Source organism: Nocardia sp. NPDC052001, from assembly GCF_040680615.1.
In the GTDB taxonomy this organism is placed as follows: Bacteria; Actinomycetota; Actinomycetes; order Mycobacteriales; family Mycobacteriaceae; genus Nocardia.
Genome location: NZ_JBFAXC010000006.1, coordinates 115,344 through 171,811, shown reverse-complemented (window position 1 = coordinate 171,811; position 56,468 = coordinate 115,344). Strand labels below are relative to the sequence as shown.

The 56,468-nt window shown below is 65.6% G+C and carries 59 protein-coding genes and 1 tRNA gene (2 of these 60 cut by a window edge); 42 read left to right on the top strand and 18 right to left on the bottom strand.

Features of this window, described 5'->3' with window-relative positions; genetic code table 11:
* Positions 1–1,157 carry the 5' portion of a serine hydrolase domain-containing protein gene (locus tag AB0L82_RS27410; RefSeq protein ID WP_364642270.1) on the bottom strand. The gene continues 82 nt to the left of window position 1, outside the view, so the window shows 1,157 of its 1,239 coding nt (coding positions 1–1,157); the start codon lies at positions 1,155–1,157; its stop codon lies off the left edge, out of view.
* A gap of 243 nt (positions 1,158–1,400) precedes the next feature.
* Here AB0L82_RS27410 and AB0L82_RS27405 point away from each other — a divergent pair, with 243 nt between their 5' ends.
* A complete protein-coding gene (locus AB0L82_RS27405) occupies positions 1,401–1,943 on the top strand; it encodes a hypothetical protein (RefSeq protein WP_364642267.1) in 543 nt (180 codons plus the stop codon).
* Positions 1,944–1,992: 49 nt separating this feature from the next.
* Here the strand turns inward: AB0L82_RS27405 and AB0L82_RS27400 are convergent, their stop codons facing one another.
* Positions 1,993–2,382 (bottom strand): helix-turn-helix transcriptional regulator, encoded by a 390-nt coding sequence (locus AB0L82_RS27400; RefSeq protein ID WP_364642264.1) that lies wholly within the window; start codon positions 2,380–2,382, stop codon positions 1,993–1,995.
* A 436-nt stretch (positions 2,383–2,818) separates the two neighbouring features.
* Between AB0L82_RS27400 and AB0L82_RS27395 the strand changes: the two genes are divergently transcribed.
* Positions 2,819–3,085, top strand: a complete 267-nt coding sequence (locus AB0L82_RS27395; protein ID WP_364642261.1) for a hypothetical protein — start codon at positions 2,819–2,821, stop codon at positions 3,083–3,085.
* Positions 3,075–4,046 carry a hypothetical protein gene (locus tag AB0L82_RS27390; protein ID WP_364642258.1) on the top strand — a complete coding sequence of 324 codons (972 nt, stop codon included), beginning with the start codon at positions 3,075–3,077 and terminating at the stop codon, positions 4,044–4,046. Before AB0L82_RS27395 ends, AB0L82_RS27390 begins: the two co-directional genes overlap by 11 nt.
* Before the next feature lie 345 nt (positions 4,047–4,391).
* Here the strand turns inward: AB0L82_RS27390 and AB0L82_RS27385 are convergent, their stop codons facing one another.
* Positions 4,392–4,616: a hypothetical protein gene (locus AB0L82_RS27385; protein WP_364642255.1), complete on the bottom strand. Its 225-nt coding sequence runs from the start codon at positions 4,614–4,616 to the stop codon at positions 4,392–4,394.
* 678 nt (positions 4,617–5,294) lie between these two features.
* Here AB0L82_RS27385 and AB0L82_RS27380 point away from each other — a divergent pair.
* Complete coding sequence (locus AB0L82_RS27380; protein WP_364642968.1) at positions 5,295–6,767, top strand: DUF4185 domain-containing protein; 1,473 nt, start codon at positions 5,295–5,297, stop codon at positions 6,765–6,767.
* 39 nt (positions 6,768–6,806) lie between these two features.
* Here AB0L82_RS27380 and AB0L82_RS27375 read toward each other — a convergent pair whose 3' ends face one another.
* The gene (locus AB0L82_RS27375; RefSeq protein ID WP_364642252.1) at positions 6,807–7,256 is read right to left on the bottom strand and encodes a hypothetical protein; all 450 of its coding nucleotides are present in this window, start codon (positions 7,254–7,256) and stop codon (positions 6,807–6,809) included.
* Positions 7,257–7,420: 164 nt separating this feature from the next.
* On the opposite strand from AB0L82_RS27375, the gene AB0L82_RS27370 reads away from it, so the two are divergent.
* The 14 genes from AB0L82_RS27370 (at position 7,421) to AB0L82_RS27305 (ending at position 21,462) form a co-directional block, all read left to right on the top strand.
* Positions 7,421–8,146: a DUF1922 domain-containing protein gene (locus tag AB0L82_RS27370; protein ID WP_364642250.1), complete on the top strand. Its 726-nt coding sequence runs from the start codon at positions 7,421–7,423 to the stop codon at positions 8,144–8,146.
* 326 nt (positions 8,147–8,472) lie between these two features.
* Positions 8,473–8,922, top strand: a complete 450-nt coding sequence (locus tag AB0L82_RS27365; protein WP_364642247.1) for a hypothetical protein — start codon at positions 8,473–8,475, stop codon at positions 8,920–8,922.
* A gap of 15 nt (positions 8,923–8,937) precedes the next feature.
* Positions 8,938–9,666, top strand: a complete 729-nt coding sequence (locus AB0L82_RS27360; protein WP_364642244.1) for a hypothetical protein — start codon at positions 8,938–8,940, stop codon at positions 9,664–9,666.
* 117 nt (positions 9,667–9,783) lie between these two features.
* A complete protein-coding gene (locus tag AB0L82_RS27355) occupies positions 9,784–10,746 on the top strand; it encodes a hypothetical protein (RefSeq protein WP_364642241.1) in 963 nt (320 codons plus the stop codon).
* 94 nt (positions 10,747–10,840) lie between these two features.
* A complete protein-coding gene (locus AB0L82_RS27350; RefSeq protein WP_364642238.1) occupies positions 10,841–11,008 on the top strand; it encodes a hypothetical protein in 168 nt (55 codons plus the stop codon).
* A 36-nt stretch (positions 11,009–11,044) separates the two neighbouring features.
* Positions 11,045–11,380 (top strand): hypothetical protein, encoded by a 336-nt coding sequence (locus AB0L82_RS27345; protein ID WP_364642236.1) that lies wholly within the window; start codon positions 11,045–11,047, stop codon positions 11,378–11,380.
* A gap of 113 nt (positions 11,381–11,493) precedes the next feature.
* A complete protein-coding gene (locus tag AB0L82_RS27340) occupies positions 11,494–11,910 on the top strand; it encodes a hypothetical protein (RefSeq protein WP_364642235.1) in 417 nt (138 codons plus the stop codon).
* Positions 11,911–12,160: 250 nt separating this feature from the next.
* Positions 12,161–13,519 (top strand): hypothetical protein, encoded by a 1,359-nt coding sequence (locus AB0L82_RS27335; RefSeq protein ID WP_364642232.1) that lies wholly within the window; start codon positions 12,161–12,163, stop codon positions 13,517–13,519.
* 186 nt (positions 13,520–13,705) lie between these two features.
* A complete protein-coding gene (locus AB0L82_RS27330; protein ID WP_364642229.1) occupies positions 13,706–14,587 on the top strand; it encodes a phage tail protein in 882 nt (293 codons plus the stop codon).
* Entirely contained in the window at positions 14,584–16,293 is a 1,710-nt protein-coding gene (locus tag AB0L82_RS27325) for a phage tail protein (RefSeq protein WP_364642226.1), read from the top strand. The genes AB0L82_RS27330 and AB0L82_RS27325 overlap by 4 nt, the downstream gene beginning before the upstream one ends.
* 108 nt (positions 16,294–16,401) lie before the next feature.
* On the top strand, positions 16,402–19,530 hold the full coding sequence (locus AB0L82_RS27320; RefSeq protein ID WP_364642223.1) for a hypothetical protein: 3,129 nt from the start codon (positions 16,402–16,404) through the stop codon (positions 19,528–19,530).
* A gap of 93 nt (positions 19,531–19,623) precedes the next feature.
* Complete coding sequence (locus AB0L82_RS27315; protein ID WP_364642220.1) at positions 19,624–20,397, top strand: hypothetical protein; 774 nt, start codon at positions 19,624–19,626, stop codon at positions 20,395–20,397.
* A gap of 200 nt (positions 20,398–20,597) precedes the next feature.
* Positions 20,598–20,981: a DUF2744 domain-containing protein gene (locus AB0L82_RS27310; RefSeq protein WP_364642217.1), complete on the top strand. Its 384-nt coding sequence runs from the start codon at positions 20,598–20,600 to the stop codon at positions 20,979–20,981.
* Between the two features lie 34 nt (positions 20,982–21,015).
* Positions 21,016–21,462 (top strand): DUF2744 domain-containing protein, encoded by a 447-nt coding sequence (locus tag AB0L82_RS27305; RefSeq protein WP_364642214.1) that lies wholly within the window; start codon positions 21,016–21,018, stop codon positions 21,460–21,462.
* A 1,131-nt stretch (positions 21,463–22,593) separates the two neighbouring features.
* On the opposite strand, the gene AB0L82_RS27300 is transcribed toward AB0L82_RS27305, so the two are convergent.
* Complete coding sequence (locus AB0L82_RS27300) at positions 22,594–22,674, bottom strand: hypothetical protein (RefSeq protein WP_364642966.1); 81 nt, start codon at positions 22,672–22,674, stop codon at positions 22,594–22,596.
* A gap of 145 nt (positions 22,675–22,819) precedes the next feature.
* On the opposite strand from AB0L82_RS27300, the gene AB0L82_RS27295 reads away from it, so the two are divergent.
* From AB0L82_RS27295 to AB0L82_RS27255, 9 genes are all read left to right on the top strand, one after another.
* Positions 22,820–24,187: a hypothetical protein gene (locus AB0L82_RS27295; RefSeq protein WP_364642211.1), complete on the top strand. Its 1,368-nt coding sequence runs from the start codon at positions 22,820–22,822 to the stop codon at positions 24,185–24,187.
* A 15-nt stretch (positions 24,188–24,202) separates the two neighbouring features.
* Complete coding sequence (locus AB0L82_RS27290) at positions 24,203–25,558, top strand: hypothetical protein (RefSeq protein WP_364642208.1); 1,356 nt, start codon at positions 24,203–24,205, stop codon at positions 25,556–25,558.
* A gap of 239 nt (positions 25,559–25,797) precedes the next feature.
* Complete coding sequence (locus AB0L82_RS27285; RefSeq protein ID WP_364642205.1) at positions 25,798–26,289, top strand: DUF6301 family protein; 492 nt, start codon at positions 25,798–25,800, stop codon at positions 26,287–26,289.
* A gap of 200 nt (positions 26,290–26,489) precedes the next feature.
* On the top strand, positions 26,490–27,329 hold the full coding sequence (locus AB0L82_RS27280) for a GH25 family lysozyme (protein WP_364642202.1): 840 nt from the start codon (positions 26,490–26,492) through the stop codon (positions 27,327–27,329).
* 83 nt (positions 27,330–27,412) lie between these two features.
* Entirely contained in the window at positions 27,413–27,802 is a 390-nt protein-coding gene (locus AB0L82_RS27275) for a hypothetical protein (RefSeq protein ID WP_364642200.1), read from the top strand.
* Positions 27,803–27,847: 45 nt separating this feature from the next.
* Positions 27,848–28,183: a hypothetical protein gene (locus AB0L82_RS27270; RefSeq protein ID WP_364642197.1), complete on the top strand. Its 336-nt coding sequence runs from the start codon at positions 27,848–27,850 to the stop codon at positions 28,181–28,183.
* A gap of 45 nt (positions 28,184–28,228) precedes the next feature.
* Positions 28,229–28,585, top strand: a complete 357-nt coding sequence (locus AB0L82_RS27265; RefSeq protein WP_364642194.1) for a hypothetical protein — start codon at positions 28,229–28,231, stop codon at positions 28,583–28,585.
* A 124-nt stretch (positions 28,586–28,709) separates the two neighbouring features.
* On the top strand, positions 28,710–29,720 hold the full coding sequence (locus AB0L82_RS27260; protein WP_364642192.1) for a hypothetical protein: 1,011 nt from the start codon (positions 28,710–28,712) through the stop codon (positions 29,718–29,720).
* Between the two features lie 18 nt (positions 29,721–29,738).
* Positions 29,739–30,128 (top strand): hypothetical protein, encoded by a 390-nt coding sequence (locus AB0L82_RS27255; protein ID WP_364642189.1) that lies wholly within the window; start codon positions 29,739–29,741, stop codon positions 30,126–30,128.
* A gap of 64 nt (positions 30,129–30,192) precedes the next feature.
* On the opposite strand, the gene AB0L82_RS27250 is transcribed toward AB0L82_RS27255, so the two are convergent.
* Positions 30,193–30,825, bottom strand: coding sequence for a TetR/AcrR family transcriptional regulator (locus AB0L82_RS27250; protein WP_364642186.1), 633 nt, complete (start codon positions 30,823–30,825; stop codon positions 30,193–30,195).
* Positions 30,826–30,908: 83 nt separating this feature from the next.
* On the opposite strand from AB0L82_RS27250, the gene AB0L82_RS27245 reads away from it, so the two are divergent.
* Positions 30,909–31,343, top strand: coding sequence for a Dabb family protein (locus AB0L82_RS27245; protein WP_364642183.1), 435 nt, complete (start codon positions 30,909–30,911; stop codon positions 31,341–31,343).
* A gap of 1 nt (position 31,344) precedes the next feature.
* Here the strand turns inward: AB0L82_RS27245 and AB0L82_RS27240 are convergent, their stop codons facing one another.
* Positions 31,345–32,028 carry a GNAT family protein gene (locus AB0L82_RS27240; protein WP_364642181.1) on the bottom strand — a complete coding sequence of 228 codons (684 nt, stop codon included), beginning with the start codon at positions 32,026–32,028 and terminating at the stop codon, positions 31,345–31,347.
* A gap of 143 nt (positions 32,029–32,171) precedes the next feature.
* Between AB0L82_RS27240 and AB0L82_RS27235 the strand changes: the two genes are divergently transcribed.
* The 3 genes from AB0L82_RS27235 to AB0L82_RS27225 all read left to right on the top strand — a co-directional run bounded on the left by AB0L82_RS27235 (position 32,172) and on the right by AB0L82_RS27225 (position 35,269).
* Entirely contained in the window at positions 32,172–32,798 is a 627-nt protein-coding gene (locus AB0L82_RS27235; protein ID WP_364642178.1) for a TetR family transcriptional regulator, read from the top strand.
* Positions 32,799–32,825: 27 nt separating this feature from the next.
* Positions 32,826–33,749: a TauD/TfdA family dioxygenase gene (locus AB0L82_RS27230; RefSeq protein WP_364642175.1), complete on the top strand. Its 924-nt coding sequence runs from the start codon at positions 32,826–32,828 to the stop codon at positions 33,747–33,749.
* A gap of 278 nt (positions 33,750–34,027) precedes the next feature.
* Positions 34,028–35,269: an amidohydrolase family protein gene (locus AB0L82_RS27225; RefSeq protein WP_364642172.1), complete on the top strand. Its 1,242-nt coding sequence runs from the start codon at positions 34,028–34,030 to the stop codon at positions 35,267–35,269.
* A 109-nt stretch (positions 35,270–35,378) separates the two neighbouring features.
* On the opposite strand, the gene AB0L82_RS27220 is transcribed toward AB0L82_RS27225, so the two are convergent.
* Positions 35,379–35,636 carry a hypothetical protein gene (locus tag AB0L82_RS27220; RefSeq protein ID WP_364642169.1) on the bottom strand — a complete coding sequence of 86 codons (258 nt, stop codon included), beginning with the start codon at positions 35,634–35,636 and terminating at the stop codon, positions 35,379–35,381.
* A gap of 167 nt (positions 35,637–35,803) precedes the next feature.
* Positions 35,804–35,876 (bottom strand) — tRNA-Ala (locus AB0L82_RS27215).
* 104 nt (positions 35,877–35,980) lie between these two features.
* On the opposite strand from AB0L82_RS27215, the gene AB0L82_RS27210 reads away from it, so the two are divergent.
* Positions 35,981–36,919, top strand: coding sequence for a phosphotransferase (locus AB0L82_RS27210; RefSeq protein ID WP_364642166.1), 939 nt, complete (start codon positions 35,981–35,983; stop codon positions 36,917–36,919).
* On the opposite strand, the gene AB0L82_RS27205 is transcribed toward AB0L82_RS27210, so the two are convergent.
* Both AB0L82_RS27205 and AB0L82_RS27200 read right to left on the bottom strand, forming a co-directional pair.
* Positions 36,901–37,536: a TetR/AcrR family transcriptional regulator gene (locus AB0L82_RS27205; protein ID WP_364642164.1), complete on the bottom strand. Its 636-nt coding sequence runs from the start codon at positions 37,534–37,536 to the stop codon at positions 36,901–36,903. The two genes, AB0L82_RS27210 and AB0L82_RS27205, sit on opposite strands and share 19 nt — an antisense overlap.
* A gap of 43 nt (positions 37,537–37,579) precedes the next feature.
* Positions 37,580–38,302 carry a uracil-DNA glycosylase gene (locus tag AB0L82_RS27200; protein WP_364642161.1) on the bottom strand — a complete coding sequence of 241 codons (723 nt, stop codon included), beginning with the start codon at positions 38,300–38,302 and terminating at the stop codon, positions 37,580–37,582.
* Between the two features lie 115 nt (positions 38,303–38,417).
* Between AB0L82_RS27200 and AB0L82_RS27195 the strand changes: the two genes are divergently transcribed.
* The 7 genes from AB0L82_RS27195 to AB0L82_RS27165 all read left to right on the top strand — a co-directional run bounded on the left by AB0L82_RS27195 (position 38,418) and on the right by AB0L82_RS27165 (position 46,228).
* A complete protein-coding gene (locus tag AB0L82_RS27195) occupies positions 38,418–39,080 on the top strand; it encodes a TRIC cation channel family protein (protein ID WP_364642158.1) in 663 nt (220 codons plus the stop codon).
* A 121-nt stretch (positions 39,081–39,201) separates the two neighbouring features.
* Positions 39,202–39,645 (top strand): GyrI-like domain-containing protein, encoded by a 444-nt coding sequence (locus AB0L82_RS27190; RefSeq protein WP_364642155.1) that lies wholly within the window; start codon positions 39,202–39,204, stop codon positions 39,643–39,645.
* Positions 39,642–40,073: an AraC family transcriptional regulator gene (locus tag AB0L82_RS27185; RefSeq protein ID WP_364642152.1), complete on the top strand. Its 432-nt coding sequence runs from the start codon at positions 39,642–39,644 to the stop codon at positions 40,071–40,073. The genes AB0L82_RS27190 and AB0L82_RS27185 overlap by 4 nt, the downstream gene beginning before the upstream one ends.
* A gap of 253 nt (positions 40,074–40,326) precedes the next feature.
* Positions 40,327–41,088 (top strand): hypothetical protein, encoded by a 762-nt coding sequence (locus AB0L82_RS27180; RefSeq protein ID WP_364642150.1) that lies wholly within the window; start codon positions 40,327–40,329, stop codon positions 41,086–41,088.
* Positions 41,085–43,310, top strand: coding sequence for an Rv1355c family protein (locus tag AB0L82_RS27175; protein ID WP_364642147.1), 2,226 nt, complete (start codon positions 41,085–41,087; stop codon positions 43,308–43,310). Before AB0L82_RS27180 ends, AB0L82_RS27175 begins: the two co-directional genes overlap by 4 nt.
* Before the next feature lie 16 nt (positions 43,311–43,326).
* Complete coding sequence (locus AB0L82_RS27170) at positions 43,327–45,192, top strand: sensor domain-containing phosphodiesterase (RefSeq protein ID WP_364642144.1); 1,866 nt, start codon at positions 43,327–43,329, stop codon at positions 45,190–45,192.
* Positions 45,193–45,280: 88 nt separating this feature from the next.
* Positions 45,281–46,228: an SDR family oxidoreductase gene (locus AB0L82_RS27165; RefSeq protein WP_364642141.1), complete on the top strand. Its 948-nt coding sequence runs from the start codon at positions 45,281–45,283 to the stop codon at positions 46,226–46,228.
* Between the two features lie 60 nt (positions 46,229–46,288).
* Here the strand turns inward: AB0L82_RS27165 and soxR are convergent, their stop codons facing one another.
* Positions 46,289–46,804 (bottom strand): redox-sensitive transcriptional activator SoxR, encoded by a 516-nt coding sequence (soxR, locus tag AB0L82_RS27160; protein WP_364642138.1) that lies wholly within the window; start codon positions 46,802–46,804, stop codon positions 46,289–46,291.
* A gap of 75 nt (positions 46,805–46,879) precedes the next feature.
* Here soxR and arcA point away from each other — a divergent pair, with 75 nt between their 5' ends.
* A complete protein-coding gene (gene arcA / locus AB0L82_RS27155; protein ID WP_364642135.1) occupies positions 46,880–48,109 on the top strand; it encodes an arginine deiminase in 1,230 nt (409 codons plus the stop codon).
* Positions 48,110–48,115: 6 nt separating this feature from the next.
* Positions 48,116–48,484: a GntR family transcriptional regulator gene (locus AB0L82_RS27150; protein WP_364642132.1), complete on the top strand. Its 369-nt coding sequence runs from the start codon at positions 48,116–48,118 to the stop codon at positions 48,482–48,484.
* Positions 48,485–48,534: 50 nt separating this feature from the next.
* On the opposite strand, the gene AB0L82_RS27145 is transcribed toward AB0L82_RS27150, so the two are convergent.
* Positions 48,535–50,139: a phospholipid carrier-dependent glycosyltransferase gene (locus tag AB0L82_RS27145; protein ID WP_364642128.1), complete on the bottom strand. Its 1,605-nt coding sequence runs from the start codon at positions 50,137–50,139 to the stop codon at positions 48,535–48,537.
* A 158-nt stretch (positions 50,140–50,297) separates the two neighbouring features.
* Between AB0L82_RS27145 and rsmI the strand changes: the two genes are divergently transcribed.
* Positions 50,298–51,152, top strand: a complete 855-nt coding sequence (gene rsmI / locus AB0L82_RS27140) for a 16S rRNA (cytidine(1402)-2'-O)-methyltransferase (RefSeq protein WP_364642125.1) — start codon at positions 50,298–50,300, stop codon at positions 51,150–51,152.
* A gap of 24 nt (positions 51,153–51,176) precedes the next feature.
* Here the strand turns inward: rsmI and AB0L82_RS27135 are convergent, their stop codons facing one another.
* The 5 genes in view from AB0L82_RS27135 to AB0L82_RS27115 are tightly spaced (at most 28 nt apart) and all read right to left on the bottom strand, a layout consistent with a single transcriptional unit that may run on beyond the window.
* Positions 51,177–53,312 carry an MMPL family transporter gene (locus AB0L82_RS27135; RefSeq protein WP_364642122.1) on the bottom strand — a complete coding sequence of 712 codons (2,136 nt, stop codon included), beginning with the start codon at positions 53,310–53,312 and terminating at the stop codon, positions 51,177–51,179.
* Positions 53,312–54,496, bottom strand: a complete 1,185-nt coding sequence (locus AB0L82_RS27130) for a peptide synthetase (protein ID WP_364642119.1) — start codon at positions 54,494–54,496, stop codon at positions 53,312–53,314. The genes AB0L82_RS27135 and AB0L82_RS27130 overlap by 1 nt, the downstream gene beginning before the upstream one ends.
* Before the next feature lie 28 nt (positions 54,497–54,524).
* Positions 54,525–55,583 (bottom strand): NAD-dependent epimerase/dehydratase family protein, encoded by a 1,059-nt coding sequence (locus AB0L82_RS27125; RefSeq protein WP_364642116.1) that lies wholly within the window; start codon positions 55,581–55,583, stop codon positions 54,525–54,527.
* Positions 55,583–55,858, bottom strand: coding sequence for a hypothetical protein (locus AB0L82_RS27120; protein WP_364642113.1), 276 nt, complete (start codon positions 55,856–55,858; stop codon positions 55,583–55,585). The genes AB0L82_RS27125 and AB0L82_RS27120 overlap by 1 nt, the downstream gene beginning before the upstream one ends.
* A gap of 1 nt (position 55,859) precedes the next feature.
* Positions 55,860–56,468 carry the final stretch of an AMP-binding protein gene (locus AB0L82_RS27115; protein ID WP_364642110.1) on the bottom strand. It continues 1,413 nt past the right edge of the window, so only the last 609 of its 2,022 coding nucleotides appear in the window; its start codon lies off the right edge, out of view — the gene reads right to left on this strand; it ends in the stop codon at positions 55,860–55,862.

Sequence of the window (56,468 nt, the reverse complement as noted above, 5' to 3'; positions counted from 1 at the left end):
GCGGCCATCTGATCCATGGCGATCCAGCGCTCGTCGACTCTGTTCTGCACCAGCGCGATCGAGATGCCGGATTTCGGATCGGCCCAGCCGAAGGAGCCCCCGGCGCCGATATGGCCGAAACCGTTCAGCGTGCCGACGCTGGGCAGGCCGTGGTAGCCGAGCCGCCAGGTGAGCGGGAGCAGCAGGCCGCGGTCGATCTTGAAGGTCTGCACCCGGTTCAGGGCCGCGACGGTCTGCGGGGACAGGAATTGTTTGCCGTCGGCCGTGCGGCCCCGGCAGGCCAGCGCGCCGTACATGGTCGCCAGAGCCGATGCGGTGCACACGGCGTTTCCGGCGGGGAGCTCCGCGCCGAGGATGGTCGGTGCGTCGCCGTCCAGCATCTCCGCGATGCCCGGTGTGTAGAGAATGCGCAGCGGGTCGGTGAGCGGTCCGGGCTGTGCGGTGAGCCGGTCGGCGATCGGCTGGATGCGCCGCAGTGCGCCGATGAAATTCCGCGATCCGGTGAGATCCGCTGCGCGCGTGCGGGATCCGGGCGGCGGCGCGCCGAGGTGGATACCGTCCACGCCGAGCGGTCCGGCGATCTCGGTGCGGTAGAGCGTCGCCATCCCCTGTCCGGTCACCGCGCGCGCCAATCCCGCGAGCAGCCAGCCGATGGTCAGCGCGTGATAAATCGGCTTGTCCACCAACCGATCCGGCGCGGCCGCCGCCAGCCGCTTCTCCATCAGCAGGTGATCGAGCACCTCCGCGCCCTGCCCCGCGAGCCCGCGTAGCGACGACAGCCCCGCACGATGGCTGAGCAAGTGCCGCACGGTAATTCGCTGCTTCCCATTGGCCCCGAATTCGCTCCAGTATTCCGCCACCGGCACGTCGTAATCGATCAGTCCGCGATCGGCGAGGCGGTGAATCACCGTCGCGGTAATACCTTTCGACGCGGAGAAGATCATCGCCCCGGTATCCGCGTCCCACGCTGTCCCAGACGAATCCGATTCCCCCGCCCAGACATTCACCAGCGGCTCCCCATGCCGATGCACGGCCAGCGCCCCGCCACTACCGGCCCCCGCATGGGTGCGGGCGAAAGCCCTTACCACCCAATCGAATTGTGCATCTGCCCAACCGGAGACGCCTGACGGCAGTGCATATTCCCGAACCGTGCTCATCGATTCACGGTAACGCCGGATGCGGCGGCGAACAATAGTTGTCTGAGACAGATTTATCCGAGCGGCTCGAGTTGGTGGCATATAGCCAAAAGCAAATGCTTCTTGTGTGTTGCGCCGGGGGAGCCGCGGATCGGTGTCGGGATCCGGTACGGAGGTCGCTTCCGATACCGAGCGGCTCCGGTGGCGGTGCGGCCTATACCGTAGGGGGCATGTGTGGAGTGAGCGAAGAGGGTGGATCGCGGGATGTCTCAGCCGTTAGGTTATGACGCCGGCGAACATGCCGTCGATCTCGGCATACATGTGCGCACATTGCCCTCGATCGAGCCGATTGTCATGTGGGTCCCCGATATTCGATCGGTGATCGTGCAGGCCGAGCTGTCCCCGGTTCGACATAACGAGGCGGTCGCGCACGGTGTCGCCCATGCCATCCTGGAGAACAGCTGGACCGTCCGGCGCACCAGAATGGGGCGGCTGCCGCGGATCACTGTGGAACTCGCAGTCCACGATCTCGTTGCGCGCCGCCTGATTCCGATCGACAAATTGCAGGAAGCGCTGTCCCGGTTCGACTCGATCGAATCGTGTGCGGGCTGGCTCGGGGTCGGTGTTCCGATGCTGACGCATCGCCTGTTGAATCTGAAGCTGTTGGAGCGCAGGCTCATTCAACCCGGACGGCTGGATCGGCTGTCCTGGGCGGGTGCGGAGACGATACTGAGCGATATCACCTGTGTGTGGGTGGAAGCGCCACCCGCATCATTCCTGCCGCGACGGGTGCGACGTCGTGCGTGAGTGAAGGGGTGGCACAACCGAACTGCGCGTTGATCGGTGTCGAGATCGATCAGCGGGTATAGCGGGCCTTGAGTCCGGCGACGTAGCCCGCCACCAGATGCAGGTCGTTCTCGGACAATCCGGAAAGGTCGACGATGCCGCCCCTGGGCGGGGTGGTCGGCGCCGGTTTGTCAGGGGCGTCCAATCCAGCTTTGACCAGTACCACCTCTGGATCGAGTCCGACCGCCGCAGCCATTGATTGCAACGTATCGGCCGTGGTGCTGGCCTGGACCTTATGGTCCTTCTTGTACTGGACCCCATTCTCGATCTGAGTCCACAGGCTTGTGCTGATGTTGGCGAGTTGGGCTGCCTTCTCGCGCGACAGGATCCGTTGTTCGCGGGCCTCTCGCAGCGCTTCACTCACCTCCGGCGGGACCGGTGCGCTCCGTCGTCTGCTCATGGGCATTGATCCAATGCTGGGTAGTTGGTTGTAATTTAACCCCTTCTGCACGCACTATAACACGATTGCGCCCACGACCCGAGGGCCGCGCGACCCCCTCGCGGGCCCCCTCGGCGCTGTCCTTACCCGGCCCCTTCGCGGGCGTCGGTGCAGGGACTTGCCTGGACCCTACGCCGCACCCTTCCGTATACCTAAGCCGGACAACGAAACCGGAGCCTCTGACGAGGCTCCGGATGAGAACACGGCTGTATGCAAGATTGCGCCACCTAATTCTCGTTTGCGCACGCATGCGCACTACTTTCTGTTCTCTCTAGTTGCAACTACTTGCAACGAAATGTAGCGTCTGGAACGTTCTCGGGAGCGCGCAGCTCTCCGAGTTTGCCTGCGGGACAGCCATTTCCCTGTTCCGCCGGTCCCATCCAGAGAAAGTCATCCCATGGTTGTGTTTGTCGACGAGGTGCCCCCTCCGGTAACCCGCGCTCGGGAACGTGCGAATCGGGAGTTTGCCGAAGAGCTGCGCGCGAATCCTGGTCGCTGGGCTCGGTATCCGTGGCCCACCCGCTATCCGCATTCCACCAAGCACCGGATTCGGCACGGCCGCGCCGCAGCATTCGGCTCCGGTTTCGAAGCCGAAGTACGCGGCGGAGTCGTCCTGGTGCGGTTCAACCCCGGTCCCGCCCGGGATCGCGGTCATGCCGCGTGAATACGCCAAGCTCCGCATCGACATATGGGCTGATGAGGACTGGAGCGAACTGAGCGAACCCGCTCAACATCTCTATCTGCGCCTGCTGGCGCATCCCCGCCTGTCCAAATGCGGTGTGACCGACTGGCATCCCGCCCGACTGGCCGCCAAGACACGTGGCTCCACCGCACAGCACATTTCCACGGCCGCAATGGAATTGGTCGATCGGCAATTTGTCGTGATCGATGTCGGCACCGAAGAGATTCTGGTGCGCACGCACATCAAGCACGACGGGATCATGCGGTCGGTCAATGGCGCGATCGGCGTGGTCAACGATTACGCCGATATCAGCTCGCCGACCCTGCAGGCCGTGGTGGTGCACGAACTGCGGCGACTGCGCGATCGGTACCCGGACCTGGCCTGCTGGTCGGCCGCCGAACCGCGTGCCCCGCGCGTGCTGGCGCTGCTGCGCCGGCCCGCGGCGGATCCGGCCGCGCTGCCCAATCCATTCGTGGAATCGACTACGAAACCAATGGATTTCACAGAGACACCGGAACCGGAAATGGCCGCTCGCCGCCCCATCGCGCTACCGCACGGCTGGCAGCCCGACGCGGCGCTGGTGGAAACCATGCGCGCCGAATGCCCTGATGTCGATCTGCACGCCGAACATCGCAAATTCGCCGATTACTATCGGGCCACCGGCCGCACCATGGTGGATTGGCCTGCCACCTGGCGCAATTGGATCCGCCGCTCCGCCGAGTCGCGTACGCGACCGGCCGGAGGGTGGCTGACCGCACGGGAACGGCAGCATCGGCAGGCCGCGGCGGATTTCCAGTCCGCGCGCCTGCGTGAGCAATCCGGGGACGCCGCAACGCTTTCCGGCGTGGCGCTGCCGCACATCGATCCGATCGATGCCGAGCGAACGCACCTGGCGGTGCTGGGCAATCCCTTCGAATCCGTACCGCCGAAACAGCGGAATTAATGCTCGCGGAGTCGGAGGTCATAGCGCTCGTCGCATTGATAGCGGGCTATGACAACCGCTTCTGCAATGACGCGAGCACCAGGGCCGCATGGGGTTTCGCCGCCCGGGACGCGCACTGGGATTTCACCGCCGCCTGCCTCGCGATCCGCCGGTATTACAACCGCCCGCTGCGGCCGGATGAAACGCTGCCGCGCATCGCACCGGGCCATCTCACCTATTTGATCCGGGCTGCCCGTCCGGGCGGGCACGGGCCTCGGCCGGTCGCGGAGATACTCGCGACGCGCGGTCCGGGCTCCACCGTCGAACATCGCGAACGAATCCGCGCATATCTAGCGGAACGGCGCGCTAGAGCAGTGGGCGAAAACGTGACGGGCGGCGCTGGGATCGATAGCGCGTGAGCATATCGTCGACCAGCCGGAGATCGTGACTCGACAGCTGCGACAGGTCGATACATTTGTATCCCGGCATCGCCGCGGCCACGGTGCCGGGGTGGTCGTAGTAGGGAGCGTCGTGCTCGGAGGCCCATTCGGCCCGAGCTGCTTCCAGCGCTTCGTCGAACTCCTCTGGCACGCGGTTTCCTGTCTCTCGCCTTGGGCCAACCGGTCCGGGGTCGGCAATCAACGCGCTGCGGCGCGGAGATTGTTGCATGAATGCGGTATCACTCGCCACCGCTGCGACACCATTGCGTCAGACGTGAATCTCCGGTCATACGAACATCATTCACGATGCAATAACCGGTTCGGGCGGCGCGTGCCCGATGTCGGCGGCCGGGCGGTCTGAGCTGGCGCGATGCAAAAGGGCATGACTGTTATGTCCCTTTTGTCGGCATTTGCCGGTCGCCGTCGCCGGGGGTCGTTGAACTAATTACCCAACTGGTGGCCGAATATTCACACTCCTGTTGGTCATCTGCTCGAGGTGATCGCTCGGTGCGGGATAGGCTGCTGACATCGGCAAATAGATTGCACGCCAGTGCGGTTACGACAATTCGTGCCTATTTCCCTCCACAACGGCCCCTCCCGTTTCGTCTCCCGCCACCCCTGCGGTTGTAGGCGGCGCGGTAGCAGGGGCGGGACCCCGCCCCCGGACTTCCAGCGATTCGGGGGCGGGGTCTTCTCCTATTCGGGAAGAGATCGCTACAGTGATGCCGTTCGATCTCGGATGAGGAGCAGCGGCACAATGGGATTCCGGTATCGACGATCGGTGGCATCCTCCGAAATCCCCGCCACGTTGGCTATTGCCGGAGCGCTGATGCTCGGTGCGGCCCTGGTGCCCGCCGCCCCCGCACTGGCCGGTCCGGTGCATCCGTGGGCAGCCCCGCCGGTGAACAGCTGTGGTGAAACGGGATTCGATCCGCTCGCCAGGCAGGCCGACCCGATGCCCGGGCAACCGCAGCAGAATCCGGCCATCAAGATCCCGGTACCGTATCCGCAATTGGTGCCGGTCCAGGTGCCGGGCCCCAAACCGGATAACACCCGGATCGATTCGGTGGCACTCCCCGCGGATCCGTGTGCCAACCCGTGCCCGGACGTCCGGTCCGAAACACCCACGCCGACACCGCCGATCGGTTCCGGCAGTGGTCCGGCCCTGCCGCAGATCGAGATCAACCCCGAGGCCGAGCCGATTCCGATTCCGGTGCCCGGCGGCGACGGTCCCGATCCACAGCCCGCGCCCGTTCCGGATCCGCAGCCCGCCACACCGGGTCCCGCGGTGCCCGCTATCGCTGCGGCACAGGCGGATTCGGTCGAGCTGGTCAATCAGGTGACGGGGCAAGGCTCGCTCAACCGCACCGATATGCGCTGGTCCGTCGACGGCACCGATCTCGGCCTGATGTGGGAGAACAAGCCCGGACAGGTCGCGGTGGTATTCGGCGACACCTTCGGCAAAGGCTGGAAACCGGTGGGCGCGGGCACCGATCAGCAGGAATGGCGCAGCAATGTGATCGCGTACAGCAGTGAGCGCGATCTGAGCAAGGGTCTGGTGCTCGACGACTTCGTGCAGGATCGGCGCTGTCACGCCGCCGAGATCCTGGACAGCCGCAAGGTCAAGAACTTCGAGCACACCACCATTCCCACATCGGGATTCGCGATCGGCGATCGGCAGTACCTGACGTACATGTCGATCAACCACTGGAGCCGGATCCCCGGTATGTGGTGGACCAACCTGGGCGGCATCGCCTGGTCCGACGACAACGGCCGTACCTGGACCAAATCGCAATGGGCGCGCTGGGACAACCTTTTCGGGCTCGGCCGCTTCCAGGTCGCGACCATGGTGCCGCAGGGCGATTACGTCTATATGTTCGGCACGCCCAACGGACGGCTCGGCGTCATCGGCCTGGCGCGGGTGCCCGCGGCGCAGGTGCTGAACAAGTCGGCGTACCAGTACTGGGTGGACGGCGTCTGGACGCCCGCCGAGGGTGCCAACGAATTACTCGCCACGCCTCTGGTTTCCGGTACCGCCAGCGAATTGTCCATCCGCTACGACCGGGAATCCGGGCTGTGGCAGATGGTGTACCTCGATGTGGTGCGCGGGCAATTCGTGCTGCGCACCGCCGCGGAACCGCAGGGCACGTGGTCCGAGCCGGTGTCGCTGCTCAGCACCGAGGACTACCCGACCGCGTACGGCGGATTCATCCACCCGTGGTCGACGGGGAAGGATCTGTACTTCACCATGTCTACGTGGAACAGCTACAACGTTTACCTGATGCACGCGAAATTTAAGTGACGCAACACTATTGAGCATGTTCCGGCCGCACGACAGCGGTCAGGCGGCGCGCTGTTCGGCGCGCTTGCAACTGCTGCAGCGGCCATTGGATTCGTGCACCACATAGCCCTCGCGCTTGCGCCGCCGGGTGGTCATCGGCCGGTGGCAGCTGAGGCAGCGGTCCGGGCGCACCCGCACCTTGACCTCCTGTCCCAGGGCCAGTTGCAGGCGGCGGGTGGTCGCCTTGTCCCCGCGGCAGACCACCCCGGCCATCACCACACCGTCTGCGACGGAAGGGTTTTCCTCATCGATGAGGGTGCCGGCGCTGAGCGCGGCCTGCGCGCAGGCGCGGAATCGTTCGCGGGGGCATTGGGCGAGGCATACGCGCTGAGCCGCGGCCGTGCTCGGCCGGCGATCCCAGTCGAACGCATAGGCGGGTTCGACGAATCCGGGTAGGCCCAGGCATGGGGGTTCGAGCGTTGACGGTGCTGCGGCGGATGAGGTTGACACGCTCCGAAGATTACAAGCGCGGCTCTAAATTGCATACAACGAATTGGGCTGCAAATGTGTCCAATCTGGGGGAATAGCGCGTATGCATTGCTTGCAACCAATTGCATCGAATGTTAGTTTGCGGCAATGTCTCTCAGCATTCGCCTACGCCGCCGGGCCGCCTCGTGAACGGCGATCCACTCGATCCGGGACGGCGGGACGAGGTGATGCGCGCACTCGCCGCCCTACCCGGACTACTGGCCGAATTGGATACCACGCTGTCGCGCGGTGACGCGGTCGGCGCACCGAAGGTCACCGGCGCGGCGACCGGCGGTGCGCGCCGGCCCGCGTTGCCATACCACGGGGGCGCCTCCGACGCCCATGCCGAAATCGCCCGCGTGCTGCGCTATTACGCCGTGCGCGTCGCGATCCTGGTCCGGCGGCCCGCGCCGCGCGCACCGGGGGAGCAGGCCGTCTTCCTGCGCGGGCAACTCCCGCGCGTTCCCGATGACGCACCGGTGCTCGCGGGTATCCATCCGGCGCTGCCCGATGCCGTGACCGCGGCGCGCGCCACCATCGACCGGCCCGCGGAGCGGCTGTGTATCGGCCTGTGCGACTGCGGTTCCCGGCTCTACGCGGTCGACGAGCAGACCGTGGCGCGCTGCCCGGGTTGCGATCGTGAGTACGCGGTCGCGGAACGGCGCGGCGCGTTGCTGTCGCAGGCGCGCGATATGGTCGGCACGGCAAGCGAACTCGCTCGAATTCTGCCCTGGTTCTCGGGGAAACCGGTGACCGCGAACGCTATTCGGCAGTGGGCCGCGCGCGGCAAGCTGATCGGATTCCACGTCGCCGGGGAGACCGTCTATCGCATCGGCGATGTGCTGCGCGTGCACGAGAACGGGCACGGCTGAGCGGGCCGGTCCGAGAATGTTGGTCCGTTGCGGCAGCCCGTCACAATACCGACCCTACGCTGAGCGCAGCGAAAACGATTGTGCCACAACAGGGAAGGGGGTGATTCGGGTGCTCACCATTTTTCAGGACATCATCAAGCTGATCGGCGATCTCCTCCCGCTGGTTCTGCCGCTGCTGGGACTGTGACGCAGTCCGCGGCCTCGCAAGACCACTCGACAACACCGGAGACATCCATGACGCAAAACGACGACGGCGTCGACAATACAACTCCCACAGGCCAATTGGTCTGCGAGGTCCGCGTCCTATCCGTACACGAGGAGGCGGAATGACCACCCTGCAACGCGGCGAATTCCCGGATTTCGAACAGTTCCTCACCGATCTGCTCACCCCCATCGCCACCACGGTTATCACCCTCCCGCAGACCGCCGCGCTGATCCAGTCCGCGCTCCCGCTCATCTGGGTTCGCAAAACCGGTGGCGCACTTGATATCAACGCCATCACCTACAAGGCGCAGGTGCAGACCATCGTCTTCGGCACCGATCGAACTCAGGCACAGAACCTGGCGATCAAGGTGCGTGACGCGGTGCTGTGCGCCCCCGCCGCCACCACCTCTGACGGTGTGCTCATCGACTACGTGGAGGAAATCACCTCCGCGGAACCGAAGTTCCACGCCCCCATTCTCCGCCGCAGCCGCGGGCTCACCGAAGTCCCCGACCTCGACCCGCTCAACCAGATGGTCGATCTGGCCTTCAGCATCGAAGCGCGGCGCCAGTAGGAACGAGGTCTCCTCGTGACAGACGAATACTCCGATCCCGATGCGGATCAACCCGCTGAGCGCCCTGGTGAATCGCTGTACAACGGCATGTTCGCGCTCGACGGCGGGAACGGTTCGACGTTCGTGAACGGCATGTCCCGTGCGCTCGGCCAGAGCGCAGGCCAGATCGCCAGCCAGGGGATCGAAAAGTTCATCGCGAGCATCAGTCCCGAGGCGGCGCTGGCCGTCGAGGCCACCAAGAAAGCCTCCGAGTCGTTCCAGAATGTGAGTTCGACCGTCGGCAAGATCATGCGGATCAAGGGTCGCATCCCGAATCTGGATCCACACGTCTACGGCAATGACGGCCCGCTCTCGACCACCCGCACCGGCACCCTGTTCAACTTCCTGAACCCGCTCAAGTCCTATGTCGGCGGCAAGGTCTTCTCCGCCGTCGCACAGCAGGTACAGAGCACCCTGTCCGGCAACGGCAAAGCCGCCGGTGACGGCAAGGACGATGCCGGCGACGAGCAGCCGAACAGCGAGACCAAGCCGCCGGATATCGGCCAGCTGGCCTGGAACGCCCTGCAGAATGCCGGGCGCGATATCACCACGTTCACCACGCCCAAGCTCACCATCCCGACCACCGCGCTCGGTGACAACGTGCAGGTGAATCGCGCCTTCAGCATCGTCATGGATATGGCCCCGCAGGAGACGCTGCTGCGGGACTACCGCAACGACGTGATCACGGCCTTCCCCTACCGGTGAATTCCCTTACCGCACAGCGCTTCCGGTGATCCACCGGGGGCCGTTTCACGGTGCCCACTTCCGGGCGCCTGCTTCGCAATTCCGCCCGGCGCGCCGGGCCTTCGAAATGGAGACACATTGCCTACCACCACCCTGACGGCGTTGAAGGCTGCCCAGCGGTCGCTGCTGCTCAAGCCGCTCGATGCCGCCGTGTTCCTCGCGCCCTACGGCACCCAGGCCCCGCTCGGCGGTTTCACCGACGCCGCCGGCAATCTGCAGGCGCTGCCCGCCGCCTTCCAGTCGATCGGCCTGATCGACAAGAAGACCGGTGTCGCGTTCCAGCGCGGTATCACCGCCGCCCCGATCGAGTCCTACGGTGAACTGCAGGCGGTGCGCAACGACATCACCAGCGATATCACCACTTTGGAGTTCGAGCCGCAGCAGAACGCCACCGCGCTGAACCTGCAGCTGACCACGAGCGCCACCCTGTCGGCCATGACGCCGAGTACCACCAACGGAGAGGTCTGGTTCGCCCAGCCGTCGGCCGAGAACATCACCTACTACTCGGCGATCGTGATCGGCAAGGACGGCAACGACTCGCTGCCGACCTATGTGATCAAGATTCTCCCGAAGGTCGCGGTCTCGAAATTCGGTGGCGAGCAGTGGGTTCCGACCGGCGTCATGTCGAACAAGCTGACTATGGTCGCGTTCAAGGATGACGCCGCCGGCTTCGCGGTCGCACACGCCTACGCTGGCGCCGGCTGGCAGAAGCTGGTCGCCTCGACCGGCATGCCGTACGTGGTGAGCCAGCTGAACATCGCGCCCGCCGGGGCGCAGTCGCTGGTCAAGGGCAGCAACGGTTCGCTGCAGCTGATCGTGACCGACCAGTTCGGTGGCGTCATCCCGTCCAGCATGCTGAGCTACACCGCGCAGTCGGGTCTGACCGGCGCGGTCACCATCAGCTCGACCGGTGTGGTGACCCCGACCAATACGGCAGGCTCCGGCACCATCCAGGTCGCGTTCGTGCCTCCGGTGACCACGCCCGCGTGGCCCACCGCGACGGCGGCTCCCAAGCTGACCGGCACCATCTCCGTCGCGTAGCGACGGCCCGAACGTGGATGCGTGCCGTGCTTCTCCGGTCGCGGCACGCATCCACACTTTTCTGTCCTTCATCCGGAGAAGAAAGCGGGTCACCATGTCCGCCATTCCTGCCCATTTCCCCGTCACCATGACCGACGGCGAGCGCGAGTACCTCGTGCCCAACGCCACCGCCTATATGCACGCGGTCTTCTCGCTCGGCCACCGTCCGGTCGAGGCTGCCGAAGCGGCCGCCGCTCCGGCGAAGTCGCGCAAGCGCGCCTGACACCCCTCGTTCCCACACAACCGGAGAGTAAAGAAAGTGACTACCGAAAAGCCTTCCCCCGCAGTCGATAACGAAGGTGTTGGCCGGTTCTATGAGCTCCAGCAGGAGCTCTCCCCGCGTCGCCGCGCCCCGTACCGCCTCACCGCGGATATCGCCATCCCGCCCGTCACCCGCGGCCAACTGAAGGCCCTGCGCGGCACCCGCGACGACGACGAGCAGATGGCGATCGTCCTCGGTGAGCACGCCGACGCCGTGGAGGAACTGTTCGCCGACAGCCCGACCGACGACTGGTACGCCTTCCAGCGCGACCTCTACGCCCACCTGTTCGGCCAGGGCTCCACGGAGCTGCCGGGGGGATCCGAGGGCTCGTAGAGTTCTGGGAACGTTTCGGTGCCGCGCTCGACTACGACCTGCTCGAGCGCGGCATCGACGTCCGGGATTGCTTCGGGCCCAACGATATCCGCACCCGCGACTGGCGCACCATCATGTCCTTCAAGGACCGGCTGCCCACCGGCAGCCACTACCGCAGCGCCGTCCTGATGGACTACGAACTCGCCGAACAGCGCCTCAACGAAGAGGAACAACTCGGCGACGACCACGACGAGGACACCCCCTCCGGGCCGCGCCCCGAGGGCTACACCCTCGACACCTACATGCTGATGGCCATCATCGACGCCCTCAACGGTGTCCAAGCCACCATCATCGCCGCAGCGGGCTCCGACCCGCCCACCGTCCGCCCCCTGCCACGCCCGATCTCGGCGGTCGAAATCGTCAGGGAGGAACGCCGCGCCAACTCCATGCAGGCCCTGATCGACCTCTTCACCGCCCCACCGGTCCCGGACACCCCGGGCGAACTGGTCGAGGAAGTCGAGGCCGAAGCCGACGAGGACTGGTCCTGGTAACCCATCGATCGAAAGCACCACCATGCCCGACTTCCTTCCCGCCCCGATGCATGTCCCGATCAGGCCCTTGCCCGGCGCCGGCGGACTCTTCGGCACGAATCGTCAAGTACAGCAAGACAAACGAGTCGACGTCATCCTCAGCCAGAAGTCCCGCGCGCGCGGCGTGCCTCGAGACGAGCATCGCACCGCACTGATGCACGCACGACTGGCCAAACGCTGATATCGGACTTCTGAGAACGGAGGTACCCCAATGGGTATGTGGGACAAGCTCAAACACGCGGGAAGCAGTGTTGTGAACGCTGTCGAGCATCCGAGCACGGTCTACCGGCCGGTCATCAACGCCGCGGTGCATCCGAGCACTGTCGTGCCGATCGTGAGAGAGGGCGCGAGCAAGGTCGCCGACGCGGTGCTGCCGAGTGCTGTTGCGCCGGTGGTCAAGAACGGTGCGAATCGTGTCGTCAACGCCGTCGAGACCCACGGCGGTCAGGTTCTGAACGCGGTGGAGCATCCAAGCACCGTTGTGCCCGTGATCAAGAACGGTGCCAACCGCGTGGGCAACGCGATCGAGCATGCGGCGGAGGTGGTGAATCCGCTGTCCAGCCCGCTGCTGGCCGATGCTCCGAATTCACTGGGCGACCGGGTACTGCCCTGGATGGGCAAACAATGGAACAACACCGATCACCTGTGGTCCCCCGGCACGGTGCTGCGAAAGGGTATCGGCGGCACCAACTTCATCGGCGGAATAGCGATCGACGCGATCAAGGATCTGCAGGACAAGCACAATCACGAAGGCCGAATCGATGATTGGGGAGACTACTTCACCAAACTCGGTGGGCAGGCGACCGGGCGCATCGCGGGAACCCTGGGTGGTGCCATGCTCGGGCGCGCTGTCGGCACGTGGGGTGGTGAGCTCGTCGGCGGTGCCGCGGGGGAAGTGGTCGAACCGGCGGGAGGCGGTATCCCGGGCGCGTTGATCGGCGGTGTCATCGGTATGGGAGTCGGTGGCATCGCCGGCGGCTTCTTCGGTGGCAAGTACGGCTCGGAGTACGGCGGTGATTGGGCGCTCGACGCCAAGGATGGCATCGAGAAGTGGGCTGATCACCAGCAGCCCCGCACACCGCCCGATGATCCACGGCCGGTATCGCCCAATGCTCCCCGGACGGCGGTTCCGCCGACGCGCCAGCCGAGTGTGCCGACGATTCCGTCGAATCCGGTACCGCTGCCCGAGCCCCAGGCTCCGCCGCTGCCGCGCGCCGCCGGTGGGTCGATCAGTGCCGGTGACGTCAAGGGTCCGGGGTCGTCGATCGGTGACAAGATCCCCGCGTACCTCTCCGATGGTGAGTTCGTCGTCAAGGCGGCCTCGGCTTCGGTGAATCGTCCACTGCTGAAGGCGATCAACGACGATCCGCTGTATATGAAGAAGTACATGCAGCAGATGGAGACGATGGTCGCCTCGGCGCTGACGAAGGTGCGAGCCACCCCGAACGGTCCACATGGTCGTGGTCAGCAGGTGGATCGCTCTATGACGGTTCGGGTTTCGACCTATGACGTGCACGAGGCGTTCGCCAAGGCCAAGCTCTGGGAGCAGCGCCACACCCTGCTGGACTGACCGGCGAGCTGTTGGGCATTTCGCGGAGCTGCTCCGATCAGCTGGATAAAATTGCAGCGCCAGCGAGTCATGTTGCCGCCGTGCCGATTTCGGTCTTCCGAGGCGCATTCCGACTCCGCGTGATTCCGCGTATCGGTCGGCTGGTCCCACTGCAGTCGAATTTCCTACAGAAACAGAGGTGAACCTGTGGCGCCCAATGCTGCCATGATTACGTTGACGGGAGTCGATGGTTCGACGTGGACTCTCGCCGGATCGGGACGGGGCCGGGAGGGGGTCGAGCTCGGTACCGCGCCCAGCGGGTTGTACGACGCGCCGGTGACGACCATCTGGAACCAGTCGGCCTTTCAGACCGGATCCTCGTTCGGTGGTTACCGAACCAATAAGCGCGACTTGGTATTCGGGGTGAATATCTTCGAGTCGGCGGGACGCAGCTGGGAGGCTGTGGACAGCGCCTGGCGCAAGGCTTGGGCTTACGACCGGGACTGCACGCTGACCGTGACCACCGATTTCGGTTCGCGTTCGCTGGCGCTGCGGATGTCGGAGCAGCCGGATTTCAAGCCGGTGAAGGATCCGCATCTCAAGCAACTGGCGAAGGTCGTGATGACCTGCACCGCGGGCAATCCGTGGTGGGTGGAGAGCGATGCGACGGCAACCTGGGTATCGCCCGCCGACACCACCGGAACCAATCCGGCGCGATCGGGCACCGTCACGGTGTCCAACCCGACGGATCAGCCGATGTGGCTGCGCTGGGTGGTTTCCGCGCCGGGTCTGTGGACGCTGCCCGACTTCTCTTGGGCCGCAGATAATTTCGCAGCGCGAACCATCACGCTGCCGCAGACGGCTGCCGGTCAGGACCTCACCATCGACACCGATCCGATGGAGGAGATGATCGTCGCGCGTGACAACACCCCCGTGTGGGCGCAGATGAACGGCGTCAGCTTCATGTATCCGGTGCCGCCGTACACCCCGGCGACCGCGCTGCCCGTCACCGTCGACGGCGCGCCCGCGGGTGCCTCGGTCCTGGTTGTGCAGGCGCGCAACTGGTCTCGGCCGTGGGGGCTGCAGTGACCTACGTGACCGATCTGCCCGCGATCTATGCCACCGCGCAGGCCGCCAAGGTGCAGCGCAAGATTCAGCGCTACGCCCGCCCGCTGGTCCGGCTGTGGGACGGCAACTGGGTGCTGCGCGGTGTGAGCGGTGCGGAGGTCAGCGCCGACTTCCGCTGGACGCTCAACGACACCGGCGTCGGTGTGCTGGTGCTGCCCTACGACTACTACCTGGCCCGCTGGGCCATGGATATCTACAACGACGACCCGCGCTCCGGCCGCACCACCCAGAACATTCACATCACCGTCGACAAGGACGGCGCACGCTGGGATGGGCGGCTGGAGAAGGCGGTCCTCAAGACCGACGAACAGGGCACCACCACGGTCGAATTGAGCTTCCTGCACTCCTACGAGGAGCTCAAGCACATTATCTGCTGGTCCAACCCGTTCCTGCCCGAAGCCGTGCAGTTCCCGCGCGAATTCATGCTCGCGGGCCCCAGCATCTGGGTGCTCAAGACCGCCCTGATGATGAATCTGCTTCGCCTGCACGGCAGTTCGTGGGCGGTCCCGTCGGATCCGATGGATTCGGCGCAGTGGGGCAACCTCAATATGTCCCAGTGGTTGATCGCGGTGAAGCCGACCCCGTACAACACCGACAACTCGGTGTGGACGATCTTCGGCTCCCGCTTCAAGAACTGGCACGAATGTGCTTCGGGCACATTGCAAACCGGCGAGCTCATGGTGCAGACCCGGCGCTGGCTCAAGGGTGATCCGCTGCCCTGGCCGGGTGCCAACCTGCGCCACGGCTGCCTGGTTGTCGACATCATCGACAAATCCGGCTTCACCACCAACACCTCGCGCGGCGGTGACGTCTGGGGCGGCCTGGCGCATCTGTGGGATTCCTTCGAGAAGAACGCCGACGGCGTCTTCTACGATCAGATCGATCACCCCCTGCCGGACCCGAATATCCCTGCGGCATACAAGACTCCGGGCTATCTGGGCACCCTGCCCTCGAACCCGTGGGTCGTCTATCGGCAGAACGATCACTGCGGCATCCAGACGTCGTCGTTCATCGTGCAGCCGTCCAGCGCGGTTCAGGTCGTCACGGGTGGTCACTCGGCCCCCGGCGTCAACGAGGCCATTTCCTCGGCGATCCAGTTCGTCGGCTTCCTCATGGGCGGCATTCTCGGTGAGGTCCCGTTCGCGGGCCCGATCCTGTCGGCCCTCACCGAAGGCGCCACCGAGGTCGTCAACGTCATCGCCATGGCCCTGTTCACCGACACCCTGCTGGCCTGGCAACGCCACTATGCCGCGGACCGAGTCGCGGCCTCTGGCTGGTCCCACTACTTCGAACACTTCGAAACCAGTGCCGACCGCGCCTACACCCTCGGCGCCCTGCTCTCCCTCGGTGAGGGCATGTGGAAAACCCGCACCCACCACACCCACAAACTCACCGTCGCCAACGGCGAGCCCTACTTGATCGGCGACGCCGGCCAGGGCCACTTCTTCCTCGGCGACCGAGTCGGCTCCACCATCAAGGGCATGCCCGTAGGCAAGATCTACATCGACCAGGTAACCGAACTCGAACTCGCCTGGTCCCGAAATGCCAGCCCCCAGTGGCAAATCACCCTCGGCACCGACAAAGACCACGACATGCCCTTCGCCCAATCCATGCGAATCGTCGCCGACATAGTCGACGAAATCATGTCCCTCGCGGTGCAGATGTAACCCCACACCCCTCAACGCCGAAGGCGCTCCCAGCGAAAGCGGGGGCGCCTTCGCGCATTCACCGCGCCTTCGCGCGCATACGAGTCCAAATAGTTTGGAGCATCAGCGATGTCCGATGACGTAGGCGGGTTCGGCACCATGCCCGACACCACGGGTCACCACGTCGGCGATACGTGGTCGGTCACGAAGAACGGCTTCACCACTACCTACACGATTCCAGAAGGCAACGGCACCAACACCGTTGACCAAACCCTGACCACCTCATCCGGCGCGCAGGTCGGTCAGATGCGGATCGCGACCGATGGTCACGGCGCAACCCAGAAGTGGGGTGACTACAACGGCGGCTCCGCGTCCTACACCAGTCAGGATTCCCCCTCCGGGCCTACCTACAATCAACTCTACAATCCCGGAAGCTCCACCAGTGGTGCGCCGAACAGCGTGAACGCTGTACTGCCCGGTGAAAATCACGCCATTCCACTCATCCAAGACGGACAGCGGGTAGGACTTCTCACCACAGTGGATGAGGGCGGCGGCCTGTCCAAGAACGTCTACCAGGACAAGGACGGCAACCACTACATCTACCGGTCCAACCCGACCGAGCACGGCGATATGGTCACCAACCAGATCGGCCAGCTCGACAAGGCCGGCAATGGTTGGCTGGTCGGTGGATATCCGCAGGGTGGCGCGCCCGGATACGGGCTGCTCTGGAAGGTGACCGCTACGCCCGATGGCAATCCGATCCTCACCAATGACGAAAAGACCAACAGCGGACAGCATTTCCGGGTTCAGAATCCGGATGGTACCGCCACCGACCGCTACGTCGGTAATGATCCATACAACAGTTTCACCTCGGTTCGTGACGCCACCGGACTCACCACCAAAGTCGGCACCGACGGCTCATTCACGCAGTGGAACGCCAACGGCGAAGTCCTGATTCACCGAGACGGCACTCCCAAACCTGAGGAGCCCGACAACCGCAGCAATTGGGAAAAGCTCTGGGACGGAACCGGAAACATCCTCAAGGGCGCTTGGCACGGTCTGGAGCATGTCGGCACCGGTGTTGAGAACCTGACCGGATTCAATGGTGGCGACGCGTTCGATCACGCCTGGGATTCGGTTTGGGGCGGCATCGGAAATGTCGGCAAAGAGTTCTGGGGCGACGCGAAGGGTTTCTTCCCCGGCCTGTATCACATCGGCAATGATATCTACAACATGACCGGCATCAACGGTCATGACGCCATCACCGACAGTGCGTTCGACCTGCTGGCCAAAACCGCGGGCCCCGGATTGAGCTTAGCCCTCCCAGTACTCGACATCGTCGATGCCGCGCAAGGCAAGCCGGTCGGCTGGGGCACCTTCGGCAAAGATCTCCTCTACGGTCTCAATGGCGTCTCCGAAATGGTCATCGGCACCGACTGGAGCCATTTCAACGAACACCCCGGCGCCACCATCGGCGACGCTCTGTTCGGCACCGCACTCATCATGGCTCCCAAGGGGCTTCGTGCCATCGGCGTCACGGACGCCGTCACCTCCGCAGCCGTGGCGACCATGGACCGCATCGGGATGACGGATGCGGCCGCCTCCGTGGCAAGTGCCACCCGCGACCTACTCGGGTCAGCCGGAACCCGCCTGCCTGCCCTGCTCGATGCCATCGGCGTGAAGCTGCCCGGCTTCAACGAGGCGAAGCCCGGCAGCCCCGCATTGGCACACCCTGACGTCGATGGCGACTTGGCTAGCGGCGCAACGGATCCGCATCCACATGGTGCGGAGCCGACCCCGAACAGCCCGGGCGAGCGGTCGATTGCCCCCGGGGTCAACTCGACCCCGCTGTCCCCGTACCTGCAAGCCCTCCAGAGGGATCTCGGGATCAACTGGCAAGCAGGCGTCGACGGATTCGTCGTGGACCAGATGGCGCACCTCGACGCGGAACTCGCGGGTGTGCAGGCCCGGACACCCGCCTTGTCCGCTGTCGTCAACAGCATTCGCGACGGAATTCGAAACGCTGAGGAGCGCTTGGGAATCGGTGCCGAGGAGCGCAGGATCGGTGATCCCGAGCGGCCAGAGCCGGGTGGCGGTGACAGACCTCCGCCGGTCAAGCCACCGCATGACGAAAGGCCGGGTGGCGGCGGGTTCGACGAGGGTGCCGAAGGCAATCCTCCGGACGCAGGTAGGCCTGCCGGTGACCCTGAGCCGCTGGAGAGTCCGAGCAAACCTGCCAAGCCGCGACGCGATAGGCCACCGTGGTTGCGTACGCCGGAGGAACTCGCCAGAGAGAAAGCGCTGTACGAGGTATCCCCGACCGATGAAACCGGCCTGACTCGGATCGTACCCGGCAGGAGTACGAAGGCTAATCCGCACCCGAGGCCCTGGCGACCGAAAACCTTTCGGGGACTTTCGAATCCCACCCGTGGCCTGATCGGTGAGGCGCTGACCAGAGCGCGCCTGCGCGCACAAGGCTACGACATTCTGGCTGAGCAGGTCGAAATCCGACTGCCGAGCGGTGAGATCTTCAAACCAGACTTCCTTGCCATCAAAGACGGCAAGGTCGTGATGGTGGATTCGAAGATGGGAAGAGGAGCCGGTTTCACCGAAAATCAGCTGCCGGGATATGAGCACTACGCCGGAGGCAGCTCGAAACTCAACCTGGTGGACGCCGATCTGGCCGCGAAACTGAAAGCTCGAGGAATCACCGACCAATCGGTGGTCGATCGTGTCGAGGTCGACCGCTGGAACTCCCAACTACTGCCGAGTGCCGATATGCTGAAGGCGGCCGCTCGGGACTTCGAGAACGACTGGCTCGATCAACATCAGAGTGCGGAGCTGAGTGATACCGCGAAACAAGCGCAGCGGTGGCTTCAGAATCCGGACAACGCCTCATTTCTACAGAACCAACTGGACGCGGCCGCGGGGGCGGGTGGTAGGACACCCGGTCCAGGGTTGGCGCCGGCGCTCCTACCGGCATTGGTGTTTCCCGGTGCGGCCTGGGGCCTTGGTCAGCCGGACGGGCAACACGGCGATGGCTCGGATCTCCAGCAAACCTTGGGGCGATTCATCAATGACCTGCCGGCGGTGGTGAAGCCCTATCTACCCTCGACCCAGCTAGCTGGACAAGGTGCTCAGCCCGTGGCAGAGCAGATCAATCAGTCCGCGACACTCAATATTTCGATTCGGGAGCCGGACTTCGCGAGCCGAGCCGATCGACTCAAGGCGCACGCGGCTATCGCCTACCGCCTCTGATCCAGCAAGAGAATGGCGCTCGATGCGAAACCGTTCGCCGAGCGCGCCCCGGCGTAAGATCTCGCATGCAGCGATAGACATAGGAGGACTCCTTTGACCGTCGACAAGTTGGAACGGTTGCAGGTCAAGATCGTTCCGGCATTGACCGAGGCGATGGTCGTACGGGGGTACGAGGTATTCGAACCACCCGCCGCGTGGGTCGTCGATGATTCACGAACACGCTGCCTGTGGTTCGCTCAGCCCGCAGGCGCCGTCCAACCGGCTCGGCCGATGGTGGTCGCATACATCGGAAAGCATCGTGTCAAAGGCTCGGCGCTCAATGCGGCGATAAATGGTTTTGCGGTGATCGCGTCGGGCGATGTGTCCGAGATCAGGCGCGCGATGCCGATCGCGGCGCATCTCGAAGGAGATACGTCCGACGATCGGTACTTCCAGAATCTCGACAGCGTGGAGTTCGGTCTGCTTCGGGATCGGCCGAGCTCCGCCTTTCCCGGGTTTGTCGTGAAGACCGAGAGCGCGGCAGATATCGAGCACGCCGTCGGTGAGTTCGTGGAGTTGGCTTGCGGGCCACGGGTAATGCAATGGTTCGGTGATCGGGACTCGATCCCGAAACTCTTGGAGTTGGCGCGCCGGCCGTTGGATACAACCCCGTGGGATCAGGAAAATCCCGGAGCCGACCGCCTGCGCGGGGTAGTGGTGCTGTCCACGCTTGCCGGTCATGCGGGCGAAGGCGCGGCGCTGATGAACTGGTATCGGCAGCGCGCAACATTCCGAATGCGGGATTCATCCGAACGCGCATCGGAATTCGATAGGGCACTGTCCGAGCAATTGCCGGATTACAAGCAGGCGCGCACGTCCTCGCGCTGATCGGAGCGCTCGGGCCGCGACGAGATTCAGCGGCCGTGTTGGGCATCAGGGGCGGTTTGTCATGATCCCGGGGATAGGCTTTGGCTGTGAGTGGGTCACGATATGTCCCACATCGCAATTCACCGCGCGGTAAGTAGCGCGAATCTCGCAGTCATGCAGCGGTTTTAGCGGCCGCCCCCTTTTGCCTTTTGGAGACCTCTATGTCTATCCCACTGCACGAGCACTGTGACCAGGACACCCCGGAGGAGGCGTTCGTCTGGGCGCTGATCGGGTTGCCAGGGCCGCGCAATTCGCCGTTGATGGTGCATCCGAGCACCTTGGGGGAGTGGTCTAAGCATCTGTGGGACTTGGGGATTCGGCATTCGGTTGATGATCAGACCAAGGAATTCCATCCGCCGGCGCGCGGGCATCACCATTGGCTCAATGGGCTCGGGCAGTGGTTGCCGCAGGGGACGGAGCCGGTGCGCGTGCCGGATCTGCCGGATGTCACGGCGATGACGGCGGAGGAGCGGGCGCATGTGGTGCGGCAGTTGCGCGATCACGGTGATCTGGCGCATCTGGTGGACCGACCCGCGGCCGACTGATCGATCCCTTCTTCCCTGAAAAACGGAGTGTTCCATGGCTATTCCCCTGCACGAGAACCTTGATCCGACCAAGCCCGAAGAGGCATTTCTCTGGGCGCTCGTCGGCCTGCCCGGACAGCAGCGGGCCCCGCTGATGGTGCACCCCGATGTGCTGCGCAAATGGTCGAAGCACCTGTGGGAGTTGGGTTTCCGGCACTATCCGGATCTGCAGGTCAACGAATACCATCCGCCTGCCCGCGGCCACGGCCAGTGGCTCAATGGTTCCGGCGACTGGCTGCCGAAGGGCACGCCGCGCGCCGCGCATTCGACCGCGCCGAATATGACCGAGCTGACGCATCACGAACGTGCCCGGATCATCGAGCAGTTGCGTGCCAACGGCGATCTCGATCATCTGGCCGACCTGCTCGAGCTGCCCGCCGCCACGGCTTCGGAAGGGCACGCGGACAACACAATCGAGGCCGAAGATGACCTCACCCGATAAGCACGTACCCTCCGGCGCGTATGGCGGCTCCGCCGCGTCGGGGAACAATATCGCCAACCTCCAGGCCGTGACCTGGGCCGGTGCGCGCGATGCGGTCGTCGCCAATGTGATGGGCTCGTTCTCCGATGTCAGCATGGCGAACGCGGGCCTGATGGGCAATGCGCACAACGCGTTGTCCGCGGCGGACTCCGCCGCACAGGCCGCCGGAAACGCACAGCAGACGGCCGTGAGCGTGCAGACCACGACGGCCTCCAACGCCTCCGTCGTCGCGAGTCTGACCGCCTCCCAGGAGGGTCTGAACTACGGCGGCACCGTCTTCACCGATATCTTCGATCGGCAGTCGCTGCAACCTGGCTACAACACCTTCGCTACCGGTCAGATTGCGAATCTGGTGATCGCCAACCAACAGTGCGGACTGTCGAGCACGGGAAACCAGGGCTCCGGCAATGTGATCGCGCTGTCTGCCACCACCACGCAGACCGACGATCAGGCGGTCGCGGTCGTCATGGGCAGCGGTGGCGGACAAGGTAGCCCGGAAACATTCCTCGTCGCTCGCGCGGCAGCGGATCTGCGTACCTTCGCCTGTGCGAAGGTGGCCTCGGGGCGCATCACACTGGGCTACGGCACCCGGAAGGACATGGTCACCAACATCGTAGAGACCAGATCTGCTGTGGCGCGGGTTAATACGGGCGATACGGTGCTGCTGGAGGCGATCGGCTCCATCTACACGCTATTCGTGAACGGCCTGGAAATTCTGCAGTGGTCCGACGCAGAGCAGATGTCGCCGGTCAGTACATCCAATCGGTCTTTCGGGTTCGGAATCTCATACAGTGCAAGCCGATTCGGCAAGAGCCTCTCCTTCAATGCCGCCGGATTGACTGCAGTGGACATGAAGGCGCCTCCGACGGTCGGCACCGGGTGGTCACTGCAAATGGCCGCTCAAGGCAGCGTCGCCGCGCCTGCGGTAAGCGTGCCGACCGTGTTTCCCGTAGGTACTTTCAGCGGTCCGGTGACGTCCAACAATGTCACCGTGCTCGACCAAGGATCGGGACGTGTCCAGATCCAGAAGACCGGCTGGTACAGCGTCACGGTGAAGTTCCAGCTGGACCGGGGTATGACCTCCTTCCGTGCCTACGTGTGCACGGCGCCGGGGCCCGATGCAGCCCTTACCGCGGCCCGCAAGGGACCGCTCACGCCGCAGCCGCAAAGCATAAACACCAGCGCCACATTCGTGCTCTACCTGACTGCGGGCAACGTGGTTGCGCCCGGCTACTTCATTCCGAGCAACGCCAACATCATCGGTCCCACAACGTATTTCGACGGCTCGCTGCTCAGCTACTGACCCTAAGGACATTCGATGACCTCTCCCGACAGGAAGGTTCCCTCCGGCGCGTATGTCGGGTCGTCGGCGCCGAACAACGTCGCGAACCTGCAATCGGTGACCTGGGCCGGAGTCCAGCAGGCGACGGTCGCCAATCTCTTCGCCTCGTATCAGGGTGTGAACACCGCGAGCCAGAATATGAACGGCGACAACGATACTTCGGCGGCCGCAGCGAACGCGGCCACCGCCGGTTCGAACACCGCGCAATCGACCGGATCGGCTGCTCAGAACACCGCCGCCGCCAACTCGGCGGCCATTGCGACCCTGCTTCCGCCACCGCCTCCGGCGACTACGCCCGGGAGCACGTTCGCCGACAATTTCACCCGGGCCACGCTCGGGCCGAACTACGCCACCGTCAAATCGGGGGCAGTCGCGGATCTGATCATCTCGAGCAACCAAGTGCGGCTGGATCCCAACGGAAATACAGGCACCGGCTCCGTTATCGCTTTGAATATCAATCCTTTACTGACTGACAGTCAGTCGGTGTCGTTGGTGATGGGTGCTGCGAACAACGCGGCCAACGTCGCCACCGGGATCATCCTGCGCGCGGATCCCCAGCTCACTACGTTCGCCTATGCCTGGGTCTACTCGACCGGGATCTACATCGGATCTGGTACGCGCAGTGCCGGTACCAACACCTACAACGACTGGACGTCCCTCGCGACGACCGTGAACTCGGGCGACACCGTCACCTTCACCGCGGTCGGCAGCAACTATCAGGTCCTGGTGAACAACGCTCCGGTGCTCGGATTCTCGGATGCCGCCGGAACCGTTCCGACCGGACCCGGTCGTCGCGGAGTTGGTTTCGGATGCTCCTACAGTTCCGGCAAGTTCTCCTTCTCCGTCGCCGGTTTGACTGCCGCCGACCAGCAGACTGCGGCGCCCACCGGCACCGGCTGGAGTCTGTTGCGGGGAAGCACACTCGGCGCAAACCGGGGCGCGGGCTCGATGACACGTCTGACCGGTGTGTTCGACACGGTCCGGCAGGCCGCCAATGTATCGATCGTCAGCCTGGGGGCCGGACAGATTCAGGTGAATCGTGCGGGCTGGTATCTGATCAGCATCGCGTACAACTTCTCCGCGCTCGATTATTCGATGCGTACCGAACTGTGGAGCGCGCCGAGCATCGGCGGTAGCTGGGGCATGGTGCGGGCCGGAGCTGTCGGTAATCCCGGTAGTTCCGACGACAACGGCACCTATGGCGACTGTTATTCCAGTAGCGGCTCGTTCGTCGTCTACCTGTCGAAGGGCGCCCTCGTCGCACCGGGATTGTCCACCAACACATCCAATTCGCTGGTCGGCCCGTACACCTGTTTCGACGGCGCGCTGCTGAACTGGCTGTAGCACAGAGGATTTAGCATGACTTCGCCCGACAAGTCCGTTCCCGCAGGCGCTTACACCGGCACCGCGGGCGGGAATATCTCCGCGCTGCAAGCCGTCACTTTCGAATCGGCGCACGCATCGGTGGTTTCCAGCATTACGAACGCGTTCGCGGGCGCGGCGAGCGGTGGCGGCAGTTTGAACGCGGTCACCCAGCACGCCTTGAACGCGGCCACCAATGCGCAATCCAGTGCAGGAAACGCCAATTCGACCGCGACCGACGCGCAGGGTTCGACCACCGCCAACTCGACGGTGATCAGCGGTCTGCTCGCAGGCCAGCGTGCACAGGATGGCGGCGGAAGCGTATTCACCGACATCTTCGACCGCGCCGCGCTGGGCCCCGACTACACCACGTTCAAGGTGGGTCCGGTCGCGGACATCGTCATCGCCGACGGGGAAGCGGGTCTGGCCCAGAACGGTGACGAGGGTACCGGCTTCGTGGTGGCTGTGAACACCGCGCACACAACCAAAACCGACGATCAAGCGGTATCGGCGGTGATGGGGTCGGACCGCAATTCCGATCTCATCGGAGCCGTCCTCATCGCTCGCGCCGCTACCGACCTATCCACTTTCGTGTGGGCCGTGGCCAGCCGCACCCAAGCCTCAATCGGTTACGGCACTCGAATCAACGGCACCTTCAACTTCGTCACGTGGTCGACCGCTTCCACGCCTGTGCACACCGGTGACACACTCACCCTCGACTGCGTCGGCAGCACATACGCGCTGCTCGTGAACGGCGCACCGGTTACCTCGGCAACCGATCCCGGCCGGGCGACGCCCGTGGGCGCCTCGAACCGAGCTTTCGGGTTCGGTAGTCAGTACTACTGGACCGGCCTGCGCTGGTCCTTCTCCTTCAACATTGCGGGCTTGAACGTCGCCGACCTGGCCGCGCCCACCGTCTCCGGCACCGGCTGGAGTCTGATGTGCCTGTCCACCTCGGTCAGTGTGCCGAGCGGCGAACTTCGTTTTCCCGCAAACACATTCGACACCCTGCGCGTCCCGGCCAGCAACGTGACGATTGTCGACCAGGGTCGCGGCCAGGTAAAAGTGACAAAGGCTGGCTGGTATGCGATCTCGATCGCCTACAACCTCAACACCGCCGTCACCTATGGCCCCGCCTGCGACCTGTGGTGGGCACCCACCACCGCGGGCCCCTGGGCTGTCCTGCGCAACGGCCGCAACATGGCAGGCAACACCAGCAACACCGCTGCCGCGGACACTTTCACCGTGTACCTCCCGGCTGGAGCCCTGGTGTGCCCCGGCTACGCCATCACAGTCAACAACACCATCACCGGCCCCAACACCTACTTCGACGGCGCATTCATCAGCTACTGACTTCCAATATCCCGAAAGCCGAAGGCACCCAGCCCAGCTGGGTGCCTTCGGCTTTCTCATCCCAATCTTCAGACAAGCGAGTAGATAGCAATGGGCCTCTGGGACAAGGTAAAAAACGTCACCCACACCGCGGTGAATCAGGGCGCACCCAAGCGATATACGCACGGCAGAGGCGTACGGCGCAGGTTTGCTCAGATAGGTAGATGAATATGACCGCTGGTCGGCCGTATTATCAAGCGATGCAAGCTGATATCGAGCGTGCGCAGGAAATTGTACGTATGGGGGCAGATCTGGATTGGGTGTGGTCTGTCGACGACATCGACCGTTTCTGTTCCAACACTGGCTGGACGGTGACCAAGCGCTTCGAGTCGGGAGGAAGCCTGGCTACGGATCTGTCTGTGGCGGCACCGAGTGCTCGGTTTCTCGTCGACGGTGGCGTGCTCAACTACCTGTCGTTCACGGTCGTTGAGACCGATGACGGAGCACAGCTGTCCGACTCGTTCGCTGATCTCGGCCGCCGGATGGTCACCGTGTTGGGTGCGGCGAGTTGGCGCAACCGGGGTGAACAGCCGAAGGCCAGGTGGGATCTTCCGAATGTCGTTGTCTTTCTCGGTTGTCTGCGAGCTGCGATATTTGTCAAGCTGGTCCGTCCTGAGTATCAGCGAGAGGAGGACTACATCGATGAAGTAGTCATCCCCTGGATCGATGCGAACCCGCAAGAAGGCGAATAGGAGGATCAGCCGGCACTGCCGAGTGTTGACTGAATATCTGTTGGGCACTTCCCTGCTGCCGCAAATCGTCGTTGCTACGATTATCAGCGTCAGCGAATTATGCTGCCGCAGTCAGGTTTTCATCTGTTCATGTTGCCTCTGATGCGCTGATTTCTCATTCGCGGTGAAAGCCGCTTCAGCGCAATCCTTTCGGAGGCGGCGTGACGATATTCGGTATCGACATATCCAATAACAATGGGCCGGATGTTGATGTGGCTCAGGTGGCTCGGGAGGGCTTTCGGTTCGTTTTCGCGAAAGTGTCCGAGGGGGATGGGTTTGTTGATTACACGTGGCCCGGGTATCGGGAGGCTGCTCATGCGAATGGGTTGCTGGTGGCCGGGTATCACTATCTGCGCGGTGACTGTGCTGTTCAGGCGCAGGCCGAGTTGTTTGTCGAACACCTCGGGGATGCTGCCGCGATGGTGGACTTCGAGTCGAATTCCGGTGGGATCGAGACTTTTTGGGGCTTTGTCGACGCTGTGAACGCGCTCGGCCGCACCATCAATCTCTCCTATATTCCGCGGTGGTACTGGCAGCGGATCGGGTGTCCGGATCTGTCGCAGGTGCCGGGGCTTATTCAGTCCAGTTACGTGTCGGGGTCCGGTGCCGCGGCGGAGCTGTATCCGGGGGATGCCAGTGGATCGTGGAATGCGTTCGGGGGCAAGGCCGTCGATCTGCTGCAGTTCACCGATCAGGCGCGGGTTGCGGGGAAGCTTGTCGACGCCAATGCCTTCAAGGGCACGTTCGAGCAGCTCAGAGCGCTGCTCGGGTTGACTTTATCTACCGATCAGGGAGTTTTCATGGCGCTGACCGATGCGCAGCAGGAGGAGCTGTTGCAGAAGGTGCGGGAGATCTGGGAGCAGTTGCGCGGGCCCGACGGCGGCGGATGGCCGCAACTCGGGAAGAACGCGCAGGGGCAGAATCTCACACTCGTCGACGCGGTCACCGAATTGCGGGACTCGCTCGACGGGAAGGCCGATCAGGCCAAACCGGCTGCGTAGCAGCAGGTCTCATTCATCCGTGTTGGTTGTTTCGATCGGAATTCCACACACGCATTGTTACCTTATTTTCTAGGAGTCGCCCAATGGAATTCACCGATCCGCACCTGATTCTCACCGCGGCGTTATTCCTCGGCGGGACCGGCATATCGGCACTGTTCGCCTGGGTGCGGACGCGCAAATTCCAGCCCACCGAGAAAATGCGCTACGAGGTGGCGGCGGCCAAGGATGTCAACGACATGGCCATGACAACGCTATCTCGGGTCTCCGGCGAACTGCGGGATGTCACCTTCCGGCTCGATGCGGTGGAGGCGGCGCAGGAAGCGTCCATCCGCGAATTGAACCGTGTCACAGGGCTTTTCCGGGAAGCGCTCGGTGTACTGCGCGGCGTGATAGAGGCCGCGCGGGCGGGGCGGATTCCGGATCTGCACATGTCCCGCGAACTGATGGACGAAGTAGAACACAACGCCGGCTGACCCCTGGCCGGTCGGGCCGGAAACACCCAATACCGAAGGAACCTCATGACAGCACCGATCGACCCGGGATTCCTCGGGTATCAGCCGACCATCGAACCGCTGAAGCTGACCACCGGCGCCAGCTTCGTGCAGACCATCCAGCCGTCCGGCGGGGTGAATTTCCCCGCGGGAACCACGGTTTCGATCAACCTGACCTCCCCGAGCGGCGCATCCCTCGGGTCCTGGCCCGCGACGGTGACCTCGACCCAGGCCACCTGGAACGTCGTGAGCGCCACCTGCGACGCCATCCCGGCCAACTCGCGCTACATCATGCTCGTCACCTATCCGACCTCGCAGCCGACCACCTACGCCTGGTACGAGGGCGCGGTCATCCGCACGTAGCACGTCGCCGAAATCCGTTCACCCACACCATAAAAGGAGCGATCCATGCCTCTCATCGTCACCACCACCCAGGCCGCCCTGGCCAAGGCCTACACCCTGATCAACGGCGCCACCGGCCTGTTCCTGTCCATTCACAACGCCGACCCGGGCCCGACCGGCACCCCGGCCACCGAGGCCACCGGCGGCGGCTACACCCGTCAGCCCGTCACCTGGGCCCCGGTCACCACCGGCACCGCCTCGGGTAATCAGGTCTCCATGACCGTGCCGGCCGGCACCTGGACCTACGCCGCGCTGTGGACCGCCGCCACCGGTGGCACCATGGTCGACCGCGTGCAGATCGCCTCCACCCAGGTCCCCGGCCCGAGCACGCTGCTGGTCACCCCGAGCTTCACCATCAGCTGAGCCCGCTGGCGGCAGGTCGGCGCCGGGTATTCATCGAGCAGTCGAGATACCCGGCGCCACAGGCTATTACGAGCCACTGCCACCCGCCGGATCGGTCCCGTATGAACCACCTTCGGAGGCACAGTTGAGCTCTGCATCCGCGGCGATCGTGGCACCGCTGCCCGCGCCGCCCACCAATGTCGTCGCGCTGCCGAGCCCGCCGACTATCACCCGGACCGTGCCCGCGGCGCCGCTCGTCGTCATCGACGGAACCAAGGTCCTGGTCATCCCGCCGTTCATCCGCGCGAGCTTCACCGGCGCGGGCGTACTCGCGGCCGGTTACACGCTATCGAGCGCACTGCCGGTGCAAGCCGGTGCGACCGGCACCCTGACCGCTGCGGTCGCCGTCCAGCAGCCGATGCAAATCGGTTTCGGCACAACGGGTTCGATGGGTTACGCGCTCGCCTTCGGTGCGGGCGTCACCCGCATCCTGCCCGCGCAATTCGGCGCGACCGCCATCTCCACCGCCACTGACGCGGCCTTCGGCTGTAAGGCCGTACTCACCCTGACGGTGAACGGTGCGAGCGCTCCCGCCCTGGCGGCCTTCGGTGCGACCGGTGTGCTCACCACGCAGTCGGGACCGCCGCCCACCTTCAACGCGGCGGGCAGCGGTATGGGCACCCTGGCGGCCGTCACCGGCGTCAACGCCTCCTTCACCGGCGGTGGCACCGCCGCGGCCAGCCTGTTCGCTCCTTCGGGAATGACCAAGAACGGCAACCAGAACGGGCCGAACAATGGCAATTGGACCCAGCTCACCGGCTGGACGGCCGACACCGCGCACTACCCGGGCTCGACGGTGGTCACCGATGCCCTCGCGGCCCAGGGCGTCAAGTCGAACGCGCTGGTGGCGGTCAGTATCGCGTGGGCCCCGGCCGGGCAATTCGTCGCCAATACCCTGGCCGTGCGAATCAAGCAGAACGGCACGGTGATCGCGTTCTCCTCGAGCTCGACCACCAGTCCGGTGCAAGCCAGCGCGACGGTGCCGATCGTGCTCGGCGACAAGTTCACGGTGGAGGTCCAGGACAACTCGGGCTACCCACCGAACTGGCGAGCCACGATCACCGGCGGCGCCGCCAGCGCGCTGCAAATCACCTAGCACCCGAGCGAGGACTCCATGATCTACACAGTGACGCTGCCCGCCCAGGCCGCAGCGGGCGCGGACGCGGTGGTCGTGGCGGGCGTGTACTCACAGGCCTTCTACAGCGGCGACACCGTCACCGACCTGCAACTCATCGTCCCCGCCGGGTATCCGACGACCACGGGCGGCGCGATCAACAACGCCACCGTCAGCGTCCGCCAGTTGCGACTGGGCGTGCCCGTCGCGACCCTCGGCACGCTCACCCTGGGCGCGGGCATCACGCTCTCCGCCGAAACGGCGGTGACGATTCCGGTTGGCACACAACAGATTCTGCAGCCCGGCGACATCCTCGACGTGCAGTTGCATCAGAACGGCGCGGGGCAGGCCATTCCGGCCGGACTGATGGTCTCGACCTTCGTCAGCTGATTTCGCCGAATACGTTGCCGTGCAATTCGAATGGCTCCCGACCGATCCCGGTCGGGAGCCATTCTCACGTTGTGGGACCGAATGCGCTGAGGAAGGTGTCGACCGCGCCGTCCGCCACGGATTTCAGCTCCGCCACCGATACCTTGCGGGTGCCCAGGCGGGAGCGCGCCTCCAAGGGCGCGGTGAGCAGGGCGAGGAGTTGCTCGGCTGCTCGGTCCGGCGCGCAGGGCCGCAAGCGGCCGGCCAGGGAGAGCCTGGCCAGCCGGTCGGCCAGCGTTTCGGCGAGTTGGCGCGAGGTGCGGTCCTGGACCAGATCCGCGAGGTCGGGGTACGTCGCCAACTGCGCGTAGGTCAGGGCACGCAATGAACGCGCCCGATCGCTGTTGCAGACACGCAACAGTCGATAGGCGGAATCACGCAGGGCCGCTTCCAGTTCCGTGTTCGGATCGCGCAATTTCGATATGGCCGAAAGGCATTCGGCTCCCACCAGGTCCGCTGCCGCTTCCACGGCGTGCCGGTAGAGCGTCTCCTTATCGCCGAGGTGGTTGTACACGGTGGGTTTGGCCACCCCGGCCGCATCGGCGATCTCCTGGACGCACGCCTGCGCGTAGCCGCGGTTCGCGAAGACATCGAAGGCCGCCGCGAGAATGGCCTGCCGCTTGTCTATACGCCCTCGGCTCGCTGCCTCTCCCGTCACGACTCACATGCTATCGGGTCAACAATTTTGAACTTGCGGGTTCAATCCGTGCGATCTACCCTCAGGTGCACAAGATTGAACCGATGAGTTCAAAAAGTGAGGTAGATGTGATCGTTCACCAGCTCCGATTCCGTTTCCGTGATGAAACCGGCGAAGCGCAGCAGGCTCGGGTACTGGAACTGATGCGTGCCACCGCCGCGGTCGAGTCCGTCGCCTTCTCGACGGTCGGCCGACACCTCGGGACCCCGTCCGACGGTTATACGCACGCACTGTGCGTGGCCTGGTCCGACCTCGACGCGCTGGAGCGGTACATGCACGATCCGGTGCATCTGGCGGGCGATCCGGAGATCATTCCGCATCTGGCCGCGCTGGCGATCGGACCCGAGACCACGGATGATCCGGACCCCGAACTCGGGGCCAAGATCATGGCGGCCAATCAGCGCAAACTCGAGCTGTACCCGGAGTGGGCGGCGCTGATGAGCTCCATCCCCGAGGTGCGCGTCAATATCGCGGTCTGAATCAGCTACGCGCGGTAGGTGATTCGCTCGGCAGTCGGGCGGTGAGGCGTTCGCGGACATCCGGCCAGTCCTCGGCGATGATCGAGAACATGGCCGTATCGCGGACGCTGCCGTCGCCGCGGCGGAACTGACGGCGAAGTGTCCCTTCGTAACTCGCGCCGAGGCGGGCTATCGCCTGTTGCGAGCGATGGTTGCGGACATCGGTTTTGAGCTGGACCCGTCCGGTGTGGAGGGTGTCGAAGGCGTAGTCGAGGAGCAGTAGTTTGGCGGCCGGGTTGACCGCGGTGCCCCACACCGACGGTGTGTAGACGGTGAATCCGATCTCCAGCCAGGCATCATGCTGATGTGCGTCCAGGTAGGACGTGACACCCACGATCGCACCGGCCGGTCGATCACCGATCGGCCGCTGGGCGCGCACCGTCCACAGTTGCCAGTCATCACTCGAATCACGCTGGCGCAGTGTGTCTTCGAACTGTGCCGCGTCGGCGGGACGGCCCGGAATATGCGCCCACACCCTGTCGTGATCCAGTGCGGTGAACAATTCCGCCGCGTCCTCGGCCGGATCGATCGGTGTCAATCGCACTACCTCGCCGATGAGTTCGGTGTCGTCCGGGACCGGCCAGATCATGTCCGGCCAGGGCGCATCATCCGGTCGGGGATCGGGAAGCGGCTGAAAGCGATTCACCTCGCGAATGATGCCGCATCGCACGGCCGAGTCAGGCTGTCCGGCGACAAGATCACAACACCGGCGCGTCGGCCCCGCGGTGAATAAAGATCCGGGTGAATCAATTGGGGTGTGAATTAACGCAACTGCGTTAACTTGGGTGTATGGCGGCAAAAGACCAGATCCTCGCCGCGGCGGAACGGCTCTTCGCCGAGTTCGGCATCGAGTCGGTATCGCTGCGGCAGATCGCCGTCGCCGCGGGACAGCGCAATACCTCGGCGGTCGCGTACCACTACGGCAGTAAGGACGCGCTGGTCGAGGCGGTGTACGTGTGGCGCATGACCACCGTGAACGCGCAACGGCTGGCGCGCCTGGACGCGCTCGGGGAGACGGGAACGGTCACCGAACTGGTGCGGGCGCTGGTCGAACCGCTGGCCGCCACCCTGCATGATCCCGAGCGCGCGGGCGAACCCAGCTGGTATCTGCGCTTCATCGCCGAAACCCTGTGGCGGCCACAGTTCGATCCGGTCATCAACACCATGCGGCGACCCGAGGCCGAGAGTGTGCGGCTGGTGGTCGCGGCGCTCGCGGCCAAATTCGACGGCCTGGCGCGCGAGGTCTTCGACGAGCGCATGCGATTGGTCGCCATGCTCGTGGTCACCGCGCTGGCGGATCGGGAACGGCGGTTGCAGGAGCCCGAGCCGCCCGAACATCTCAGCGATCTCGGACTCGACGTGCTGGTCGACGCCGCCACCGCCATCCTCACGGCCCCGTGGCCACCCCAAAACTGAAGTCACCCAACGGAATAAGGATCCACCATGACTGCCGCCTACGCCACCCTCGGCGAGATGTTGACCGGCCGCTCCCTGGCTGCCGGGCCGCGCACGCTGCATCGACTGCCCGGCGGTGCGGAAAGCGCGCCGTACGAGTTGTTCACCCTCACCCCGCAGACCAATCTGATCGGCGCGGAGATCTCCGGCATCGACCTGCGCGAGCCCGTCACCCCGGAACTGTTCGCCGAACTCGATCGCGCGCTGCTGGAGTGGAAGGTGCTGTTCTTCCGCGACCAGAACCTCACCGGCACACAGCATCGCGATTTCGCGCGACTGTGGGGTGAGCTGGAAATCCACCCGTTCCTGCCGCAGGGTGAGGTGCCCGAGATTGTCCGCTTCGCCAAGGATGCGGAGAACCCGGGCGTCGAGAACGCCTGGCATACCGATGTCACCTGGCGGGAGCGGCCGGCGCTCGGCTCTGTGCTGCGCGCGCTGGAGGTGCCTGCTGCCGGTGGTGACACCATGTTCGCGGATATGGCCGCGGCGTACGACAATCTGTCCGATGAGCTCAAGGCGCGGATCGACGGGCTGGACGCGATCCACGACTTCACGCTGCCGTTCGGGCAGTTCCTCTCGGCCGACGAACTCGCCCGTCGCCAGGCCGAATTCCCGCCCGTCGCACACCCGGTGGTGCGCACGCACCCGCGGACCGGGCGCAAGACGCTGTTCGTGAACGCGGTGTTCACCACCCATATCGTCGGACTGGACGCGGCCGAGGGGGAGGAACTGCTGCGACAGTTGTTCCAGCAGGCCCGGATTCCCGAGTACCAGGTCCGATTCCATTGGGCCGCAGGGTCTATCGCGTTCTGGGACAACCGGGCCACGCAGCATTACGCGGTCAACGACTACTTCCCGAATCGGCGGGTGATGGAACGCGCCGCCATCCTCGGCGATCGGCCCTACCGCTAGTCGTCCGGTCGTGCGGGCTGGAGTGCGGACCCGAGACGCGGGTGTGCACTCCATGAAAACTGTGTGCGGATAAGCTAATTCATCGTTACCGTATGAGCGGATGTGGCATTTGCTCATATACGCCGCTCTGAAGATCCGAATCGCGGGTTCTCCTCTTCTCGAGATCTTGTATCAAGTGATTTGGTTAACTCTTAGAAACCTAAATCTCGCGGGAACCCGTGCGACAGGTGCCTGATTTTCGCGGCATACCGACCGTCATGCGTCATCCTGGGGACACCATGACCACCTACCGAATCGACGCAGGCACCCTGATCCCCGGCAGCGGTCCGGCCATCCCCGGCGGAGTCGTCATCACGTCCGGGTCAACCATCGGCTACGCCGGACCCGCCGCCGACGCGCCGCCCACCCCGGGGGCGACGACGATCACCGCGCGCACGGTCATGCCCGGTATGTGGGACTGCCACGGGCACTTTCTCGGTATCACCGCAATGGATCTCGCGAAACTGCCCATGGAACCGCCCGCGGTCCGCACCGCCCGCGCCACCGCCGATCTGCGCGCCGCACTCGACGCGGGATTCACCTCCGTGCGCGAGGTCGGCGGCGTCGGCATTCATCTCGCGCCGATCATCGCGGAGGGCACGCTGCCCGGTCCCGCCATCTACGCCGCGGGAGCCATCCTCTCCACTACCGGCGGGCACGGCGATCTGCACGCGCTACCGCTGGACTGGGTCTCGCATTTCGGGCATCACGGCGGCGAACTGCGACTGTGCGACGGCACCGCCGAATGTATGCGCGCGGTACGAGAACAGTTGCGGCGCAACGCGAAACTCATCAAGGTGTGCGCCTCGGGCGGTGCGTTCTCCGAAGTCGATCACCCGATGCACCAGCAGTTCACCACCGACGAATTACGCACCATCGTCGAAGTCGCCGGACTGGCCGAACGCGCGGTGGCGGCACACTGCCACGGCAAACCCGCGATCATGGCGGCGCTGGAGGCGGGCGTGCTCACCATCGAGCACGGCACCTACCTCGACGACGAAGCCTGCGCGGCGATGAAGGAAACCGGCGCCATCCTGGTGCCCACCCTGACCATCCTCTCCGAACTTCTCTCCACCCCCGAGTCGGTGCCGCCCTACGCCCTCGCGAAACTCCGCGCCAGCCGCGACCGGCACGCCGAGGCGATCGCACTGGCGCACCAGCACGGCGTCACCATCGCCTGCGGCACCGATATCGCGCTCTCCGGCATCGACACCCCGAATGGCTGGGGCCGCAACGGTATCGAACTCGAACTGATGGTCCGCACCGGCCTCACCCCCGCCCAAGCCATCGAAGCCGCCACCGCGACCGCCCCACTCACCCTCGGCCCGCAGGCCCCGCTCTCCGGGCAACTGCGGGCCGGGTACGACGCCGACATTCTCACCCTGGACATCGATCCGCTCGCCGATATCGGCGCTCTCGCCGACCCGCGGCACATCACTCGGGTGTGGAAGTCCGGGAAACTGGTGAAAGGCGCTGCCTGAGAGGGATGTTCGCGCGATATCGCGGGAAGTCTCTGTGCGGGAAAGCTTTTCGATCACCCTGTGCAACCGCGATTCCGTGGCCGGCCCCGCCACGCCACGGGCTGACCGCCTATCCCTCCCGGTGGTGGGAGCTGGCGCTGTTCAGGCCGGAGCTGCCTGCATTGAGCAGTGGGCTCAGGAAGTTCACTTCCGAGCAGGAGGAGCCGAGGATCATGGAGGTTTCCTGGCCGTTGGGTCCGGTGCACGTGCTGGGCTGATTGATCTGCTCGCCGGTCGAGGTGTCCGCGGCCGCGATCGCGGGTCCGATGAGTATCGCGAGAGCGGATGCGGCGATGGCCGCGGTAGCGGTGAGCGGACGAGCGTGCATGTGGTCTCCTCGGCGGGCCTGGCAATGTGGAATACATCTATTTAACTAGCCGTGGGGAAGTATGGGGAGACCCGCGAATTGGGGTGGGACAGAGCCGAAGCCGTCGTGGTAGCCGAAACGACGGAAGCCCGTGATCTCCAAGGAGATCACGGGCTTCCGACCGGTTGTGGAGCTAAGGGGAATCGAACCCCTGACCTTCTCGATGCGAACGAGACGCGCTACCAACTGCGCTATAGCCCCAGCCGCTGACCGTTACCGGCCTGCGGTGGAAAACTTTAGCAGGTGGGGTGGGGAGTCGACGAATCGGCTGGTTAGGGGTGGTTTTGTAGGGTGTGGGGGTGGATATGAGTGCGCATTCGGACCTGGTGGCTGATTGGGAGGGGCGGGTTCGGGGGATGCTCGCGGGGGCCGGGCGGGCGGAGATGGCGGGGTGGGGGATGCGGGTGCTGGGGGAGGGGCAGGAGAATGTGGCCGTACTTGTGGGTGACGCCTATGTGGTGCGACTGCCGAAGGATGCGGACGGGGCCGAGGGGGTTGCGCGCGAAGGGCGGTTGCTGGCGGAGTTGGCGGGTTCGCTGCGGCTCGCGGTGCCCCGGTATGAGTTCACCGCGCCCAATCCGCTCGGGCCGGGGGAGTGCTGTGTGTATCGGGTGGTGCCGGGGGAGGTGCTGCCCGAACGCGAGTGGCTGGCGCGCGGGATGCTCGACGATGAGACGGTCGCGCGGACCATCGCCGAATTCATCGAAGGCGTGCACGCGTTTCCGGCGGATCGGGCCCGGGAGTTCGGGGTCCCGGAGCGGGATATGCGGGCGGAATTCGCGGCACGTCTGGAACTGATTCGGGCGCAGGTGATTCCATTGCTGCCCGCCGCGGACGGACCGGAGTTGGCGGCGCGCTGGGAGAAGTATCTGGGCGAGGAACGGAACTTCGAGTATTCACCGGTGCTGATGCACGGCGATGTGAGTCTCGATCATCTGCTCGTGACGGGGAACCGGATCACCGGCGTCATCGACTTCGGGGATGTGCAGATCGGTGACCCCGACTATGACCTCAGCTATCTGTGGCCGGACGCGGGCCCGGAATTCGTTCGGCGCGTACAGCACTGGCGTGGCCGGCCGCTGGACGAACAGCTGATCGGGAAACTCGATTTCTGGGCGGTCGCCGATGCCGCCATCGATGTCCTCTACGCGATCGAACGCGGCATGCCCGAATTCCGGGACGTGAGTGTGAAACAAGTGCGTTCAATGTTGGCGCGGTTCGGGTATCACGCCGGTTCGGTATAGGACTCCAGCACCCGCATAAAAAGATCGACCCGGTATTCCCGCACCGCCGCACTGTCCGGCTCCAGCAGACACTGGGCCATGGTGCCGTCGTGCACGGCGATCAACGCCCGGCCCAACCCCACCGAATCCGTCACCGTGCGCCCCGCACGCGCCAGCAGCCGCAGCAGCACCGGAGCCAATGCCGCGCTGATCGACTCCTCGCGCGCCACCATCAACCGGCGCAGCGGCGGATTGCGCAGCGCGTGCGCGGTGAACTCCGAGGTGATCCGAAACCACTTGTCATCCACCGGAACCGCACTCAACACGAACTCGACCGCGGCCCGCTGATCCGGAATGACCGCATCACTCTCCAGCACCGCCGACACCTCGGCCAGCATCGCCGCCGACCGCTGCTCCCACATGGCCAGGAACAACTCCTCCAGCGATGTGAAATTCGAATAGAACGCCCCCCGCGTGAACCCGGCCCGCTCACAAATCGATTCGACCGTGCACCGCCCCAGCCCGTCCTCCGCGAACGCCTCGAACGCCGCATCCAGCAACCGCGCCCGCGTCTGCACCCGCCGCCGCTTCACCGGCTGCGCCTCCACACTCCCCGCATCCCCATCGGCCCTGCTCACGCCCGAATCGTATCCGGCCGCGAGCGATGGCCGCGATTTCCCATCAGGCCGGAGGCGGTTCCAACCCGGCGGCGCGGGCGGCGGCGGTGAGGACGGCTTCGAGCATGGGTGGGGTGAGGCGGCCGGTGAAGGTGTTCTGCTGGCTGGGGTGGTAGCTGCCGAAGAGGTGGAGGGGGGAGCGGTTGGGGATGGATGGGGATAGTTCGTAGTGGGCGGCGTGGGTGAAGCGGGGTTTGGGTTTCGGTATGGGCCAGCCGGATTCGGCCAGGGCGGGGAGCAGGGCCTGCCAGCCCCAGCCGCCGAGGACGACGATCGAGCGAAGAGTTGGGGAGAGCAGGGTTAATTCTTCGGTGAGCCAGCGGCGGCAGTTGTCGCGTTCCGACGGGAGGGGTTTGTTGTCGGGCGGTGCGCAGTGGACGGGGGCCGTCATGCGGGAGTCGATGAGGCGCAGGCCATCTCCGGGGTGGGTGCTGGTGGGCTGGTTGGTCAGGCCCGCCGCGTACATGGCGGCTATCAGGAAGTCGCCGGCGCGGTCACCGGTGAACATGCGGCCGGTTCTATTGCCGCCGTGCGCGGCCGGGGCCAAGCCGATGATGAGGACGCGGGCGTCGTCGGGGCCGAGGCCGGGAACCGGTTTGCCCCAGTAATTTTCGTCACGGAAGGCCGCCCGCTTGTCATGGGCGACCTGTTCGCGCCAGGCGACCAGTCGCGGGCAGGCTCTACACCCTGTGAGCTGCGCGTCCAGTTCAGCAATTGTGCGGCACACCAGGGTGACTCAACCACATCCCCCGCACGAGCGGGGCGCGTCGGCGCGGCGTGGCGGCGCGGCATACAGTGCCTCGATAGCCGAGTGTTTGCGACCGTGAAGGGAACCGGCCCCAATGAGTGATCTCGTCGAGCTCGGCAACGCCGTCGGTACGGCCCAGAAGGTCGGAAATATGGTGGGCGTGTTCGCATTCGGCGTTTCGGGTGCGCTGCTCGCGGTGCGCCGCAACTTCGATGTCGTCGGCATCGCGGTGCTCGCGGTGTGCACCGCCACCGGCGGCGGCATCATGCGCGATCTGATCATCGGCGAGATACCGCCCACCGCCTTCGTCACGCTGCGGTACGCGGCCGCGGCGCTGCTGGCCGCCGCGGTGATCTTCTTCTGGCATCCGCCGAACCGGCTGATCCGCACCCCGCTGCTGCTCGCGGACGGTATCGGACTCGGCATCTTCTGCGTCACCGGCACCGTCACCGCCTTCCAGCACGGACTCTCGGCCACCTCCGCCGCCGCGCTCGGTGTGGTCACCGCGGTCGGTGGCGGCGTCGTGCGGGATGTGCTGGCCGGAATCACACCCAGCGTGCTGAGTGACGGTGAGCTCTACGCGGTGCCCGCGTTGCTGGGCTCGGCCGTCACCGCCGCGCTCCTGCACTACGGCGAATACACCTACTGGACGGGCGGTTTGGCGGGTGCGGGCGCGGTGGCCCTGCGCTTCCTCGCGCTCTGGCGGCACTGGCGCGCACCGCTGGCCCGCTCGCATCGCCGCCGCGAATCCCTCTAGCCGAACCGGGCGCGGCGCACTGCGGGCGTAGTCGTGTTGCCCGGGCGCGCCGAACATGGTTGATAGCATGGCGAAGGTTGGCCAGCGGGCTGTGCATCACACCCAGAGAGAGTTCCTACCAATGCAGTTTGAGATCGTCGAGCGGGACGAGACGTGGGTCGCAGGGCTGCCGGTTCGCAGCCCCAAACGTGCTCTCGGGGAGCTGCGCGACCATGATCTCGAGGTGGCCTGGGCCGCCGTCCTGCATCAGGAACTCGGGGGCCCGCTCGCGGCCGCGTACACCGACTTCTCGCCCGAACTGGGCACTTTCAACACCCAGATCGTCGGCTATCAGTGCGAGTCCTTCGACGAGGTCACCCGCGGCCATATCGTGGCCCGGCTGCCGCGCGGGACGTACGCCAGATTCTCCGCGGTCGGCAGCTTCCCCCAGGTGATGACCGATCTCTGGACGCAGATCGCATACGCCGAGGAACACAATCAGATTCAGCGCACGCACAGCGGCGATTTCGAGTGCTATCCGCACGCGTACAAGATCGAGCTGTACCTGGCGGTAGAGGCCTCATGACCTATTCGATCGTGGTGCGCCAGGGCGGCGTCTATGGCGGTCTCGTGGTGCCGCGGGTGCGGCCCAGTTTCAAGGTTTCCAATAGTGAGCTCATCGAGTTCCTGCGCGACCGGCTGCGTGATCGCGGCGATGAGAAACCGCTGGCCACGGTGTACGTGCCCGATCCGGCCGGCAACTACAACGTGCTCGTCTCGTACGAGTACTCCTCGCCCTATGACGCGCCCGTCGGCGATGTGCTGATCCGGGTGCCCAAGGGCGTCTACGCGCGCTTCGAGCCGAATGGGGATTATCACGATCCCGCGGAAGATGTGTGGGCTCAGGTCGACGACGCGACCGCTTCGGCGGAGATCACGCGGGCCTACCGCGAGGAGATCGAGATCTGGTCCGGGCCGTCGGAACTGGAGCTTTTCATCTCCATCCTGATCTGATTGCTGATCGTTAGCTAAATGAGAACCAACCGGTCTTGTGGTTGTGTTTCATGACTGATAGCAATGGTTTGACCAGGGGTGATTTCTAGACGTCCATTCGGGTTTCGGGAGATTTGCCGGACGCCTGGACAATTTCTCACGGCTGGCGGATACTCCCCTAGGTGCCTGTACCGGGCCCGGTTGATACATGACCGTATCGGACGGGGGCTCGGTAGTCGCGCGGAAACCCGCGCAGCAACGGAGTAGGAACTGTATGGCTGTGGAAGTGGTCGCAGTCGTCCCGTCGGATTCGGCTGATGACGACTTACTGCGATTCCGGGATGCGTCGTCGGGGTGCACCTTCTGGGTCGGCACGCCGCAGGCACATCCGGGCCTGTGGCGCCGCAACATCACGGGTGCGCTGCGCGCTTATCGGCGGTACGGCGTGGATCCGGCGCTCGAATACGACAAAACCGTGAATGGTCACTCCAGCGCGCTGTTCGTGGCCGCGATCGATCCATTCGGGGATGTGGTCGCCGGTATGCGGGTGCAGGGCCCGTACTCCCATGTGGACGAGGTCAACGCATTGCGCGCCTGGGCCGGACGGCCCGGTGAATCGGCCTTGCGCAAACGGGTTGCCGACCGGATACCGGAGGGTGTCGTCGAGGTGAAAGCCGTGTGGGCGGACCGGGGTTTGGACCGCTCACAGCGCCGCGCGCTGGGCGCGGCCCTGGATCGCTGCGTCGTCCACGTGACCACCCTGCTGGGCGCCCGCTACGGCTTCGTTACCGCCGGCGAGCATGCCGCGGAGGGCTACCGCAGCAGTGGCGCGCGCTCGGACTGGTGGATTCCCGCGGTGCCGTTTCCCGATGATCGCTATCGCACCGTCCCGCTCTGGTGGGATATGCGGAGTTATCGATCGGTCGCCGCGGAATCGCAGTTGACCTTGATCGATGCGGAACAAATCGCTCTCGCGGACGGTGACGGCGCCGAGCCGGCCGACCTGACCGGCACCGGAGGACGCGCCAGACAATGAATTCCGACAATACCGCGGCCGCGGAATATCGACCGCTGTTTCTCGATGAATCCGATCCGGAGGATGCGCGCCGGATTTCCGAATTGCGCGCCGAAGCCGGTATCGAATTCACCGATTTACGGAATTTGCTGCGCGCGGAATTCGATGATCTGGTGGCACCGCCGGAATTATCCGAGGGGCCGGAATCGGATCGCTGGATTTATTATCCGTGGCGCAAGGCCGCTGTGGCATTGCCGGGACCGGAATTGCTGCGCATCGTCCGGCTGGACCGGAACCGCAACAAACTGACACGAACCGAACAAGAAAAGCTGACAAACCAGACAATTGGGGTGGTCGGACAGAGCGTCGGGCATGCCATCGCACACACCCTCGCCATGGAAGGCAGCTGCGGCCGGATAAAGCTCGCCGATTTCGACACCATCGAACTGGCCAACCTCAATCGGATTCCCGGCTCGCTCTTCGATATCGGCGTCAACAAGGCCGTCGTCACCGCCCGCCGGATTGCCGAGATCGACCCCTACCTACCGGTGGAGATCTTCACCGCCGGACTCACCGACGACAACGTCGACGACTTCTTCGCGGACCTCACCCTGGTGGTGGAGGAGTGCGACTCCCTCGATATCAAACTCGCCGTGCGCGAGGCCGCCAAACGCCATCGCATTCCGCTGCTCATGGAAACCAGCGATCGCGGCCTGCTCGATATCGAACGCTATGACCTGGAACCGGATCGGGAGCCCTTCCACGGCCTACTAGGCGGGGCCACGCGCGCCGACCTACGCGGCCTGACCACCCGCGAGAAGGCGCCCTACGTGGTCCGAATCCTGGACGCGCACGGCCTCTCCGATCGTTTCGCCGCCAGCCTGGTGGAAATCGATCAGACCCTGGACAGCTGGCCGCAGCTCGCCGGTGACGTCCAGCTCGGCGGCGCGACCGTGGCCGCCGCCGTGCGTCGCATCGGCCTCGGCGTCGACCTCGCCTCCGGCCGCACCCGCGTCGATCTGAGCACCGCGCTGGACGCCGTGGCCGAACCCGAACCGGTCGAAGAGTTCATCTGGCCCGCCGATCCCGCGCCCGCGACCGCACCGCGCACCGATGCCGAAGCGGTACTGGCCGCGGCGCAATCGGCCCCGTCGGGCGGCAATGTGCAGCCCTGGTCGCTGCGCGCCGAGAACTCCACCATCGTCATCGAACTCGATGTGCGGCGCAGTTCCGGCATGGATATCGGCTATCGCGGCAGCGCGCTCGCCGTCGGCGCGGCGCTGTACAACGCCCGCGCGGCCGCGGCCGCGCGCGGTGTCCTCGGCGAGGCCGATCTGTACACCGACGGGCAATACAGCCGACCCGCGAGCGGACGCCTCAGCGGCCCGGGCGGCCGGCTCAGCGGTTCGGCCCGCCGCGGCGCGCCGTTGACCGCGGTATTGCAGCTGAGTGATTGGAGCGAGCCGGAATTGGCGCGCGACTATCCCGATCTGCTCGAACGCGTCACCAATCGCAATTTCGGCACCGGCGAACCCGTCGACCCGGCCATCCTGGAAGCCCTGGCGGTGACCGCCGCCAAGGCGGACGGCGGCCTGCGCTGGATCACCGGCGCGGCGGATCTCGAGACCGCCGCTACCCTGCTGGCCGCCTCCGATCAGGCCCGCTATCTGACCCCGGCGCTGCACGCGGAGATGTTCTCCGAACTGCGCCGCCCGGTCGGGAACAAGCCGCTGGATCTGCGCACCGGCCTGGATCTGCGCACGATGGAACTGGCCGCGGACGAAGGCGCCAAGCTCGATATCGGCGGACGCGCCGACATCATGGACCGCATTCGGGATTGGAACGGCGGTATCGCGCTCGGTGACTACACCCGGGACCGGGTGCTGTCCGCCTCGGTGCTCGCCGCGGTCACCTTCACCGCCCCACCCGTCGGCGACCCCGGGGAATTGGCCGCCTACGCCCGCGCCGGGGAGACCCTGCAGCGGGTCTGGATCGAGGCGCAGCGGCACGGGCTGGCGGTGCATCCGGTGTCCCCGGTGTTCCTCTATGCCCGACAGACCGAGGATCTGAACACGGTTTCCCCGGAGTTCGCCGATACACTAACGTCACTTCAAGGCCGTTTCCTGGACCTGTTGGGAGTGCCCGAGCACGAGACCGTGGCGTTGGTACTTCGCCTGAGCTATGCGGCGGAGGTCACGGCGAGGAGCCGGCGGCTTCCGATACCGGGTGCGGAAACCCGCTGATGGGATCGGAGACAAGGTGCCTCGGCAGACGCTCGACTCACTGGTGACCCAGGTTGCCTCCGAGTTGATGGGTGTCGACGCCACCACGATGGTGGCGGCGAGTGAGCGGGTGCTGTCCTGGCTCGTCGATCATTTCGACGTCGACTTCAGCTATCTGCGCCATACCGATCGGGAGCGCCGCGCCTCGGTGCTGATCGCGGAGTGGCCGCGCCGGCAGGTCACCATTCAGCCGGATCCGTTGCGGGTCACCTACTTCGATCGCGCGGATTCGGTGTTCGCCAAGCTGGAGAACGCCACCGAACCGCTCATCGTGCGCCCGATTCCGGAGCACGCGGACTATCAGCACACGATTCATCTGTCCTCGGGTATTCCGACCGTGTCGATGGCGGCGGTGCCGCTGGTGTCGCGCGGGGAGTCCACCGGGGTGCTTGGTTTCGTCAAAGAGGGCGATCGCGAGTGGAGTACCCGAGAGTTGAACGTGCTCAAGGCGATTGCCGCGCTCTTCGCCCAGTTGCAGGCGCGCGTGGTGGCGGAGGAGCGGCTGCGCTATATCGCCATGCACGATGATCTGACCGGTTTGGCCAATCGGCGCGCGCTGCTCGAACATATGGAGGAGCGGCTGCGGGCGGGTAGTCCGGGTCCGGTGGCGGCGTTCTTCCTGGATCTGGATCGGCTCAAGGCGCTCAATGACTTCCTCGGGCATACCGCGGGGGACAACTTCATTCGGACGCTGGCGACGCGATTGCGCGATCACCTCGATCCCAATGATGTGATCGCGCGGCTCGGCGGCGACGAATTCGTCATCATCCCGGCCAAGCCGATGGACGCCAGCGCCGCCGATCTGGAGGCGACCCGGATTCAGCAGCTCATCGCGCGCCGGGTCACCGTCGGCGGTGAGACGGTCAGCCGCGGCGCGAGTGTCGGTGTGGCGGTGGGCATTCCGGGTGAGACCACGGTCGCGGACGTGCTGCGCCGCGCCGATCACGCACTGTTGTCGGCCAAGTCGAGCGGCGGCAATGGCGTGGCCGTGTTCACCGATGCCATGCGCGCGCAGTTCGAACTCCAGGACGATGTGGAGCTGAATCTGCGCGGTGCGGTCTCGGATGGTTCGCTGCTGCTGCACTATCAGCCGGAGGTGGATCTGCGCACCGGGCGCGTGGTCGCCCTGGAGGCGCTGGTGCGCTGGCAGCATCCCACGCGCGGTTTGCTGCCCCCGGGCGCGTTCGTCGGCGTCGCGGAGGCCACCAATCTCGCGGGTGAGCTGGGTCGCTGGGTGATTCGCTCGGCGTGCGAGCAGTTCGCGCAGTGGCGGCGGCGCGGTTTGGCGTCGAGCGTGGTGATCCGGATCAATGTGTCCCCGGTGCAGTTGGTGAGCCTGGATTTCGTGGAGACCATGGAGGGGATTCTGCGGCGCTTCGGCATCGACGGGTCCTCGGTGTGCCTGGAGATCACCGAGCACGTGGTGGTGCAGGATCTGGCTCGCACGCAGGTGACCTTGCGCGGGCTCAAGCGGATGGGCGTGCAGATCGCCATCGACGATTTCGGCACCGGGTATTCGTCTTTGTCGCATCTCAAAGCGCTGCCGGTGGACGCGGTGAAGATCGACCGCGGTTTCGTACAGCGCCTGGGCGCCAGTGCGGATGATCTCGCGATCGTGAAATCCATTGTGGGACTTGCCGGTTCGTTCGGCCTGGGGGTGGTCGGCGAGGGCGTGGAGACGACCGTCGCGGCGCGTACCCTGGTGGCACTGGGTTGTTATCGCGCACAAGGATTTCTGATCGCGCGGCCGATGCCCGCCGAAGAGGTGGAAACTCATCTGGCAGCGGGGCGGATAGCCCTCGACCTGGACCTACCCGGTACCGGCCGGTCTGTAACCCCCTAGAAGTATGGGGCTGATTGGGGGGTTGCATTGTTCGCGATGGAGTTTGAGCGCGTAGTAGGTTCGGTGGACAAACGGGGCAATCAAAGGGATGTGGACCGGCGTGCGAACCTTCAGTAGCAGGAAGACCCTGATCACCGGAGCCGCCAGCGGAATCGGGCGGGCCACCGCGCTGGCCGCTGCCCGCAAGGGCGCGCGCCTGGTGCTCACCGATGTGAACTCCGACGGCCTCGCCGCGACGGTCGACGAGATCCGCGCCGCGGGCGGGGTGGTCGACTATGCCCAGGCCATGGATGTCAGCGATTACGACGCCGTCACCGCCTTCGCGGGCAAGGTGCACGATCAGGTCGGCTCGCTCGACGTGGTCATGAACGTCGCGGGCATCTCCACCTGGGGCACCGTGGAGAACCTCGAGCACAAACACTGGAAGCGCCTGGTGGATGTGAATCTGATGGGCCCCATCCACGTCATCGAGAACTTCGTGCCGCCCATGATCGCGGCCGGGCGCGGCGGCGCGCTGGTGAACGTGTCCTCGGCCGCCGGGCTGATGGCCTTCCCGTGGCATGCCGCGTACAGCGCCAGCAAGTTCGGCTTGCGCGGGGTGTCCGAAGTACTGCGGTTCGATCTGGAACGGCATGACATCTCGGTGCACCTGGTGGTGCCGGGCGCGGTGGATACGCCGCTGGTGCAGAGCGTCGACGTGATCGGCGTGGATCGCGACGATCCGCGAATCCAGGCCTGGATCAAGCGATTCCGGCGGCACGCCAAGAAGCCGGAGCAGGTCGCCGATTCCATCCTGCGCGGGGTGGAGAAGGGCCGCTACCTCATCCACACCCAGTTCGACATCCGCTTCGGCTACTGGTGGGTCCGCAAATTCGCCTGGCCGTACGAATTCGCCATGCGCCGCGCCAACGCCCTGTTCACCACGTTCCTGCCCCGTGAGCAGCGCCAGTTGCCGCCGGCCAAGACTGCGGCGCAGGCCGAGGTGGACGCCGGTGTAGATGCGGTAGCGCCGGAACGAGTCCGTCCCGAGGTCTGAGGCCCCTCGTCATCCCGGGAAAAATGCATGCCGGGATGACGGGACGGGAAGGCTAGGCGCTCAAGAGGTCTCGGCGAGGGGCAGCGAGCAGCCCTGCTCCGGCTTCGTGCAGTTCTCGGCGGCGTGCACGTCCAGGACGCGCGCGCCCGGGCCCTCGTCGCCGAGGTGGTCGTGGGCGTTGACGATCTTGCACGTGCCCAGGGACAGGCAGCCGCAGCCGATGCAGCCGGTGAGGCTGTCGCGCAGGCGAATCAGCTGTTCTATGCGCTCGTCCAGGTCGGATCGCCACGCCGTGGACAGGGCTTCCCAGTCGCGGCGGGTGGGGTTGCGGCCGTCGGGGAGGTTGTCCAGGGCCTGGCGGATTTCGCCGAGGGGAATTCCGACACGCTGTGAGATGCGGATGAAGGCCACTCGGCGCAGGGTTTCCCGGGGGTAGCGGCGTTGGTTGCCGCTGGTTCGGCGGGCTGTGATCAAGCCCTCACGTTCGTAGAAGTGCAAGGCGGACACCGTAACTCCGGCGCGTTGTGCCAGCTGGCCCGGCGTCAGTTCCTTCGCCTGCCAGGACGCGGTCTGCATACCTGAAGGTTAGTCGAGGTTTTTACCCGGCGCGAATTGCATGCCTTCTTTGCCGCGGGGAACTACCGTCAGGATATGGGAATCAAGGCTGCGCCACCGGCGCGACCGTTCTCCGTCACCTCGGAAGTCGGCGCATTGCGCACGGTGCTGCTGCACCGGCCGGGTGACGAACTGCGCCGGTTGACCCCGCGCAACAATGATCAGCTGCTCTTCGACGCCATCCCGTGGGTGGAGCGGGCGCAGCAGGAGCATGACCTCTTCGCCGGAGTGTTGCGCGAGCGCGGGGTGGAGGTGTTGCTGCTGTCGGATCTGCTCACCGAAACCATCGGGGTGAGCGGGGCGGCGCGGATACAGGGCATCTCCGGTGCGGTGGACGCGCGCCGGCTCGGCCACGCGCTCGCCGATGAGCTGGCCGCGTACCTGCGCACGGTGCCCGCGCCGGAGCTGGCGCAGATTCTGATGGCGGGTATGACCTTCGACGAACTGCCGTTCGGGCCGGATCACACCTCGCTGGTGGTGCGCATGCATCACGGGCACGATTTCGTCATCGATCCGCTGCCGAATCTGCTCTTCACCAGGGATTCCTCGTTCTGGGTCGGTTCGCGGGTCGCGATCACCTCGCTGGCCTTGCCCGCGCGGGCGCGCGAGACCTCGCTGACCGATCTCATCTACGCCTTCCATCCGCGCTTCCTCGGGGTGCGGCGGGCGTACGAATCGCATACCGCGCCCATCGAGGGCGGTGATGTGCTGCTGCTCGCCAAGGGCGTGGTGGCGGTAGGTGTCGGTGAGCGCACCACCCCGGCGGGCGCGGAAGCGTTGGCGCGCAGCCTCTTCGAGGACGATCTCGCGCATACGGTGCTGGCGGTGCCGATCGCGCAGACTCGCGCCACCATGCATTTGGACACGGTGTGCACGATGGTCGACACCGATGCCATGGTGATGTATCCGAATATGCAGGATTCGTTGTGCGCGTTCACCATTCGCAAAGAAGTGGACGGCACGGTGACCATGTCCGGTCCGGATCCGTTCCTGCCCGCGGCCGCCAAGGCCATGGGCATCGGGGAACTGCGGGTCATCGACACCGGCCTGGACGGTGTCGCGGCCGAACGGGAGCAGTGGGATGACGGCAACAACACCCTCGCGCTCGCGCCCGGTGTGGTCGTCGCCTACGAACGCAATGAGATGACCAATGCGCGGCTCGTCGACGCCGGAATCGAGGTGCTACCCATCCCCGGTTCCGAATTGGGTTCCGGCCGAGGCGGTCCGCGCTGCCTGTCCTGCCCGCTGTCGCGTGACGAGGTGTGAAAAGCCATGCTGGACATCCCGGTTGACCATCATTCGACGGTGCCGCCGTACGAACAGCTGAGGCAGGGCATCGTGGCGCGGGTGCGCTCCGGTGAACTGGCCGCCGGGACCAAGATCCCCACCGTCCGAGCCCTGGCCGCCCAACTCAAACTCGCCCCCAACACCGTCGCCCGCGCCTACCGCGAACTCGAACAGGACGGCGTCCTGGAAACCCGAGGCCGCCTCGGCTCCTTCATCGCCTCCTCCGGCGACCCCACCCGGGACGTAGCGGGCCGCGCCGCAACGGAATACGTAGCGGTCATCCGCCGCCTCGGCTTGGACGACGAAGCCGCGGTCCGCTACTTACGCGCGGCGCTGGGCGAAACCCGAACCTGAACTCGAACCCGGAGCTCGGGGGTGTGGGGGCGAAGCCCCCACGTTCTGCCCTACCTCCAGCTGGGCAGCCAGAGGTGGTCGTGCCAGCTGCCCGGGGTGATGGGCGCGCCCGTGAGAATCGGCCACAGCCAGATGAAGTTGGCGATCACCAGCGCGAGGTAGAGGCAGACCAACATCAGGCCGAGCCCCTGCCGTTCACTCGGCGGGGCGAGATGCTGCCAATCCGGTTGCCCGGACAGCCGTCTGCCTATCGCGGGCGCGTGCCCGAGCACATCGCCGAGCACCAGCGCCACCGCCATCATCAGGAACGGCGCGAGCGGTACCGCGTAGAAGTAGTACATCTGCCGATCCAGCTGCAGGAACCAGGGCAGCAGTCCCGCGCCGTAGGCGACCAGCACCGCCGCGTACCGCCAGTCGCGACGGACGAAGCTGCGCCAGATCGCCCAGCCGAAGACCGGTAGCGCCAGCCACCAGATGGCGGGCGTGCCGATCAGCATGACCGCCTTCACGCACTGGTTCTGCCCGCAGTCCCCGCTGCTGCTGTCGGAGTAGTAGTAGAGCATGGGCCGCAGCCCCATCGGCCAGGTCCACGGCTTGGATTCCCAGGGGTGATGATTGCCCGCCGAATTGGTGAGCCCCTCGTGGAAGGTGAGCACCTCACCGCCGTAGTACCAGAGCGAGCGCAGGGCGTCCGGCACCCAGGAGAAGTCGCCGCCGCGCCCGACCCGCACCCCGACCGCGTACCGGTCGTAGCTGGTCTCGGCCGCGAACCAGGCCCAGAAGCTGGCCAGGTACACGAACACCGGCACCACCCCGAGCGCCCACGCGGTCGGCCCGAGATCGCGCACCGCGGTGCCCGCCCACGGCCGCCGCACCCGGTATCCGCGCCGCGCCGCGAGATCGAAGCCGAGGCTCAATGCCGCGAACGCGACCACGAAATACGCTCCGGACCATTTGGTTCCGCAGGCGAGCCCGAGCAGGATGCCCGCGCCGAATCGCCACCACCGCACCCCGAAGCGCGGCCCGAATTCGCTGTCGTCGAGTCGGCCTTCGGCGGCCACCAATGCCATGCGCGCCCGCATCTCGTCGCGGTCCACGATGAGGCAGCCGAACGCGGCGACCACGAACAGCGCCTGGAAGATATCGAGCATCCCGAGTCGGGAGGAGACGAAGGTGAGTCCGTCGGCGATCAGCAGAATGCCCGCGAACGCGCCGATCAGCGTGGACCGCGCCATCCGCCGGGTTATCCGAATCACCAAGAGCACCAGCAGGGTTCCCGAGACGGCGGCCATGAACCGCCACCCCCACGGCGAATAGCCGAAGATGGCTTCGCCGATCGCGATCATCTGCTTGCCGACCGGCGGGTGCACCACCAGCCCGTAGCCGGGATTGTCCTCGACGCCGCCGTTGGTGAGGGCCTGCCAGGCCTGTGGCGCGTAATGCTTCTCGTCGAAGACCGGCGTATGCCCCTCGGTCGGGTAGCCCAGTTGGATGAAGCGCGTCAGCCCGGCCACCGCCGTCAGGAACAGTGTCACCACCCAGCCGCGCGCCCAGTCGGTGGGCCCGAAATCCGGTGAGGGTCGCAGTGGCGCCGGACTGGACAGCGCCACCCCCGCCTCTACAGCTGGCGGTCGCGCGTCGGTCACCTGGGTCACGCACCCGATGTTATGCGGTGCCGCCCCGAAACTCCCGCCCCGGTCGGACCCGGGGCCCGGTCGGGGCGGAGAGTCGGGGTGCGGCCGCCCGTATGCTGGCACCGATGCCGGATCGCTGGTCCGGGCCGAGGGGGAGTGTGGCGACGAACAGGAGTGGGATGAGCGGCGAGCCGACCTCGGGCGGACGATTGGTGCTCGCGGCCACCCCGATGGGCGATATCGGCGATGCCTCGCAGCGCTTGCGCGATGCGCTGGGCTCGGCGGATATCGTGGCCGCCGAGGACACCCGGCGGACCCGGTCGCTGGCCAAGGCCCTGGGCGTGGAGATCACCGGGCGGGTGGTGAGTTTCTACGATCACGTCGAGACCGCGCGAATCCCCATGCTGCTGGAGGAGATCGAGGCCGGGCGCACCGTGTTGCTGGTCACCGATGCGGGGATGCCATCGGTGAGCGATCCGGGCTATCGCATGGTCGCCGCCTGCGTCGAGCACAAACTGCCCATTACCTGTCTGCCCGGCCCGTCCGCCGTGACCACGGCACTGGCACTGTCCGGGCTGCCGGTGGAGCGCTTCTGCTTCGACGGTTTCGCACCGCGTAAGTCCGGGCAGCGCAAGGAGTGGTTCCGCACCCTGGCGACCGAACCGCGCGCGGTGGCGTTCTTCGAGGCCCCGCACCGGCTCGCGGACTGCCTGGCCGATGCCGTGGAGATCCTCGGTCCCGACCGTCGCGCCGCGGTCTGCCGTGAACTCACCAAGACCTATGAGGAAGTGGTGCGCGGCCCCCTCGGCGAGCTGGCGGCCTGGGCGGTCGAGGGCGCGCGAGGTGAGATCACCGTGGTTCTCGAAGGCTCGCACAAGGTTTCGGCCGATCCCGCCGATCTCGTCGAGCGGGTGGAGGGTTTGGCGGCCGCCGGTCTGCGTCTCAAGGACGCCTGTGCGGAGGTGGCCTCCACCAGTGGAGTCTCGCGCCGCGAACTGTACGACGCGGTGCTGGCCGCCCGCGCCGCCGAATAGTCCACTGCGCGTACTCCACTCCGCCTATTCCACCGAAACCTTTGCCTCGGTGCTATTTTCGCGCACGGTCGCGGCGATCTGGCGCGGCCGGAACGGCGTCCACCAGTTCGCCGGTCCCATGAGTTTGACCAGTGCCGGAACCAGCAGCATGCGCACCAGGGTGGCGTCGATGATCAACGCGATCACCATGCCGAGGCCGAGGAAGCGCATCGGCGTCAGCGGGGAGAGCGTGAACGCACCGGTGATCAGCACGAGAAGCGCTGCGGCGGCGGTGATCACGCGCGCGGTCTGCACGGTTCCGGTGCGCACCGCCTCCTCGGTGTCCGCGCCCGCCTCATGCGCTTCGACCATGCGCGAGAGCAGGAATACCTCGTAATCGGTGGACAGGCCGAAGACCACGGCGATGATCAGCACCATCATGCTGGCCGAGACCGGGCCGACGCTCACGCCCAGCAGTCCGGCCAGATGCCCCTTGTCGAAGATCCAGGTGAGGATGCCGAAAGTGGCTGCCAGGCTGAGGAATGCCATGATGACCGCCTTGAGCGGAAGCACCAGGGAGCGGAAGGCCAAGCCCAGCATGAGCAGGGTGGCCAGCACCATGACGATGAGCATGAGCGGCAGGTTGTGCAGTACCGCGGTGACGCTGTCGGCGGTGGCGGCGCTCTGACCGCCGACCTCCAGGGTCACACCGTCGATGCGTACATCGCGCAGGTCGTGCACGATTTCCTGGGCGGCGGGGGAGCGGTCCGGCGCGGTCAGTACCGCGTGCAGGATGGCGGTGTTGTCCTTGGTGTCGAGTTGCAGCACCTGTTTGACGCCGGGAACGGCCCCGAGCTCACGCAGCGCCGTGGTGACGGCCGTGGAAGTCGGTGCGCCGCCATCGGATTCGCGCACCAGCACGGTGGCCCCGCTGTTCGCGGCCGGGAAGCGCGCCGCCAATTCGTCGACGGTGGCGCGGGTCGCATTGCCCGCGGGCAATGCGGTGTGGTCGATATCGCCGAGCCGGACGCCGGTGAGCGGAGCGGCCAGCACCAGCAGCAGTGCGCCGACGGCGATGGCGACCGCGCCCGGGCGGCGCATGACGGCGGTGACGACCCGGCCCCAGAAGCGCTGTGCGCGTTCCTCGGAACGCTCGAAAGCGTCCGCGCGCCAACTCCATTTGCCGATCCGGGGACCGAGCAGGGCGAGCGCGGCGGGCAGTGCGGTGATCGACAGCAGCGCCGCCAGGCCGACCGCCGCGATCGAGCCGAAGCCCAGTGAGCGCAGTACGGCCTGCGGGAAGACGAAGGTGCCCGCGAACGCGCACATGAGCAGGACGGCGGAGAACAGCACGGTGCGGCCCGCGGTATCGAGCGCGCGGGCGACGGCGGCCTCGGTCGAGCTGCCCCGGGCGAGTTCCTCGCGGAACCGGCTGACCACGAAAAGCCCGTAGTCGATGGCCAATCCGAGTCCGAGCAGTGACACCACGTTCATGGCGAACACGCTCACCTCGGTGAATTGCGCGATGATCCCGACCGCGCCGAGCGCGCCGATCACGGCGAGACTGCCCACGATCACCGGCAGCGAGGCGGCAACCACGCCGCCGAACACCAGCACCAGCACCAGCGCGGTGAGCGGAATCGAAATCGATTCGGCCACAATCAAATCGTGCCGGGACTGATCGCTGATGGTCTGCGCCAGCGCGCTGTAGCCGGACATCCGCGTTTCGACGCCTGGCACCTTGAGTGCTTCGGCCACTTCGGGATACACCGCGATCCGATGATTCTCATCGCCGGACGCGAACACCACGGCCACCGCCGATCGTCCGTCGGCCGACCGCATATATTGCGATCGCGAACTGTTCCAATAGCTTTCGACCGGCCGATCCAACAGCGCCGGATCCACCTTCTTGATCGCATCCAGCACCCGCGGCCCGATATCGGCCAGCGTTTGCCCTTCCGGCGCGGTGTAGATCGCGACGATATCCGGATTCTGCGGCCCCAGCTGATCGTGCACCCACTGGTCGACCGCGCTGGACTCACTACCAGGATCGGAATACCCCGCGGCACTGACCTTTTGCGCCAGCCCGGTGGCGAACAGCCCGCATGCGAGCGCGAACAGTACCGCGACCGCCAGCACGGTCTTCGGCCGTGCGACCACGACCCGAGCCCACGCGGTCATCATGCGGTCGGATCCGTTGGCGCGAGTTCTTTTTCGAGGGTGTTGACGATGCGGTCGAGCAGGGCGTCCAGGCGTTCGGGAATGCCCCGGCCGCTGCGCGCGGACACGGTGAGTTCGGTGCGGCCGCCGCCTTCGGTGAGGCCCATGAGCAGCGGCATGGCGACGCTGTGCTGGGGCAGCACCCGGACGGAGGTGGGTGTGAAACCGGGGACCGCCAGTGCGTCGAAGTCGTAGCGGCCCATATGGGAGACGGTGGCCGAGGCCAGGTTCCGGCCCAGGCGCGCACCGGTCCAGTTCAGCGAGCGCAGCAGGACGCGGCCGGGGGCCTGCGGCAGATTCGACAGCCGTGCGGCCTGCATTTGATTGAGTTCGCGGCGTTCCTGGAGGCCGATCTTCTTCTCCGCGTTGAGCTGTTTCCAATCGACGCCCGGCCGGGCATCGAGGAACAGTGGCAGCGCCAGGTTCGCGGTGGAGCGCAGTTCGGGATCGTGGCGGCGCAGATCCACCGGGATCATGATGCGCGAGAGCGGCCCGCCCTCATCGGCCAGAATCGCGGCGACGCGCACCATCGCGCCCGGTCCGGTGGCATTGATGGTGCGGTGGCGCAACAGATGCCGCGGCTGTCCCGGATCCTGCCGTCCGGTGCCCAGCGCGGAGCGGAAGCGCGGCAGCATGAGCGCCGGACGCCCGGGTGCGCCGACCTTGCGCTCCAGTTCGTCATCGGCGATGGGATCCGGCGCGCCGACCGGTTCCTGTCCGCGCAGCACCCGCAGCACATCGGTGGCCCACATGACCATGCCCATACCGTCCATGACGCCGTGGAACACCCGGAATACCAGCGTGGTCGGCGCGGCGGTGAGCAGCAGGATCTCCACCGTGGACTCCGGCGTCGGCCCGATCGGGCTGGTGAGCACCGGATCCGCTTCCAGCGCGGGGTATTGCAGCGCGTGGTCCACCACGCGCACGGCGGGGGCGACCCCGCTGTCCACCCAGAACTTGCCCTCCCGGACCAGTCGTGCGCCCGGATTCGCCTCGGCGGCAATGGTTACCGCGCGCCGCAGCTGTTCGGCGTCGATACTGCCGACGCCTTCGATGGCCAGCTGCATGAGGAACGGCGGCGCCAGCTCCCGCATCGGGAAGTACATGAACTCGGTGGGGGAGATGGGCCGCCGGAAGGTGCTCATTACCTGCCTCTTTCGCGCGCTGACTGCGTTATCGCAGGTTTTCGGTGAGTTTCACGACGCCGCCCTGGGCGTCCAGCCAGGCCAGGAAATCGGCCAGTCCGGTATCCCGGTCCACAACCGGCTGGTAGCCGAAATCCGTTGTGGCGGCGGCGGTGTCGTAGGTTGCGGTACGCGTCATGAGCGCCACCGCGTACCGCGACAGCGGCGGCGACCAGCGAGTCGCGATGAACGGCACCTTCCAGACGGCGTCCAGAATGGTGACGGCCGCGTTCAGCACTCGCTGGTTCGGCTGCCTGCTTGGCGCGGCGTAGCCGAGTCCGACGGCGACCTCGCCGAGGAAGCCCCAGACATTCGTCTGCTCCGCATCGGCGACGAAATACGCTTTGCCGCCGACCTTTTCGGACGCGGCCGCCCGCACCGAAGCCTCGGCGATATTCTCGACGTGGCACAGCGAGGCGTACACGGCCTTGCCGTAGGACAGATCCGGCAGCGATCCCGCGGCGGCCCGGCTGAGCAGTCGCACGATGGGCCCGGAGCGGTCGCCCGCACCCCAGATGGCCCGCGGCCGCAGCGCGCAGGTGGTGAAACCCGTGCCGTTCGCCGCGAGCACCGCGCGCTCGGCGGCGGCCTTGGTCTCGGAGTACAGGTTCAGGAACCTGGTCGGATACGGCACCGATTCATCGATGTTCACCTGATCCCCGCCATCGCGATCCATGAGCGCGCTGGGACTGGAGATGAACACGAACCGCTGTGCGCCGTTGCGGCGTGCGCCATCGAGCAAATGCTGTGTGGCGGTGAGGTTCTCGGCCACGAACTGGGCACGCGTGCCGCGTTCGTCGACCCGGGCGGCGCTGTGGAAGACCACATCGACGCCCTTGGTGGCGCGTTCCAGGGAGAGGTGATCGGTGAGATCGCCGTGCACCACCTCGACCTGATCGATGACATCGGCCAGATCGCGCAGATTACTGGTGGGGCGCACCAGAATCGCGACGTCATAGCCGCCCTCGCGCACCAGGCGGCGCGTGATGGCGCCGCCCAGGAATCCGGAAGCGCCGGTGACGAGCGCCTTCTTCCTGCTCTCGGACATCAGGCGGCCTCCTGCGTCTTCCACCAGGTGGCCCCGAAGATCTGGGTCAGGACAGCGGTTTCGACGGGTGAGCGGTCGGAGGATTCGGCCGCCTTCAACGCCGCCGGGATCTGCGCGGCGTGCACCACGATGCTCAGGAACGCGTCGATCCACCAGATCGCGCGCAGCACCCGGTTCGCGGGTGCGTGGCCGACCAGTGCGGCGATCAGCCCGGCGGCCAGGTACAGCCAGCCGAGAATCGGAATCGCCCGCAGGGCAGTGGTTTTCAGAGACATGTCACGCTCCCTCTCCGAGCTGCGCCGTCGCCCAGATGGCCAGCTGTTCGCGCCCGATCTTGGCATTGTGGCGGATGTCCACGGGGAACCCGGGATGGAACAGGAATCGGGACACAGTCGTCGTGACCTCGAATTCCACCGCCCGACTGCGCAATTCCGCCGCCAGCAGCACCGTGTCGGTGCCGGGTTCGGCTTCGACGCACAGCACCGGTCGCTGCGCACCGCGTTCGCCGACCCCGACCAGCGCGGTGCGGATGACGCCGGGCAGCGTATTGAAGACCTGCTCCACCTGCACCGAGAACATCGGCCCGGCGGCGGTGTGCACGCGCTGACTCTTGCGCCCGCAGAACCAGATCCGGCCCTCCTGGTCGATCCAGGCGAGATCGCCGGTGCGATGCCAGACGGTCTCGCCGTCGGCGATCTTGCCCGCCAGATTGGCGGACTGCGGCCAGTAGTACCGGGTGCTCACATTCGGTCCCGCGACCACGAGTTCGCCGATGCCGCGGGTGGCGACCAGTTCGGCCTCGCGCGCCTCGGCGTCGGCCCAGGTGGGCAGCGGTTCATCGGTGATGGCCACCAGCCGGGCGCGCACGCCCTCGGCGGGCCGTCC

Coding starts and splice junctions, on each gene's coding strand:
- AB0L82_RS27405 (WP_364642267.1), top strand. CDS start 1,401: ATGTCTCAGCCGTTAGGTTATGACGCCGGCGAACATGCCGTCGATCTC.
- AB0L82_RS27400 (WP_364642264.1), bottom strand. CDS start 2,382: ATGAGCAGACGACGGAGCGCACCGGTCCCGCCGGAGGTGAGTGAAGCG.
- AB0L82_RS27395 (WP_364642261.1), top strand. CDS start 2,819: ATGGTTGTGTTTGTCGACGAGGTGCCCCCTCCGGTAACCCGCGCTCGG.
- AB0L82_RS27390 (WP_364642258.1), top strand. CDS start 3,075: ATGCCGCGTGAATACGCCAAGCTCCGCATCGACATATGGGCTGATGAG.
- AB0L82_RS27380 (WP_364642968.1), top strand. CDS start 5,295: ATGCTCGGTGCGGCCCTGGTGCCCGCCGCCCCCGCACTGGCCGGTCCG.
- AB0L82_RS27365 (WP_364642247.1), top strand. CDS start 8,473: ATGACCACCCTGCAACGCGGCGAATTCCCGGATTTCGAACAGTTCCTC.
- AB0L82_RS27350 (WP_364642238.1), top strand. CDS start 10,841: ATGTCCGCCATTCCTGCCCATTTCCCCGTCACCATGACCGACGGCGAG.
- AB0L82_RS27340 (WP_364642235.1), top strand. CDS start 11,494: ATGTCCTTCAAGGACCGGCTGCCCACCGGCAGCCACTACCGCAGCGCC.
- AB0L82_RS27335 (WP_364642232.1), top strand. CDS start 12,161: ATGGGTATGTGGGACAAGCTCAAACACGCGGGAAGCAGTGTTGTGAAC.
- AB0L82_RS27320 (WP_364642223.1), top strand. CDS start 16,402: ATGTCCGATGACGTAGGCGGGTTCGGCACCATGCCCGACACCACGGGT.
- AB0L82_RS27310 (WP_364642217.1), top strand. CDS start 20,598: ATGTCTATCCCACTGCACGAGCACTGTGACCAGGACACCCCGGAGGAG.
- AB0L82_RS27305 (WP_364642214.1), top strand. CDS start 21,016: ATGGCTATTCCCCTGCACGAGAACCTTGATCCGACCAAGCCCGAAGAG.
- AB0L82_RS27300 (WP_364642966.1), bottom strand. CDS start 22,674: ATGCTTTGCGGCTGCGGCGTGAGCGGTCCCTTGCGGGCCGCGGTAAGG.
- AB0L82_RS27295 (WP_364642211.1), top strand. CDS start 22,820: ATGACCTCTCCCGACAGGAAGGTTCCCTCCGGCGCGTATGTCGGGTCG.
- AB0L82_RS27290 (WP_364642208.1), top strand. CDS start 24,203: ATGACTTCGCCCGACAAGTCCGTTCCCGCAGGCGCTTACACCGGCACC.
- AB0L82_RS27285 (WP_364642205.1), top strand. CDS start 25,798: ATGCAAGCTGATATCGAGCGTGCGCAGGAAATTGTACGTATGGGGGCA.
- AB0L82_RS27275 (WP_364642200.1), top strand. CDS start 27,413: ATGGAATTCACCGATCCGCACCTGATTCTCACCGCGGCGTTATTCCTC.
- AB0L82_RS27270 (WP_364642197.1), top strand. CDS start 27,848: ATGACAGCACCGATCGACCCGGGATTCCTCGGGTATCAGCCGACCATC.
- AB0L82_RS27265 (WP_364642194.1), top strand. CDS start 28,229: ATGCCTCTCATCGTCACCACCACCCAGGCCGCCCTGGCCAAGGCCTAC.
- AB0L82_RS27255 (WP_364642189.1), top strand. CDS start 29,739: ATGATCTACACAGTGACGCTGCCCGCCCAGGCCGCAGCGGGCGCGGAC.
- AB0L82_RS27245 (WP_364642183.1), top strand. CDS start 30,909: ATGAGTTCAAAAAGTGAGGTAGATGTGATCGTTCACCAGCTCCGATTC.
- AB0L82_RS27235 (WP_364642178.1), top strand. CDS start 32,172: ATGGCGGCAAAAGACCAGATCCTCGCCGCGGCGGAACGGCTCTTCGCC.
- AB0L82_RS27230 (WP_364642175.1), top strand. CDS start 32,826: ATGACTGCCGCCTACGCCACCCTCGGCGAGATGTTGACCGGCCGCTCC.
- AB0L82_RS27225 (WP_364642172.1), top strand. CDS start 34,028: ATGACCACCTACCGAATCGACGCAGGCACCCTGATCCCCGGCAGCGGT.
- AB0L82_RS27220 (WP_364642169.1), bottom strand. CDS start 35,636: ATGCACGCTCGTCCGCTCACCGCTACCGCGGCCATCGCCGCATCCGCT.
- AB0L82_RS27210 (WP_364642166.1), top strand. CDS start 35,981: ATGAGTGCGCATTCGGACCTGGTGGCTGATTGGGAGGGGCGGGTTCGG.
- AB0L82_RS27195 (WP_364642158.1), top strand. CDS start 38,418: ATGAGTGATCTCGTCGAGCTCGGCAACGCCGTCGGTACGGCCCAGAAG.
- AB0L82_RS27190 (WP_364642155.1), top strand. CDS start 39,202: ATGCAGTTTGAGATCGTCGAGCGGGACGAGACGTGGGTCGCAGGGCTG.
- AB0L82_RS27185 (WP_364642152.1), top strand. CDS start 39,642: ATGACCTATTCGATCGTGGTGCGCCAGGGCGGCGTCTATGGCGGTCTC.
- AB0L82_RS27180 (WP_364642150.1), top strand. CDS start 40,327: ATGGCTGTGGAAGTGGTCGCAGTCGTCCCGTCGGATTCGGCTGATGAC.
- AB0L82_RS27175 (WP_364642147.1), top strand. CDS start 41,085: ATGAATTCCGACAATACCGCGGCCGCGGAATATCGACCGCTGTTTCTC.
- AB0L82_RS27165 (WP_364642141.1), top strand. CDS start 45,281: ATGTGGACCGGCGTGCGAACCTTCAGTAGCAGGAAGACCCTGATCACC.
- soxR (WP_364642138.1), bottom strand. CDS start 46,804: ATGCAGACCGCGTCCTGGCAGGCGAAGGAACTGACGCCGGGCCAGCTG.
- arcA (WP_364642135.1), top strand. CDS start 46,880: ATGGGAATCAAGGCTGCGCCACCGGCGCGACCGTTCTCCGTCACCTCG.
- AB0L82_RS27150 (WP_364642132.1), top strand. CDS start 48,116: ATGCTGGACATCCCGGTTGACCATCATTCGACGGTGCCGCCGTACGAA.
- rsmI (WP_364642125.1), top strand. CDS start 50,298: ATGAGCGGCGAGCCGACCTCGGGCGGACGATTGGTGCTCGCGGCCACC.
- AB0L82_RS27135 (WP_364642122.1), bottom strand. CDS start 53,312: ATGACCGCGTGGGCTCGGGTCGTGGTCGCACGGCCGAAGACCGTGCTG.
- AB0L82_RS27130 (WP_364642119.1), bottom strand. CDS start 54,496: ATGAGCACCTTCCGGCGGCCCATCTCCCCCACCGAGTTCATGTACTTC.
- AB0L82_RS27125 (WP_364642116.1), bottom strand. CDS start 55,583: ATGTCCGAGAGCAGGAAGAAGGCGCTCGTCACCGGCGCTTCCGGATTC.
- AB0L82_RS27120 (WP_364642113.1), bottom strand. CDS start 55,858: ATGTCTCTGAAAACCACTGCCCTGCGGGCGATTCCGATTCTCGGCTGG.